Below are 57,671 nucleotides of genomic sequence, written 5' to 3'. Positions count from 1 at the left end.
GATAACTTCCTTCTCGCTCGGCTCAAAGGCGTGCCCAAGACCTTGATTTACCGCATTTTGCGCAAAGGCGAAGTGCGAGTGAACAAGGGTCGGATCAAGCCCGAATACAAGCTGCAGGCGGGTGATATCGTGCGCGTGCCGCCGGTTCGCGTGCCTGAGCGCGACGAGCCGGTGCCGCTGGCCCAGGGGCTGTTGCAGCGCCTGGAAGCCTCGATTGTCTTCGAAGACAAGGCCTTGATCGTGATCAACAAGCCCGCCGGCATTGCGGTTCACGGCGGTAGCGGCCTGACGTTCGGGGTGATCGAAGCCTTTCGTCAGTTGCGCCCCGATTGCAAAGAGCTCGAGCTGGTTCACCGTCTCGACCGTGATACGTCCGGCCTGTTGATGATCGCCAAGAAGCGCAGCATGTTGCGCCACTTGCACACCGCGTTGCGCGGTGATGGCGTCGACAAGCGCTACATGGCGCTGGTCCGCGGTAACTGGGCGAGCTCGATCAAGCAAGTCCGTGCGTCGCTGGGCAAGAGCAATCTGCGCTCCGGCGAGCGCATGGTCGAGGTCGACGAGGAGGAGGGCAAGGAGTCCGTGACCGTGTTCAAGGTCCTGCGCCGCTTCGGTGACTTTGCCACCCTGATCGAAGCCAAGCCGATTACCGGCCGGACTCACCAGATCCGTGTCCATACCTTGCACGCCGGGCATTGCATCGCTGGCGACACCAAGTATGGCGAAGAAGGTTTCAGCAAGGAAATCCGCGATCTGGGCGGCAAGCGCCTGTTTCTGCATGCCTACATGCTGACTGTGCCGTTGCCTGATGGCGGCGAACTGAAGTTGCAGGCGCCTGTCGACGAAATGTGGGCTAAAACCGTGGAGCGCCTGAGTGCACCCATTTGATTACAAGCTGCTGATTTTCGATTGGGACGGCACGCTGGCCGATTCCATTGGTCGGATTGTCGAGGCGATGCACGTGGCATCGCAGCGGTCCGGGTTTGAGCAGTGCGATGACTTTGCCGTCAAGGGTATCATCGGCCTGGGATTGCCGGAGGCGATTCGTACCCTGTATCCCGACATCGGCGATGCCGAGCTGATTGCCTTTCGTCAGCACTACGCCGATCACTACATCGCCTCGGAGGCGGTGCCTTCGCCCTTGTTCGAGGGCGTGGTCGAGTCGATCGAGGCGTTTCGTGCCGAGGGTTATCATCTGGCCGTGGCCACGGGCAAGGCCCGTCGCGGGCTGGATCGGGTGCTGAAGTCTCACGGTTGGGAAGATTACTTCGATATCACCCGTGCCGCCGACGAGACGGCCAGCAAGCCCCATCCGTTGATGCTTGAGCAGATACTTGCCCATTGTCAGGTGCGTGCGGATCAGGCGCTGATGGTTGGCGACTCGTCCTTCGATTTGCAGATGGCACGTAATGCCGGCATGGATTCGGTGGCGGTCAGCTACGGCGCGCAGTCAATCGAAGCGCTGAAGCTGTTCGAGCCGCGACTGAGCATCGATCGGTTTTCACAATTGCACGCCTGGCTGGGTCAGCGGGCTTAATACGTTATTGCTGGGGTAGATGGCATGGCCGACGAATGGAAAGCGCCCGCCAAGGCGAGCGCAGAGAGCGGTGACGAAAAAAGCTGGAAGCTGCTGGAAAAGACCCTGCTGGCTGGTGTGCAGGAGCAGCGTCGCTCCCGGCGCTGGGGGATTTTCTTCAAGTTGCTGACCTTCGTGTACCTGTTTGTCGCGTTGGCGCTGTTCACGCCACTGATGGACATGGAGAAGGTCGCTACCCGCAGTGGCAACTACACCGCGTTGATCGACATCAACGGCATGATCGCCGACAAGGAGCCGGCCAGTGCCGACAACGTCGTGGGTAGCCTGCGTGCCGCCTTCGAAGACAAAAAGGTCAAGGGCGTCATTCTGCGCATCAACAGCCCGGGCGGCAGTCCGGTACAGTCAGGTTACGTCTATGACGAGATCCGTCGTCTGCGTGGCCTGCACCCGGATACCAAGCTCTACGCAGTGATTTCCGACCTGGGCGCTTCCGGTGCTTATTACATCGCCAGTGCGGCGGACCAGATCTATGCCGACAAGGCGAGCCTGGTGGGCTCCATCGGTGTAACGGCGGCCGGGTACGGATTTGTCGGCACCATGGAGAAGCTGGGTGTGGAGCGTCGCACCTACACCTCGGGCGAGCACAAGTCCTTCCTCGATCCGTTCCAGCCACAGAAGCCTGAAGAAACGGCGTTCTGGCAGGGCGTGCTCGATACCACTCACAAGCAGTTCATCAATAGCGTCAAGCAGGGTCGTGGCGACCGCCTGAAGGACAAGGAACATCCGGAGCTGTTCTCCGGGCTGGTCTGGTCGGGTGAGCAGGCGCTGCCGCTAGGCTTGATCGATGGCCTGGGTAATGCCAGTTCGGTGGCCCGCGATGTGATCGGTGAGAAAGAGCTGGTCGATTTCACTGTTCAGGAATCGCCGTTCGATCGCTTCTCGAAGAAGCTCGGGGCCAGCGTGGCTGAGCATTTGGCGATGTGGATGGGGTTTAACGGTCCGTCGCTGCGTTAATTATTTCAAGATCAAAAGATCGCAGCCTGCGGCAGCTCCTACACAAATCACCTGTAGGAGCTGCCGCAGGCTGCGATCTTTTGCTTTTCAGGGGATTTGCACGCCTTCGGCCAGCAACATATCCACCAGGCGAATCAGCGGCAGGCCGACAAGGCTGGTGGCATCAGGGCCCTCGGTGCTCTGAAACAGGCTCACTCCCAAGCCCTCGGCCTTGAAGCTGCCAGCGCAGTCGTAGGGTTGTTCGGCGCGCAGATAGCGTTCGATGCGTTCGCTGTCGAGTGTGCGCATGTGCACCGTGAAAGGTACGCAGTCGACCTGGCAGTGACCGGTCTGGCTGTTCAGCAGGGCCAGTCCGGTCAGGAACGTCACGCTGGCACCGCTGGAGGCCAGCAGTTGCTCACGGGCCTTTTCGAAGGTGTGGGGCTTGCCGATAATCCGCTCGCCAAGCACCGCGACCTGGTCGGAACCGATAATCAGATGAGCGGTATGGCTGGCGGCCAGTGCGCGCGCTTTCTCTTCGGCGAGGCGTTTGACCAGCTCGATGGCGGTTTCGCCAGGGCGATGGCTTTCGTCGATGTCCGGCGAGCTGCAGCTGAATGGCAGCTGCAGGCGGGCCAGCAAATCCCGGCGATAGACGGAGCTTGAAGCGAGTAATAAAGGCAGCATGCGCAACTCCAAATGACAGGCGCGAATTCTAGCGGGGCTTCCAAGTGACGGACAGGGCTGAATTTCCTTTGACATGGGCGGGTGCATCCCTATAATGCTGCGCCTATGTTGAATGACCCGATTCCACCTCACGTTGACCCGCGCAAATTGGCTGATCGTGGCACCACCCTCCAAGGTGAAATGCTGCTGGCCGATTTGAAGAGACTCTGCGACCCGCTTTCCGACAATGTCGGTACGGTGCAGGCTAAATTCGTTTTTGAACGAGATGAACGTAAATCTGTGGTTATCCACAGCTTTATCGACACTGAAGTCAAAATGGTTTGCCAGCGTTGTCTTGAGCTGGTCACCCTGCCGATCCATAGCGAATGCAGTTACGCTGTGGTGAAGGAGGGTGCGAATACCCAGTCGTTGCCGAAAGGTTATGACGTGCTGGAACTGGGCGAAGATCCTTTGGATCTGCAGTCACTGATCGAGGAGGAGCTTCTGCTCGCCTTGCCCATTGTGCCTGCTCATCATCCGGAAGAATGCCAGCAGCCGGCGGGAGCAGATGAGCCCGAACCGAGCGAGGACGAGGTAACGCGGTCCAACCCGTTCAGTGTATTGGCGCAGTTAAAGCGTGACCCAAACGTTTAGGAGTTAATCAATTATGGCTGTTCAGCAGAACAAAAAATCCCGCTCTGCCCGTGACATGCGCCGTTCGCACGACGCTCTCGAGGCTAGCACCCTGTCTGTAGAAAAAACCACCGGTGAAGTTCACCTGCGTCACCACGTATCGCCAGAAGGCGTATACCGTGGCCGTAAAGTGATCGACAAGGGCGCTGACGAGTAATCACTTGTCCGCTCAAGTCATCGCGATTGACGCAATGGGCGGGGACTTCGGTCCCCGCAGCATTGTCCAGGCCAGCCTTGCTTGCCTGTCTGCCACACCCTCGCTGCACCTGACCCTCGTCGGTCAACCCTCCCTCCTTGAAGAATTGATCGCTGGCCAATCGGCTGTGGATCGCGCGCGCCTGACGATTGCTCCGGCGTCCGAAGTCATCGCCATGGACGAAAAACCTGCCCAGGCCCTGCGCGGCAAACCCGACTCGTCGATGCGCGTGGCGCTTGAGTTGCTGCGCGATGGCAAGGTCCAGGCCTGTGTCAGTGCCGGTAATACCGGGGCGCTGATGGCGTTGTCACGATTTGTGCTCAAGACCTTGCCGGGCATTGATCGGCCGGCCATGGTGGCGGCAATCCCGACGCAGAAAGGTTATTGCCAGTTGCTCGACCTGGGCGCCAATGTCGATTGCAGCGCCGAGCATCTGTTGCAGTTCGCGGTGATGGGCTCGGTTGCTGCGGAAACCCTGGGCATCGTGCGTCCGCGCGTGGCATTGCTGAACATCGGCACCGAGGACATCAAGGGCAATCAGCAGGTCAAGCTGGCTGCGACCTTGTTGCAGAGTGCCCGTGGCATCAACTACATCGGTTTTGTCGAGGGGGACGGTTTGTACCGCGGCGAAGCGGACGTGGTGGTGTGTGATGGTTTTGTCGGCAACATCCTGCTCAAGTCCAGCGAGGGGCTGGCCACCATGATTGCCGGGCGCATCGAGGCGTTGTTCAAGAAAAGCCTGCCGTCACGCATGGTCGGAGCCTTGGCCTTGCCATTGATGAGGCGCCTGCAAGCCGACCTGGCACCTGCCCGACATAACGGCGCGAGCTTCCTCGGTTTGCAGGGGATTGTCGTAAAAAGTCACGGTTCTGCAGGGGTGCAGGGCTTTCAAAGTGCCATTTCCCGTGCTCTGATCGAGATCCAGGAAAACCTGCCGGAACGCATCCACGGTCGTCTGGAGGATTTGTTGCTTTAGGCGTTTTCGTCGGACAATGCTTAAATGTGACCGCTTGGTTCAATTGGCCATCCAACTGTCAGTTTCTTGCGTCCCCATAGCGGGACGCCAATTCTCCGACGACAAGATCATTAGGGGCTTGTTACATGTCTGCTTCCCTCGCATTCGTCTTTCCGGGACAGGGTTCGCAGTCCCTCGGCATGCTGGCCGAGTTGGGCGCGCAACACCCGGTCGTCCTCGAAACGTTCAAAGAAGCTTCCGATGCTCTGGGTTACGACCTGTGGGCACTGACCCAGCAAGGGCCGGAAGAACAACTCAACCAGACCGATAAAACCCAACCGGCGATTCTGACCGCTTCGATCGCCCTGTGGCGTCTGTGGCTGGCTGAAGGCGGCGCGCGCCCGGCTTATGTGGCCGGTCACAGCCTGGGCGAATATAGCGCTCTGGTAGCTGCTGGCAGCTTGAGCCTGGCTGACGCGGTGAAGCTCGTCGAGCGCCGTGGCCAGCTGATGCAGGAAGCGGTGCCGGTCGGGCAGGGCGGCATGGCTGCCATCCTCGGCCTGGAAGATGCTGACGTACTGGCTGCCTGTGCCGAAGCGGCGCAAGGCGAAGTGGTCAGCGCGGTCAACTTCAACTCCCCGGGGCAAGTGGTCATTGCCGGTGCCAAGGCGGCGGTCGAGCGTGCCATTGAAGGCTGCAAGGCGCGTGGCGCCAAGCGCGCCATGCCGTTGCCGGTCAGCGTGCCGTCGCACTGCGAACTGATGCGTCCGGCGGCCGAGCGTTTCGCCGAATCGATCGCAGCGATTGATTGGCAGGCCCCGCAGATCCCGGTCGTACAGAACGTCAGCGCCCAGGTGCCGGCGGATCTGGAAACCCTCAAGCGTGATCTGCTCGAGCAACTGTACAAGCCAGTACGCTGGGTAGAATCCGTGCAGACCCTGGTCGCCAAAGGCGCGACCAATCTGGTCGAATGCGGCCCGGGCAAAGTACTGGCCGGTCTGAACAAGCGCTGCGCCGAAGGCGTATCGACTTCCAATCTCAATACCCCAGACGCTTTCGCTGCCGCCCGTGCAGCGCTGGCCTGAATCAGGAGAAGCTTGCATGAGTCTGCAAGGTAAAGTTGCACTGGTCACCGGTGCGAGCCGCGGTATCGGCCAGGCTATCGCCCTGGAACTGGGTCGTCAGGGCGCCATCGTTGTTGGCACCGCGACCACAGCTTCTGGTGCCGAGCGCATTGCCGCCACCCTGAAGGAAAACGGCATTCAGGGCACTGGCCTCGAGCTCAATGTCACTAGCGACGAGTCCGTGGCGGCTGTCCTGGCAAGCATTCAGGCGCAGTTTGGTGCGCCGGCGATCCTGGTCAATAATGCCGGCATCACCCGCGATAACCTGATGCTGCGCATGAAAGACGACGAGTGGCATGACGTCGTCGATACCAACCTGAACAGTCTGTTCCGCCTGTCCAAGGGCGTTTTGCGCGGTATGACCAAGGCCCGTTGGGGACGAATTATCAGTATTGGCTCGGTTGTGGGTGCCATGGGCAACGCAGGCCAAGTAAACTACGCTGCCGCCAAGGCCGGCCTGGAAGGTTTCAGCCGCTCACTGGCGCGTGAAGTCGGTTCGCGTTCGATTACGGTAAACTCGGTGACCCCAGGGTTCATCGATACCGATATGACCCGCGAACTGCCCGAGGCACAGCGTGAAGCCCTGCAGACGCAGATTCCGCTGGGTCGTCTGGGGCAAGCTCAAGAGATCGCGTCTGTGGTCGCTTTTCTTGCGTCTGACGGTGCGGCTTACGTTACTGGGGCTACAATCCCGGTGAACGGTGGGATGTACATGAGTTAAATGTGACGGATCGTTTCAAAAAAATGTCATACGAGCTGTCTAAAATCCGTTATAAAGCTGCAATCTATTTATAGGCAGCGGGTCACCGGGTTTGAGGAGTGAAGCTTTCAGTTGAAAAGCTGAAAAGTCTTTCTATACACTTACCCACTGGCCAGCTGCCTGAATTTGTCCATTAGGAGTGAAAACAAGGTATGAGCACCATCGAAGAGCGCGTCAAGAAAATCGTTGCCGAGCAACTGGGCGTTAAAGAAGAAGAAGTGGTCAACACTGCTTCCTTCGTTGAAGACCTGGGTGCTGACTCCCTTGACACCGTTGAGCTGGTGATGGCTCTGGAAGAGGAATTCGAGACCGAAATCCCTGACGAAGAAGCTGAGAAGATCACTACTGTACAAGCTGCAATCGACTACGTTACTGCCCACCAGGCGTAATAGTTTGTAATCGTTGCTCGCTGTCATGGAAAAACCGCACTGCCATCATGGCGTGCGGTTTTTTCTTTAGGCCTGATGCAAAGTCGTCATTTGAAAAAAGGAGAGTGCTGTGTCGCGTAGACGCGTCGTAGTCACCGGTATGGGTATGTTGTCGCCACTGGGCACTGATGTGCCAAGCAGCTGGCAGGGCATTCTGGCTGGCCGCAGTGGCATTGGTCTGATCGAACACACCGACCTTTCTGCCTATTCCACCCGTTTTGGCGGCTCGGTAAAGGGCTTCAATGTCGAGGAATACCTGTCGGTCAAGGAAGCTCGCAAGCTCGACCTGTTCATTCAGTACGGTCTGGCCGCAGGTTTTCAGGCAGTGCGCCATGCCGGTCTGGAAGTGACCGACGCCAACCGTGAGCGCATCGGCGTCGCCATGGGGTCGGGTATTGGTGGACTGACCAACATCGAAGAAACCAGTCGCATCTTGCATGAGACCGGTCCGCGACGGATTTCTCCGTTCTTCGTGCCTGGCTCGATCATCAACATGATTTCCGGTTTCCTGTCCATCCATCTGGGGGCACAGGGACCTAACTATGCCATCGCCACGGCGTGTACCACCGGTACGCACTGCATCGGCATGGCTGCTCGCAACATCATGTACGACGAAGCCGACGTGATGATCGCCGGCGGCGCCGAAATGGCAGCCTGCGGCCTGGGCATGGGCGGTTTTGGCGCCTCCCGCGCACTGTCGACCCGCAACGACGAGCCGACCCGCGCCAGCCGTCCATGGGACAAGGGCCGTGATGGCTTTGTATTGTCCAATGGCTCCGGTGCGCTGGTTCTGGAAGAGCTGGAACACGCCAAGGCCCGCGGCGCGACCATCTATGCCGAACTGATCGGTTTCGGTACCAGTGGCGACGCCTACCACATGACTTCGCCGCCAGCCGATGGCGCCGGGGCTGCGCGCTGCATCACCAATGCGCTGCGTGACGCCAAAATCAATGGCGATCAAGTGCAGTACATCAACGCCCACGGCACCTCGACGCCCGCTGGCGACCTCGCTGAAGTCAATGCGATCAAGTCGGTGTTTGGCGAGCACGCCTACAAGATGGCCGTCAGTTCGACCAAGTCGATGACCGGGCACTTGCTGGGCGCGGCGGGCGCGGTCGAGGCCATCTTCAGCGTGCTGGCGATCAACAGCCAAGTGGCGCCACCGACCATCAACCTCGACGAGCCGGACGAAGGCTGCGACCTCGACTTCGTGCCACACACCGCGCGTAACATGGATATCGATGTGGTCTTGTCAAACTCCTTCGGTTTTGGCGGCACCAACGGCTCGCTGGTGTTCCGCCGGTTCGCAGGCTGATGGACAGCTGGGTCGACGGTCAGCCGGCTGACGCATTGTCGCTGAAGGATCGCGGCCTGGCCTACGGCGACGGTCTGTTCGAGACCATCGCCGTGCATGATGGCTTTCCGGTCTTGCTGGATCGTCATATGGTGCGGCTGGCCAGGGGCTGCCGGCGGTTGGCAATCAATCTGGATCATGGTGCTGTGGTCGCGGAATTGTTGACCTATGCCGAGCAACTGAACGAAGGTGTGCTCAAGCTGATCGTTACACGCGGCGACAGCCTGCGCGGTTACGCTTTCGATCCTTCGGCCCAGGCCCGTCGTATCCTGTCGGGTAATCCTCCTGCGGTTTACCCGGACGCCCATGCAGAGCAGGGCATTCGCCTGTTCCCGTGCACCACACGACTTTCCTTGCAACCCCTTCTCGCAGGTCTCAAGCACTTGAACCGTCTTGAGCAGGTGATGGCGCGCGCCGAATGGCAGGACACCGAACATGCCGAAGGCTTGATGCTCGATCAGGCCGGTCGCGTGATCGAGGGCGTGTTCAGCAACTTGTTCCTGGTGCAAGACGGCGTGTTGATCACAGCGGATCTGAGCTGCTGCGGCGTAGAAGGTGTGATGCGTGCCGAGTTGTTGTCTCAGGCCGAATCTTTGGGCATCCCCATACAAATCACCGATATCACGCTCGAGCAGCTGCAAGGCGCTGACGAAGTCTTTGTCTGCAACAGCGTGTATGGCGTTTGGCCGGTGCGCGCCTATGCCGCACTGAGCTGGCCGGTTGGGCCGCTCACCCGTAAACTCCAAACCATTGCCCGCGCGCTACTGGATGCTTGATACGTGAGACGTAAATTCTTGCTGCTGCTGGAAACCGGACTGGTTCTGGCGGGGCTGATGTTGGGTGCTTCTGCCTGGAAAATTCATTCGGCACTGGTGCAACCGCTGAATATTACACAGGAAGAACTGCTGGAGGTGCCCAAGGGCACCACCCCGAACCGCACCTTCCTGCGGATGGAAGCCGATGGTGTCATCAAGGACGCCTTCTGGCTGCGCGTCTATTGGCGCTTCAACTTGCCTAAACAGCCGTTGCACAGCGGTGAGTACCGCATGAAGCCCGGCATGACCGTCGAAGGTCTTATCGATCTGTGGAAGCGCGGGGAAATGGTGCAGTACAGCCTGACCCTGGTCGAAGGCTGGAATTTCCACCAGGTCCGTGCGGCTCTGGCCAAGGAAGAAAAGCTTGAGCAAACCCTGAACGGGTTGAGCGATAGCCAGGTCATGGACAAGCTCGGCCATAGCGGGATTTTTCCTGAAGGGCGATTCTTCCCCGACACTTACCGCTTCGTGCGTGGCATGACCGACACCGAGCTGCTGAAAACAGCTTACGACCGTCTCGACGAAGTGCTGGCCAAGGAGTGGAATCAGCGTGCGGCCGACCTGCCTTACTCCGGACCCTATCAGGCGCTGATCATGGCCTCGCTGGTGGAGAAGGAAACCGGCGTGCCACAGGAGCGCGGGCAGATTGCCGGTGTATTCGTGCGTCGCATGGCGATCGGCATGCTGTTGCAAACAGACCCGACGGTGATCTATGGCCTGGGTGACCGGTACAACGGCAGGCTGACCCGCGCCCATCTCAAGGAAGCGACCCCTTACAACACCTATATGATTTCCGGTCTGCCGCCGACCCCGATTGCCATGGTCGGCCGCGAAGCCATCCACGCGGCGCTGAATCCGGTGGAGGGCACCAGCCTTTACTTCGTGGCTCGCGGTGATGGCAGCCATGTGTTTTCCGATGATCTGGACGCGCACAACAACGCCGTGCGAGAGTTCCAGCTCAAACGTCGTGCCGATTACCGTTCCAGTCCCGCGCCGGTGACCACGCCCGAGGCGCGGGATGCCCAGGCGCCGCAAACCGAGGCTGTGGAACTCGAGACTGTGGCACCTGAGGCGGCGCAACCTGAGGCGGCGCAACCGGAGGCCCCCGAGGCCCAGCCCCCTGTCCCGGCGGCTTCGCCCGACACGGCGCCCGAGGCTGCACCTGCGGAGCCAGCGCAAGAACCCGCGCTTGAACCTGCAGCCGCGCCGAAACCGGAGCCGGTGCCGCAAACGGAACCGCAAACGGAACCGAATGCAACAACATCGCAAAGCCCGCAATGAATCTGACTAAGGACTGCCTGTGACTGGCTTGTTTATTACGCTGGAAGGCCCGGAAGGCGCCTTATATTCCCTTTGGTTCCAGTGTAAACCTACTCCAGTAAACGCTCCTTAGCGAAAACGTCAACTAGAATCGCCCCCTCCCATCAAGCCATAGCCATCTTTCGCCCAACGCAACCCGTAGCCGGAGGGAAGGCCTGCGTCCGGGTGGGGGAGTGGTGGCTTGACGGATACATTTTCTTCTACCACCCTGTAAACTACTTCCTTCACTTCGACTAACCAGATAGCGGGACAAGCAAATGGCAAAAGGTTGCCTGATCGTGTGCGATGGTAACAACGGAGCAGGCAAGTCTTCGGTCATCCGCGCGATCAAAGAGTACTTGGAATTTCAAAACCACCAGGTTGTTATCACTCGTGAGCCTGGAGGTACTCGGATTGGTGAAAAGATCCGTGAGGTGGTACTCGACCCAGAAACTCCTGAGCTCTGTGATACCACTGAGCTGTTATTGTTCGCAGCTGCGAGGGCTCAGCATCTAAAGGAAAAGATCATTCCTGCGATTGAAGCTGGAATGATTGTGATATGTGATCGCTTCACGCCGGCAACCATCGCGTTCCAGCACTATGGCCGGGGAATACCTCTGAGTCTAGTTCAGAGCATCAATAGCTTCGCTCTTGAGGGATTTGCACCTGACCTCAACATCATTCTGGATGTAGATCCAGAAGTCGGCATGAAGAGAGTGGCATCCCGAGGTGAAGGGCTTGATCGTATGGAAATGCAGCAGCGAGAATTCCTTGCAAGGGCTCGGGAGGGTTTCTTGCGTCAAGCAGAAGAGTCGCCTGAGACATTTGTCGTTGTTGATGCGTCTCAGTCGTTTGAGGCCGTGAGTAGCCAAGTACTCGCGGTAGTTGATGACTTGCTGGCGAAGCTTGCGTAGGTGTCGTCATGCGATACTTAACCTTGTATCGCAGTGAAACAAGCTCAACCTCGACCGACCAAGTCACAATCCAATCGAATTATCTGGGCAGAGAAGATTTCGACTTATCTCTGCCTCTCCATGCGGGTCTGCACTACGTATTTGTACGTGGTGTAAGAATGACTTCATATGCGAAAGGCTATGAGCTCCGCATGGCCGTCAATGCCTTCCTCGATTTCACATCGAAATATAACGGCACTGTGGTGCCTGAATTGCGAATCGAGTCATTGAGCGATGTGGGTGTTGAAGAGTATTCCGTATTTGAGGAATATCTTCGGCGGAGCGAACGCCGGATATATTTGGCCATTCGGTTGCGCTCAGCCTTCAAGCTCATCGCGCGCAAATACGACGATGGGATGCCCCATTTAAAGCTCCGCAGAATCGAAGAGCCCGCAACTACACCTTCTGAGCCATTGAGTGACACTGCTGATCAAGACTTCTATGAAGTAATGCATAAGGAAGTCAAGCGGCTGCTGGATAAGTTGAAGTTTAAAGAAGCTGTGGCAGTTGCTCGGCCTTACGATAAGTGGGAAGTGTGGGATATTTGTCGCGAGCTCTATAGCTTAAGACGCGGACAGCGTTCCAGTTGGGTAATCGATCCTGTGCGAGCTGCCGCTACCTTAGCGTACGAGGGATATCCTTTTCATATGTGCAACGCACAGATCGACGCTTGCTCCGAGGATGCGCGGACTTCATCGCTGAGCTCGACAGGAAGAACACCTTTAGAATTTGTCTTGTCTTGCTGTATTTATAAAGGGTTTCTAAGGTTTCGTGCCCCAGACTCCATCGAATTGGTTGAGCTGTTTAAGCTTATGTATCCAACCTCACAAGATCAAGCCTCTTTGGCCATGTTTATTCAGCGGCAACTGGGGTGGAACAAGGAAGTGGTGCTCGCTTTGGATATCGATGATTATCTGCATCCTATTTCAGAGCTTGCACATGACGATTCTGTATTGTTGTTGTCTCAAAAAGTAAAATCGCAAGGGCAAGGTGAGACATACGAAAAACCGAAGGCTATGTTTGCGACAAGTAGCCGATCCGACGTTTATTCAGGCTTCAATTTGATCCACTTGGCCGGAACTTTGTCCAAAAAATGTCGCGACCTTTTGAAAAGGGATGCTAGCGTCGAAGTGGACGATTGTCGCCTTAGCTCCCCATTCCTTTTTCTTGCGGATCCAAGGTTACCGTGGAGTCCATCTGAGCGAATCCATTCTTTAGACAAACAAATGCATTGGAATGTGGGAGTGAGGGGATTTTTGGCTGATGCGAAGCTCGTAGATAACGGCGTTCCGCTTGTAACTGGAGCAGATCTCCAAAATCGGTTGCGGGTGACCTCCCTCCAGAGCAACAAGCAGCTCCATAAGCACCCTGTGGCCCTCACAGCCCTGATCTATGGCCATTCCGACCCTGTCACCACAGATACCCATTACGATCGTTCTGTTTACGCCATGGCGGATCGAAGAAAGCGCTTTCACGCGTTTCAACAGACTTTCATCGAAAAAAGCCAAGGCGGTCAGTTCAAAGGCTTTATAGCTAATCGAGAATCCAATGGTGGCACTTCGGCCCGCTTCAGAATCTTGACTGTAATGGGGCATGAGCGTGCTTTGTGGGCGTGTATGGACTCTTGGAATCCCTCATACCCTGGCAGCCAGTCATTGCCTCCAGGAGCGCGCTGTACGCGTCTTGATAAGTGCAATTGCTGCGACAAATGGTGCGTGCTGGAGGATTCATTGCCTTTTCTGATGGAGCGGGCAACCACCTTGGAGCTCCAGATTGAAAGGGATCCTCTTGCTCATCACATCTATGCCAATGAGCTTGTGGTGCTTCGTCATGTTCTGGACTCCTGGGGTAACAAAAGTGCGCTTGAGCTAGCAAAGGAGTACCGCAGAAGGTTTGAGGCACTGCTGCCTTTGGATCTTAAATCTCTCGTCGCTTATATCGAGGATTGATGATGGACTCCATTGATAAAGACGATGACGACGACTTCAAAAAATTAATGGAAGAGATTGATCTTGAAGCTCGTCAGGCAGCCAACGCCTATTTTGAGGAGCTCTATGAGGCATCCCATGGACATTCTAGTAGTTTGGTGGTTGATGAGGTATCTGATAAAGAAATTTCGTCTCTAGAGCATGAATCCAAACCTCAACGAAAAGGTGGCTTGAAATTTAAGTTGGCTGCCGCTCCATCTGGCGATTTTCCAGTTTCAGTATATTCATCCTACAATCAAGGTCGCTGGATCTTGATGGAGGGGGGCGAATACTGTGAGGTCTCAATTTTGATTCAAAATGCTCCTCAGGATTTGCAATCATTAAAGCGGGCAATATCATACTATTTTTTGCCATCCACAAATCCTTTCGGAACTATAAGAAGTTACGTATCGTCGATGAACTATGCGGATGCATTCAAGTATGTGCAGCGCTTCGTATTTGAAGAGAATCGGCTGAGTGGTGTGACGGACTTTGCGTCAATTATAAGTGCGGATATGTTGAATCACGCGCTTGATGATTGCAAGGCTCAAGCATACCCACATTCGTATTCAATGCTTTTCTTCTATATAAATTTTTGGCTGGCGATATCGGCTCAGCGCCTCATTCCTGACGAATTTTGTTTGGATGTTGATATCAATGAGATTGATACTTTCGAGAGAAGGAAGGATGTTTATGATTTCATTGCCTCTAATTCTGTCGGATGGAAACCATTTTCAGACGACGAACTGGGCCATTTGCTGAGCTACGCATATTTTTGGATTGATGACGCTATCCCTGTTATTGAGAGTGTACAACGATATATTTCGGATCACCCAAAATTATCGAAGAAAAAACCATCCACTGTTAGTCGTTGTGATGAGCGTTATGAGCAGGTTCTGGGACAGCAGGTGAAGGGTGTTGAAATTTTAGGTTTCGGCTGTTCGACTACAGTCCAGCGGGTTACTACATCATCAGGGCGTCGTTGCGAGTACGTTAGAATTACATATAGCTGGAGAGATAAATATCGCGCTGCGGTCGACCGGGTGCGGAATGCGATATTCATTCTCTTTTCTTTATTGACGGGAATGCGAAAAAGAGAAATGGCCGCCCTGCAGTTCGACGATGTCGAGTGTGGGGCTGATGGGATCTGGCGAGTATCTTTTGCGAGGTATAAAACAAGCACAGATCCTAATTTTTTAGGAGATGCTGACCATATTACTATTCCTGATTATCTGGGGGAGTCGATAGAGTCATATAAGAAAATTAGAAAGTTTGGTGGTTATTATTTGAAAGGTTATATTTTTCAACCGGCATCAGGTAACGTCACTGTCAATAGGACAGACCGCATGATCGCGAGGGTTGCGCGGAATGTAGGGCGGGAAACTGGTGTGCCTCAACTGCATATCCATCGATTCCGCAAGACTATTGCGGAACTGCTAATCAATGAGTCTGAGGCTAATATTGACGTGATCCGTATGATATTTGGACATAGCTCATATATCATGACTCTGCGCTATATCGCTCGTAATCCTTTCTTGGTGTCCTCGGTCGTTGATACTCTAAAAGAACATTTTGCTGATGATTTTGTAGATGTGGTACGTGCCATTCATACTGGTGTCTACGCCGGTGATGCTGCTCACCGGGTCGCTGATCAGATTAATAAACGACCGGATCTTTTTTCTGGCACGGTGTTGAAAACAACGGTCATGCAGTATGTCAAACATCTATTTGAAGGAGGTTCATCGTTTCACATTCAACGTACCTCCATCGGGACTATCTGCATGTCCCATACCTATCATGGTACAGGCGAACTTCCCCCCTGTCTGGCAGCAATGCCCAACTTGACTTTTCCGGTCAGGCCAGATTTTTCCAGCTGTCAGATCCATTGCGAACACAATTTGATTCTTCAGGGGTCAAAAGAGGCGCTTGAGCATAATCTAAAGTTCTACAGAACTATACTCGTCAATAAAACAAAACTTAGGCCTGAGGCAGTTAAGGAACTGGAGCATAAGATTTCAATAAATGAAAGATTGCTTGGTGAGCTACTGGCCTCTGCTGCCAGGAACATAAGTCACAGGCTTTTAGAATGACCGGGGAGGTTCTATATCGTGAGCATAACTGACACTGAAGAGAGAATTGTCTCGGTCATCTGTGAGCACTTTTTGAGTGGAGAGAGAGATAAGCTGACCATAGCGGTGGTTTCCGAGCGTGCAGGGATATCCCGCCAAGCCTTTCATAAGAATTATTTGCATTTGAAGCCGTTTATCACTGGGCAGCGAAACGTTGATGAGCTTTTGCTCAGACAAGGGGTTGATACCTCTAAAGTTATATTGCAGATCCAGAAGTTGCTGAGGGATGTCGAGGCGGAGCTTCAAGAAGTACGCTCTTCACAGGACACAAGGTTTGAGCAGTTCGAAAATAATATCCTCACTTCTTTGATGACTAGCGATATTCTTACTCATCGCGCTAAAGAGTTGACTGCGGCGCTGCGGAAGAAGGCACTGCATATCGAAGTGCTTAAGCGTGAGTTGGATGAGAAGGAAGTCGAGTTAACCTTGGCCAATAGCAATTCTGAGTCGATCCCACCACCTGCGCGCAGTAAAAATTTAGACGTCCATATTTTCAAGCCAGACCTGGCTGCTGCCATTGCAAGTTTTGCAAACGGCAGTGATCCTGAAGCCTACCTGGCACTGAAGGACAAAGCGATCAACGCCATGCAGCAAAAAGTGCTAAAGATTCTGAGGAAAGTCACAATTAGGGTGGTAGTATTTCAAGAGCGGTACCTTTGTTCATTTGAGAAATTTATTAATCGGAACTTTTCAGATAGCACCTCAATCGTGATAATAAATTTGCCGATCTACTCTCGAATTGATCTCAAGGAGTTCATCCAAAGTCTGAAAGGGGCGATGCCCTTGGAGCTCTACGCTCCCCATTGTGAGAGTGAGGCTATTATCAACGCGCAGCGTGGATTTTTGTTCAGGAACATTCCCGAATTTGAGTTCAAGGCCTCAGCACGAGAATCTTTGCCTACCATCCATGATGGGTATGACAGAGTGACGATCTTCAGAGTCACTCAAGGAGATTAAATGATTTCCATATTGAGGAGACAGCTGACCTATCCGGATGTTTTCAATCCTGGAAGGATCAGAACCCATTACGTGCTCATTGCCAAGCGTAAGAGTAAGATGACAATGCTTAGTCATGCGAATCTTTATCTGCAAGATGTAAGTTCGTCAATGGCTACATCAAATAAATATTCCAATCTCATTTCCATGTTTTACCGGTTTCTTTCGCCGCTTGATAAGTATCTTGATGTTTCGGTGTCAAGCTATCACTCCCTTGTTGATAACCAGGATATAAAGGATTGGCAGGTACAGAGAGAAATTGATCGGGTTTCTGCGCAGTCGTCGAGACCAAGCACTGAGACTATCGTGGACGATGGGAAGATTATTTATAAGTTTTTTGAGTGGCTTGGAAAGAAGGGGTATCCAAGCTGTGTAAATTTCGAGTACACAACATGGCAGCCAGACTTTAAAGATGAACAGCTGTTGGCCCACATCAAGAAACAAGCCCTGACTACCCTCGATGGTCGAGGCGTGCGTGCGCTCGATAGAGAGTTTAACCAAACTCGATCTTACTCTTTGCCCACAAATCATGAAATGAAGAGTTTGATCTTGGGTTACAACGATCCGGTCTACGCTGCGATGTTCAAACTTTCGCTTGGGACGGCTATGAGACCTATGGAGCTCTGTAATTTTCCATATATAGGAAATGGTGAAAATTCCCATATCTTGCCATTTGAAAACATGCGTTACGAAGGCGAGACGGTAGACTATAAAGTTATAAAAGGTAAAGGCGATAAGTCTCGTAATGTTGTCATTCACACACTTGACTTGAAGGCTCTCGACGATCACTACATTACAAAGTACTACGCTCACCGTGCTGAGTTGTATGCGAAGCGTTACGGCAAGCCTTGCCCACCCTCAATATTGTTTTTGTCCTCTCGAGGTGTACCCGTCACGCCTAAGATGATTTCTCGCCGTACTGTTGATGCGAGGGAGCGTGCTCGAAGGCTAGATCCGTCCATACGAAAGTCCATTCGATTCTATGATGCCCGGCATTGGTGGCCCACCATCTTCCTGATCCGGCGCTTCAAGAAAGCATTGCTGGGCCAAATGAGCGAGGTGCGTGATGCCGCCGCGATGCAGGTCATAAAAAACCAGATGGGACACGCTCACCTGATTACAACCTACAACCACTACCTTGATCTCGCTAGGGTGTTATTGCTGGCTCACGAGGGCTTTGTCCACGAACTCGTAACGAACCCATCCAAAACCATTGAGCAGTATTTGGATTCCCCCACATTGCTCTGACATCTCGGTCGTTCCCCATCCGCTATCAGGCCGAAGGCGAGGGTAGCTTGAGTGGGGGGAGGGCGAAAGCGCGTGTTTGCTCGGTGGTGACCCTCCTGCCTTCGCCGCTCCCACCGTGATGAGCAAGAGGTCATCCAGGGGCTAAGCCATAATTTTTACGAACTCGGACATCAGTTGGTCTCTCGTTCGCCCGATGAGTCAAACGCAGATGCAATCACTAACAATCGCCTATTCGATTTGAGCGATGTCCCTTAAGGTGTCCTCACCTCTTGAGAACTAAGCTCTGGTATCAAGTGGCTTCAACCTAATCATCTCCGCCTTCCATCTTGGAACGTGCGCACTTGCTCATGTTGAAAGCATCAAGCCTCTCCGCTTTCTCGCACATAAGACCGCCGCGAGCTTGATCCACAGTCTGAGCATGTCGAGCCAGGGAAATTAAGTTGTCTTGCTGCCTCAGCTTGAGTGATATCGATCACAGTGCTTAGTCGTGGACAACCTTTTCACTGCTCGCCTGTACCAGAGGCTTTTTCCTAAGCTATTTCTACGGATTTTTTTGTGCCACAGCCTTCCAACCGTTGATTTCGGCAATCCCAAAATCTCCACAACCTCAGCTTGGCTACGACCTTCTTTTTCCGCTCCTGGACTGCTTCCCATTTTTTCCCGCAGCTACCGTCTGCGGATGGGATAGCTTCTCAGACTAGCTGAGGAGAGGTGCATCCAGCAGTTCCAATTGATCTAACTCTTTCAGAGCCAAATGCAGAATTTCCTCGGCGGATCTTTGGTCTTGGGCTGTATGATCAAGGGCCCGGAGGGATACTGGATGCAGATGGAGAGCCTTTGCGAGTTCCTGGCTGACTTCTAGGGTCGCCTACGTTTTGACCGCTTCGAGTGGGCTCACATGCGACTGCGTTACGGTCGTCGCAATGTCGCCCAGTGGGAGACCCTGTCGGGGAAGCGCTGGGCCTAGATGTTATTTTTTTCCCTGATTTTTTTGCAGTATCTGGAAACTGTTGCCGGGCTGAGCTCAAGGTTTTTAGCAATACTCTTCTGATCCAAGCCCGTATGTAGAAGGGCTTCGATCTTTACTTCAATCACTTTCTGACGCGATTCATTGGAGAGGCCTTCTGTACTCTGAGCTCGGTCAACTTCATTCTGGAATGCTTCGAGCAACCCGCTCTGTCCGAGAAGGTCAGTGTCGGCAAGAGCCCCCTTCATCGTCTCCTGAATGGACTGTCCCTTCCGAACGGACTCGCACAGAGCGATCATCACAAGCGGTTCGATTTTCAGAACGGCAGCGATGCCAATTAGCTTATCAAGCGTAACGCTCGAATTTCCGTTCTCAAGCCAGCTTGTGTAATGACGCCCCATCGCTTCTGAGAATTCATCCTGGCTCATGCCCTTTGCTTTACGCAGAGCTCGCAGCGTGACAGCGAAGGCGCGCCTCATTGACATCATGTATCCCCAAAAGGAAGGGATAAAGCCATGTTGCTTCGATTTCATCGACCGTATATATTAGGCGGATGAAATTTATGGCGATTAGGGAGGCGAATTTTCGATTTTGCACGGCTCACGCTCGTCTATTTTTCGACTCAGGTAAAACATTAGCCATAAATTGACACTGTTACCAAGGAGGTGAGGGTATGAGAATTCACTTGCTGTCAGACCTCCACCTTGAGTTCCAGGACTTCTCGCCTGCTACGCATGATGCAGATGTTGTCGTGTTGGCAGGGGACATCGATCTACTGGCCAGAGGGGTGGTATGGGCTAACAAAAACTTCCACTGCCCGGTGATCTACGTTGCTGGAAACCACGAACTCTACAAAGGCCACCTAAACCGAACGTTGGAAAAAATGCGTGAGAAGGCGCTGCCTCATGTTCACGTTTTAGAGAACGATGAAGTAGTGATTGATGGCGTAAGGTTTCTTGGCACAACAGGCTGGACAGATTTTTACTCAACAGACAATGTTACAGCTGCGCTTCATACCGCCCAGATTTCCATGAATGATTATAAGCAGATTCGAATGGGAGCTAATTATCGGCGCATCAAGCCAATAGACCTCCAGCAAAAGTCGCAATTTGCGAAACACTGGTTGCTCTCGAACTTGTCCACCAAATATCAAGGAAAGACGGTCGTCGTAACACATCATGCGCCTTTACCCGAATGTGCCCCTGGAATTAAGTATGAACTAGGGAATTTGGCTGCAGCTTATGTCAATGACTGGCAGGAGTTTGCAGGATGCAACATAGAAATTTGGTTGCATGGACATACGCACATCGGCTACGACAAAACAATAGAAGGCATTCGCTATGCGTCCAATCCGAGGGGCTATCCTTTTGAAGAGACCGGTTTTGTAAACGACCTAATACTTACCATCTGAATTCAGATTAGCGCCAAAGAAATAAATCGTCAGCCAGGAGTAGTGTTTTGTTCAGAACAAACGAGAGTCAACTGCACGGAAGATTTAAAATGCCGGATGAAAACCTCCTGCTGTGGAAATCAGTAGATCTTAGTCACAACCAATATTCTTTCTTGATAGAAGGGGTAGGGTTTTTCGATGGGACTATGGGGCCAAGCGCGCGCCTCGTCTGTGACGCAGCATCGGTTCAAAATATTTGCAATTCGGGCGATTCAGAGTTTCTTGCTGTCACCAAGGTATACCTCATCTCGCCGCCTTGGATGAACCGGCAGCATGAACGTCTGATGGAACCGCTTTCCGAAATCAGATTGCAAAGTTCTGACAAAGAACCACCAATCTACGAATTCGTAACCATGGCTGGGCAAACCTATACAAGCGCGCCTCAACCTAAATCAATTTGAGATTTTACTATGGTGACGTTGGATGAAATCTCTCAGCTCTTTTACGGCGCGGGAGAAGAAATTCCTGGTTGGAGTGGCTCGCAAGAAGACCTGATCACTTTGGCAGCACGGTCGTTCCCAGGTAAAGCATTCTGCATTGTACGGAAGTGGATCTTGATCGACCTCACCGTAACGCCCGATGAAAAGGAAAAGCTGACGAACCTCGGTCTGCTTCCTGCGACGCTGTTTGCTCACGAAGTAGTCCTGCACAGCACTGGTCGTTTCGAGCCGAGTATGTTTGTACGCAGCTATTTCGGAAAATCCTTCACCGAAGGCTGTTTGTTTGAAACCAAGAACACCGTCTACCTCCTCTGGGGCTCAGGTCAGAGAAAAGAGGCCTCCGTCGGTGCAGCTTTTTCGATGTCGGCCTGACGAGTGAAACGCGCCGGCAAATCATCTGGATTCGTTTTGGAGTATTTTCGGGATGTCTGAAATCATGGAAGTCGAATTTCATAGCAAAGAGTTGACCGACTTTCAGCTGTGCCGCCTCGGGCGAGCGAGCATCCGAAAGTATTCGGTACCGGTCACCGCATTCGTCAGTGATGTCTTCATAGCAGATGACACATGCGTTGGGGTGTCCTTCGATCACGTTGCGCAAGGTGATGCTTTTCGACCAGCAGATGGCAGTCTTCTTCGGACGGGGAAAATTCAGAAGGCGCAAAAGGAGGGGCGTTTCTGGCTTCTTGAAACTCAAAATGGCAACTACGTCCTCTGCAGCTTCGGCGTTTTTCAAGGTAGTTGTCGCATCAACCGTCTAACTATGCCGCTCTTTTCTCGACCTGTTGCTCTCGATCGGGGTTCAACAACACGGTGCCGATCGGCTCCCAGTTACGTGTCTGACCCGACCACCGTTCTGGCGTTTTCTCCTTGGCTCGTTCGTACAGCTCATGTCGCCGGGCCAAGACCTGATGGTCCAGTCCTCGATGCCGCTCAGCCGGTGTGACGAACCGGATTCGGCTATGCCGGTGCTCGTTGTTGTACCAGCGCATGAAATCCCTCACCCAAGCTCGTGCGGCGTCCAGACTGGCAAAGCCATCCTGCGGCCATTGCGGGCAGTATTTCAGCGTTCTAAACAACGACTCTGAGTATGGATTGTCGTTGCTCACCCGCGGTCGGCCCCGCGAGGGCGTGATGCCCAGTTCGTACATCTTGCTCAACAGCGTCACCGATTTCATCGGCGCTCCGTTGTCCGAGTGCAGCACCAGCGGTTCGTGTAAACACTGCTCGCCGATCACGCTGCGTTGCAGCAGCACGGCGGCTTTCTCGCCGCTTTCCGCGTCGTAGACCTCCCAGCCCACGGCCTTGCGGCTGTAAATATCCTCGATCAGATAGAGGTAGTAATACTGGCCGCGTATCGGCGACGGCAGATACGTGATGTCCCATGACCACACCTGATTGGGCGCTTCAGCCGCATGCGTCGTTGGGGCCGCGTGCCGCCTGGGGCGCTGACTACGGCCTCGATGTTGCTGTTGACCCGTCGCTCGCAAGACGCGATAAAACGTTGCCTCCGACGCCAGATAGCGCCCTTGATCGGCCAGGCGCGGCACAATCTGGCTCGGCGGCAGGTGGGCGTACTCCGGGCTGTTGCACAGCGTCACAATGGTCTGTCGCTCAGCCTCGCTCAGCGCATTTCGCGGCGTTGGCCGTGTGGCAGTCGTTCGGGCATCAGCCTGGATAACGTCTGTTTCAGTCCACCGCTGCAAGGTCCGCAGCGATAGTCCGATTTCCCGGCAGGCCCTGATTTTTCTGGCTCCCGCCACGACCGCGTTGCTCAGCCAGCCAACGAGTAACTGCCGTTCTGGCAAAGACGTCAGTTGTCCTCGTTGTCGGTCCCCCAGTAGTCGTTGAGCTTTTTTCGCAGCACCAACAACGCAGCTGTTTCAGCGAGCGCCTTGTCTTTGCGGCGCAGTTCGCGCTCAAGTTCCTGGATGCGTTTCTTATCTTTGCGAGACTGCTCCCGATCTTCTTTTTGCTGGGCCTTGTCCGATTTCTGGCCGGTGATGAAGGCTTGTCGCCAGGCAGTGATTTGCTCGGGGTAAAGGCCTTTGCGGCGGCAATACTCGCCCAGGTCGATCTCGGACAAACCGGCGGCTTCAAGGACGACAGCAAACTTGGTTTCGGCTGACCAGTTCTCGGTGAACGGCTTGTTTTCGGACACTGCACTTCCTTCAGAACTGAGCTGCTTGCGCCAGTTGGACAAAGACATTTCGCTGACCCCTTCGCGCCGGGAAACCTCGGCCATCGACAGGTTCAGCGGGGGAAGCAGCATCTTGAGTAATGCGGCTCTGCGTTCAGGTGAATAGTACGGCACGACCAGTCTCTTTCCGCCCCCGATATGCTTTTTCAGGAAAAATCGGAGAGGCGACAACTATCCTGACACCGGGGGGCTTCCTGCGAGATTTTGGGCGGCGCAGTTTTCGCGAGTTGCTTCGGTCAGGTGAACGTTGCTGATGGGGTAGCTCAGCAACGTTTCAATGCCGCAACAGGACGCTGATACTGTTGCACCGTACACATCATATTTTCAGCCATCTTCAATCTGTAGGCTGTGTTTAATATCCGTAGTCAGCCAGCAATTTCTATAGAACCTCACGTCACCGCCGGAAGATGCTCAGGACTGGATAATCCCGGTGGGTGTCTCTCGAAGACAGATGCCCAGCATCCACTAAGCCATGGATGTATCCCTCAGCTTTGCCCCTGGCTTCAAGCAAGGCTTCAATGGAAGTACTTTTGTAAATGTCGCCAGCGATTAGCTGCCACCGCTGCTTCTGTCGGCGCCTAGTAGGGTCGTCCGAAAATTTTGGCGCGCTGATCAGTGCGGTGAAATCGGTAGGTACGCTGGGTGTGCTCAAGATGAATTCTCATAACGTTGTCATCTGAGTGGAGGCTATCACGCGCACACTATATGGCCGGTTACTGGCTGTTGTATCGTTAAAAACAGCCACACAGCCGAGAGATGAAACGCTCGATATTCGTTCCAGCCAGGCAATCCGACCCGCGCTAGCCGGTGAGAGATGAAAACCCCGATATTCCTCCGAGGCCCGGAGTTGCGCGCGTCAGCAACCCTGGAATTGAGAGACAGAGCTCTCGATATTCGTATCCGCCAGCTTATTCGCCCGCGCCTTCAGATGGGAGATGAAACTCCTGATATTCGTCTCAGGCCCGCATTGTCTGGCTCAAACGTCGATGGAGCGTCGAGAGATGAAACGCTCGATATTCGTATCGGCCAGCTGATTTATCCCGCTCCAGCCGGTGGGAGATGAAACTCCTGATATTCGTCTGATGCCCGCGTTTTAAGACTTAAATAGCCTTAGAGCGCCGAGAGATAAAACCCTCGTTATTCGTCTCAACCAGCTGATTGGGCCCGCGCCTCCAGGTGGGAGATGAACCCCCCGATATTCGGCTGTGTAGTGGTCAACTAATCCCGGACACGACGTTAAGTTTTTCCTCGGCCCGAGCTGGCACCAACCCATCGTTGAATTGGTGAGGCCGCACCCAGTTATACCGATGCATCAAGAAGTGGCTGATATCGCGCTGGGCTGCTTGAGCTGTTCTGTAGCCCGTGGTCGGTATCCGCCGCGCTATTTCCTCGAGGGCGATGAGCTGATCATCCGGGCTGTGGTGACGTTCAGCGTGGGTGCCCATGATCCGAAAGCCTGATCCTGTATTTGCTCTCATCGAACAATTGCTTCTATGCGAGCTGCGAGCGCGTATTCCGATTGACCTGGCCAAGACACCTATCGTGGTGCTATCGAACAACGATCTGAATAGGGCGTGATCGCCTGCAGTTCCTGGAGGGGATGGGTAGCAAGACCGCTTGGAATCTTTCCAAAACGGATCCCTGAACGCTGCGCAAGAAACTCAGTGTGGTGATCGAGAAGACGGCTCTGAACTGGCGGGTAAGCCGAAAGCAAATGCACGCGCCAGATCATCACGTGGTAGTTGGGAGGAGCGAGAAAACATTATCGGAAGGGGAAGAGTCATCTATAGGAAGCCAACTTCCCTCTGGGCGATGGCAGCCAAATAGTAATGCCCACTACTTGAAATGGAAGGGTAGAATCCGCGAGCGCTCGGCATGAGTCGACGCCGCTGGATTTCCAGCGTCCTTTTCGTAAGAAACCTTTGAATGGTGAACTTATGACACTACTTTTCTTTAACGAGGTGATTAATGGCTACAGGCGACGACGATATTAAACAAACCGAGCAACTGGTTCAAAAGCTGCACTCTGGAGGTAAGCTGAGCGTAAAACTGCTCCCGGGCGGCTCAACTTCCTACAGGGCTCAGGATTCCGGGCATGAGAATGCTGAGTACTACGGATGCCCTCAAAAGCCTGAAGAACTGGGTAGGTTTAACGATCCCAAAAAAGAAATCGGGATCTGGTATGGGGCTGAACACCCTAGCGGAGCGCTGGCCGAGACGTTCGGAAGGCTTCGGCCCAAGGAGTCGAGAGGGCTGGGTATCGTAATCAACGCCACAGATCTCGAAACGAGGGATATGTGTGTAGTTGAGACGACCCGAGATTTGAAGCTGCTGAATCTGAGGCTATGTCTGTCCAAAATGAACCGGACGGTGGACGAAGTGACCGGCCCTGACTATACGCTTACGCAAGAAATTGTGGCAGCGGTGGCCAGGTTGCCAGGCAACCCTTTCGATGGTATCGCTTACGAGTCACGGCATCACCCGGACGGCCACAGTTGTTATGCACTGTGGACGGCACCAGGTGAGGCCACAACGGTTAAGACCGTTAAGATGACGAAGCTTTCGGAGTTCGAGTACAAAGGAGAACTTCCGGAAGGCTTTGAAGAAGACAGCATTGATGCAGAGGAAATCATGACCGAAATCCTCGGCTATAAGGTGCTTGGCTCTTAAGCTCCGCTACCTTTCACACAGCGCCCCACCTTTGGGTGCGCTGTTTTTTAAGCAGGAGTTGAGCTCATGAAAAGAGCAGCTTCACGCTTGATAGCACTCAACTGTTCCTCATTAGCTCCGTCTTTTAGTACTACATACGGTAACTCTACCTGCCCATCACCGAAGGCAATAGGGTTTAGGAAAAATGTACACTGAGCCTCGGCGCTGACATTTTTTTTCATCAGACCCAAAATTTCTTCGAGGTGAGGCAACTTCACGTCCCCCACAAATTGGAATGCAGGGTAGAGGTAATCGTTTCCTTCCTGGATCGCGATTAAAGTACCCTTCTTCACGTGGTTATTAATGGTTTGCCTCGTCGTACCCAAGGCGCTCGCTACAGCCTGACTTTTCAGTACACCGCCAAACTCTTTGAGTCGTTCGAAGAACTCAATCTTTGCGGCTACGCGTCGAGCTTGCTTTCGGGTCTCCCGAGTACTCAGGGCCCCGGCAATAGATCCGCTGGCCGCAAGCTTTTGTAGAAGCTCTGCATCAGTCAAGGATCCGAGATTTTCCTTGGTTTTTTCCTCAGACCACTGCTGGAACACATTGGTTAGGAGCTTCAGCACGCGCACCGATCCACCTGCTACATCTGGAACCTTTTCCAGGGTGGCAGCCAGGGTATCGACTATTGCATGAATTGAATTGTGCGAGTCCATAAAGCACCTCAGCGTTCTTGATTGACGATTTACTATAACAATTCATATAAAAAATCGTCAAACATAATTTACTGGTCAGGCGACGGACGGAGCCGGGAGCGTCTGGGAAAACCACGCCCGAGCCGACTTAATCGTAGGTGGATTGGGGGATGATGATTGATCTTCTTGGAAGGGTAGGGATGGGGGCTGAGATGCCGAACCTGATGATGCTTGAGGCAGCAACTGCATGGCACCGTTGCCTCATGAGCTGCTGTGGGATACACATCCCCGGATGTCTGTCGCCGTGGCGATTTGTCCATCGGGATTTTCGACCTGGGAATGGCTTCAGCTATGCGCTATCTCATGGGCAAACCCGCAGGGGTAAGATCTTATTGGTGCTGTATGGGAGACTGCGACTCGCCAGTGCTTTGTCATCGTACGTCCCAAGCTTTAGCTGGCACCGCTCAGCGAAATGTAGGCATGCCCGTAAGAGGGGCCAGTAAATCTTCCTTGTCATCCTCTTCGCGATCCCGCTCGGGCAGCGTCAAGATTCCCAGGGTGTAGTTGTACCCATCACCTTCCACCACAAATGCGTGTTCTGTGATTTCCAGCCCTTCGGGCTCTTTCGGGAACCAAGCTCGCGCATCAACTCGCGCCTTATCTCCCGATGCTGAACGAAAAGAGCGTGTGAGCACCGATGCCGCAGGCACCTCGATGGACTGCTTCGAGGTGGCTAAGTAGGCTCCGCTTTTGAATGCCCGATCATTCGAAGATGACCAATCGAGGAAACCATCCTTTGCGGCAAGTACGACTACTCGCCCGGGGGCAATTTCCCGCCATTTGAGGGCTGCAGCAGTGAGAGACACGTCATACCGATCCGCACAGTGCCTGAGCAAATCTATAGAAAGCTCATGACCGGAGACTTGGCTTCGGAAGTCATCAGCGGGCATGAGTAGGTAGGAGGCGAATACGTCTGCCTCTGCTTCAATTTTCTTTCCAAGTGCATCCCAGGTGTGCATGTCTTTGGGGGCGCATTGGAAGTCCTGCTGAAGGTCGCGGTGGAGCATGTAGTGAGCGAATTCATGAGCGATCGTGAAATTTATCCGCCCCGATGAAGCCACATCCTCATTGACCCCAATGATCCATTTATCGCCCTTGGGGCTTTTTTTGAGCATGCCTTCAAAGCTAGGGATAGGTACCGGCTTGATAGCCGAAATAGGTGCTTCAGGGCACACAGCTTTCGAGTACTCGAGCGCAACCTCCCTAACGTTTATTGGAAACTGGTCGAATCCAGCAGTACGTAGAACCTTCGTGATTTTGTTTGCTTCATTCTTCGGGTTCTTTTGCATCGTCAGTCTTCCCACCAATCGTCCACGATTTTTCGAAGGCGCTTCTTGTCACCTTCGTCAAGCGCTTGATATTTCCTAAAGAAAGCGCTGTCAGTTTCCACATCTTGAGAAGTTTCTGTAGCGCTTCCGAGCAGTGTTTCAGGCGCGAGATTCAACGCGAGCGCAATCTTGTTCACCTTGTCCATTGACGGATTAGGTTTGTCTCGGTTCTCGAGCTCCCACAGGTAGCTCTTGCTGGAGTCTGTTAGCTCCGCCAGGCGCTCCAGAGATATGCCGAGCTCTCGCCTTCTGGCGCCGATTTTCATTCCAAGGCTTGATGCCACTGTAAACACCTCCTAATTCGTTCTGTGAGTGTACCACTGTACCGAACGGAAAAAACCCTGTTGACAGGGTGGTCGGATCAGGCGCACAGTGAGGTCGTCGTTCGGTAGTCTGATATGCCAGCGTTCGGTGAGAAGGTATGTAGAGATTGGCAATATTGCTGGAATGGGCTCTACGACCACGCTGGCTGAGGTACTCATCGATCAGCTTGGCCGTATGACAATGAGAATAGGCCTAACGTCCGGATGAGCGGAGACGCTACGACGGAAGGGGAATACAAGGGGGAAAGGATGAACTAGCGAAGAAAGAAATTGACCGATCAACGAGTTGGAGGTGCTGGGAAAACGCAACTGCAATTGCGCCCCAGCGAGTGCATGAAGAATGCAAGCACAGATTCAGTATCTTCATGCGCCATCGGGTAGTCAAGACTGCTCGCTGCTCTGACGCACTTAAGAAGCCCGTTAGGGCACCTGTTCACGCCTAAATAAGAGCGTGTGGAGATACTTATGAACGAATTTACTCAAAGTCACATTTTCATCGCTGGTTTGGATCTTGAATTCAAGCCGGTTCCCATCAACGACGAGACGCCGATCGGTACACAGATTGCCCGTGCCGGTGGCTATCTCCCTGATCAGATGCCTACGATTCTCCAGGCACTTCCATCCGGTGCATTCGAAGATATTCGTCCGGACGAGCTTGTGGATTTGGCGGCAACGTCGCGCCGCTTCATCGTGGTCGAATCTGACCGCTCCTACTTCTTCGCGGTCGATGGCCAGCGTTATGAATGGCCATGCAAGATCATCAATGGCCACACAGTCCGGAAGCTGGCACAGATTGCTGAGAACATGCGCCTGGTGCAGCAGCTGGAAGAAGAAGTCGATCGCGAAATCGCAGACGCTGACGTTATCAATCTGGGTGAGGAGGGCATTGAGCGCTTTGTCATTCGCAAGGCGATCTGGAAGCTCAAGATCCAAGGTCGTACCTTGGAGTTCGGCAAGCCACAGGTCACTGTTCGTGAAGCCGCTTTGCGCGCTGGGCTGGATGTCTCCCAGCATTGGAAGATTACCCTCACGGCTGCAGGGCACCATTCCGAACTGCCCAGCATGGACGCGATCGTTGACCTCAGCGCTCCGGGCATTGAGAAGCTGCGCTTTACTCCTAAGGATGTTGGGAACGGTGAGGTCGCAACGGCGCCCCGTCGTGTTTTCAACTTGCTTCCAGCTGACACGGCATACCTTGACCAGCTTGGCTTGCGCTGGGAAACCTGCATCGGGACAGATGGCCTGCGCTATTTGGTGATCCACAACTATGAACTGCCGGCGGGCTACAACCACCAGTATGTTCAGCTGGCGATTCAAGTCCTGGCAGGTTACCCGGTCGAGCCGTTGGATAGCTTCTACTTGTACCCACATGTGTCACTGGCCACAGGTGTGCTCCCTCCCAACGTGCAATTGACGGCTCAAATCGACGGTTTGGGCTTCCAGGGGTGGTCACGCCACCGGACAACTGTTCCGTGGAATCCGCATGCCGATAACGTCATTTCTCAACTGGCTCTGGTCGAAGGCTGCCTTCACAAGGAGGTTGGTCAATGAAAGCTGGGGCGACGCTCGTAATGACCGAAGCCCTGCACTCCGCACTCCGGGAACATCTGTTCCCGGGGGACGGTTTAGAGGCAGCGGCCATCCTCATCTGCACGCGACACGAAGGTGAGCGCACCAAGTTGCTCGCGAAATCTGTGATCCCGGTTCCCCATGGAGCGTGTGTCAGGCAGAAGGATTTTTTGAATTGGCCTGGCGAGTACCTTGATCTTGCTATAGCTCAGAGTGAGGAAGCTCAGTCCTCAGTCGTGCTCGTCCATTCTCATCCAGGCGGTTTCTTGGGTTTCTCAGATCTGGATGATGAGAGCGACCAGATCACCATGCGATCGCTGTACGCTGGAGTGGAAGTGATCCATGGCACAGCTGTCATGATCCCGGACGGCAGGGTGGTGGCTCGCACGTACGATGATTCGCAATACCCTACCAATGTGCGGCTGGTCTCAGTAATCGGTGACGACATAAGGTTGTATTTCGACGGAGTCGAAGGCCATGTAGTCCTGGACGGTAGATCTGGAGCGCCGATGGCATTCACTTCTGAAATGACCCAAGCGTTGGCGAAGCTGAGCGTGGCTGTCATCGGGGTCTCTGGCACTGGCTCAGTTGTGGCTGAGCAAGTTACCCGTTTGGGCTTTGGCGAGATCATCTTGATTGACCATGACCGCGTTGAGGAGAGAAACCTCAATCGGATTTTGAACAGCACCCTGGAGGACGCGACCTTCTCGGCATCCAAGGTGGAAATGTTCGCGAGCTCCATCGAGCGTGTGCGGGGTAAAGGAGTGGCCCGCCCGATTGCAAAATCGATCGGGACTCGCGAGGCAGTATTAGCGGCAGCTGATGCGGATATTCTCTTCTGCTGTGTGGACACGCGATACGCCAGGATGATCGCTGATCGAATCGCTAGCCGTTTTCTCATCCCGCTCTTTGATGTTGGCGTGCTCATTCCTACGATGAAAGATGAGTCGGGAGTGATGATCGCGGGAGTTTATGGCCGCATAGATTACGTGCAGCCTGGTGGATCATCTCTCGCTGATCGTGAGGTCTACACCGGTGAATCGCTTCGTGCCGAGAGTCTTCTGGCTGCGAATCCTGAGGCCTATCAGCAGCAGATTCAGCATGGGTACATTCGAGGGTTCCATGAGGAAGCTCCCGCTGTGATTTCCCTGAACATGCTGGCAGCATCCTCATGCGTGATGGAGTTTTTGGCCAGAGCATTTCCGATGCGTGAAGAGCCAAACAGCAACTACGCGCGAACCTTAATCAAGTTCAGAGAGGCTGAGCAGGAGTTCACCGCAGAAAATGACTTTCCGAAGACCCTGGATCCAGGGCTTGCGCTCGGCGCCGTTGAGCCGCTTCTCGGGATCGCCGACTTGGCAGGTGATGTGTGATGCTCAAGGTCTTAAAGAAAGCTGTTTACTGCTGGTTAGACGGCCTGCTCCCCGCTAGGAAATTGCAGGTCGTGCAAGGCGATGTCCTGCCAAGCCAACTGCCTTTTCGATCTCTAATTCTTGTTAAGGATGGCGCGGAGGACTGGTGCGTTGGGTTCAAATGTCCATGTGGTTGTGGTCGGACGATTGAGCTTTCACTGCCGCCGGATATGACGCCAAGGTGGACATGCAGTATCGATCCCCTGGGACGACCAACGCTGCATCCATCCGTGTGGCTAAAAAATGGCTGTAAGTCACATTTCTGGCTGCGAGAGGGCAGAGTCATCTGGGTGTGAAGGCGAAGCGGAGCACTGGCGCTTGGGTCTGTGTTTCGCACATACGAGGACTCGCCGGAGAGGAGGATTTCTTCACATCTGCCCCTTGGATCTTTCGTTCTGAGTCGGAATCCAGCAGCATCACCGGCTCAGATGCTCGCTAAGGTCAGGTGTTCGTGATTTACAGTGACTGGGAAAGAATGAGGGCGTGGCTGCGTGCCAAGGCCAAAGATGCTAGAAACCTCACGGCTGAGGAGGAGCAGTATTTAGATCGCGAACTGGCGATCAAGCTGCGGGAGCGGATGGAGTATGAGGCCTCGGTTCGATGGTGGCAGTTGTTCGGGATTGAAGGTCATCGCTTGGACTGCATGGAGGCAGAGGCCCAGTTCATCGGCCACCTGGACGAGATTTTTAAATGCCCGCCCGCGAGCCAGTTTCTAGCCCCGACCGAGACGAAGCGGCGACTTCATCATGCCTATCATTTCAGTCGGCGGGGGATCTACCACGGCCTTGAATATATTGCGCCTCCCACGACACGTCTGCTTGAGCTCATGCTGTATGGGTATTTCCCATACGAGGATACCTGGATCTACCTGGACAGGAGATCAGAACTGAGCTCCGACGGGTATAAGAAGCCTAAGCAGTGGCTCGCGCTATCTCGAGGAGAGACCCCTCGAGATAGGCTCGGCATTACCATCGAGATCAGCTTATCTGGCCTCACGCCGATCCGCTCGCAATTACCAGCAACACTATTCAGCAGCATGAAGCCGTCGGAGAAAGAGAACCTGGCCAGGGAATATGGGGCTGAAGGCTCTCATCAGCACTGGCTTGAGCAGATTGTGGAAAGCCTGTTCGCTGAAAGAGGTCATCGAGCCAGAATCAGGATCAGCTATGCAGGCGAGACAGACGGTAGTCATCTCCCCCTTGCTGAGTTGATTGCTGAGGGAGGCCGCACTCCAGGTAAAAAGGTGGTCATGCAAGATGGCAATTACCTCAACTGCGAGCCTGGCAATCTCGTCACTCGCTCAAGTCGAGGTAGGGCAATGAGCTGCAGAACCTGTCGCCGGCCCACAACCAGAGACCAATCTGAGCTTACTAAGGACTCGGCGGGGTCAAGCCTTCGCGTCTGCCATTCCTGCCTCCGATGGATGACCAAATCCTCTGAGTAGAAATAGTCTCACGAGGGGCTTGAACGAGCCCCATGAAAGACAGGACACCGTTTCCCCCTTACGATAAGGGATAGGCAAACGGTTATGTTTATGACTAACAGCAACGATAAGAGTGGGGAGCTTTTGGGCCAGGAGCGGCGGCGCCGTTGGAGCCCAGAGCAAAAGCTGGCCATGGTTCGCGAGAGCCTTGAGCCAGGACAAAGCGTTTCGGTGGTGGCTCGGCGTAACGGCATCAATGCCAACCAGTTGTTCCTGTGGCGCAAGCTTTACCAGGACGGCAGCCTGTCGGCGGTCAGTGCTGGCGAAGCGGTGGTGCCAGCCTCCGAGCTGAGCGATGCGCTCAAGCAGATCCGTGAACTGCAACGGATGTTGGGCAAGAAAACGATGGAAGCAGAAATCCTCAAAGAGGCCGTGGAGATTGCCCGGTCGCGAAAATGGATTGCGCACTCACCCTTGTTGCCGGGGGACGACCAGTGAAGCTGGTCAGCGAATGTCTCGGTGTGGCGCGCTCGCAATTAACGGTTCGAATCAAGCAATCGGTATCGCCCAAAGTACGGCGAAGCAGGCCCGTGAACGATGCTGAGTTGGTAGTTCAAATCCAGCAACAGGTCAGCGAACTGCCCAGCTATGGCTACCGTCGTGTCTGGGGATTACTGCGTCGCGCCCGTGAAACCCAGTTGCTGCCCGCGATCAACGTGAAGCGGGTTTACCGGGTCATGCGTGATCACAACCTTCTGCTTGAGCGCCGGATCAAACAGCCCGGTGTGCCGCGTCGGCACGAGGGACGTATTGCCGTGGAAACCAGCGATACGCGTTGGTGCTCGGACGGCTTTGAGTTCCGTTGCGAGGACGGCGCCAAACTGAGCGTGACCTTCGCCCTGGACTGTTGTGATCGCGAAGCCATCGGCTGGGTCGCCAGCCCGACCGGGTACAGTGGCGATGATATCCGCGACTTGATGCTGGAAAGCGTGGAGAAGCGCTTTGGTGATCAACTGCCCACCACGCCGGTGCAATGGCTAAGCGACAACGGCTCGGCGTACACCGCCGAACAGACGCGCCTGTTTGCTCGACAGATCGGTTTGCAGCCGGTGACCACCCCGGTACGCAGCCCGCAGAGCAACGGCATGGCCGAGAGCTTCGTGAAGACGATCAAGCGGGACTACGTGGCGCACATGCCCAAGCCAGATCGAGAAACGGCGCTGCGTAACCTGGCCATTGCCTTCGAACACTACAACGAGCAGCATCCGCACAGCGCCTTGAACTATCGCTCACCGAGGGAGTTCAGGCGCTTGGCAGTGGCATCCATTTAACGGGGAGTTGGTGTCCGGTTTTGTAGGGGCAAGTCCAGGGCTTGCGCAAAATGTGCAGTTAAATCAATATAAACCCTATGATGTGGTAATTGCATCATAAAGACATATAGACCGGCTTTTTGGCCGGTTTTTTTATGTCTTGGTTTTCTCCTATCGCCGCATCCAGCGGCAGTTTGTGTCCCTTAATTTACGTGCCTAATGGCTGAAGAATCGCGAGCACTCGTTCGTGAGGCTTACGCACGTCTATAGAAAATGGGCGGAGGCCCTGATATGAAAAATTCGATCCAGATTGATTATCAAAATAAGACCATCGTTTTCAGCTCGAGCGGCTGGTTGAACGCTAGCCACGTCGCGGAGCTTTATTCTGCTTCAGTAGACGGCTGGTTGAGATCCCGTGAGACACAGGAGTATCTGGCTGATGTTGCTACGGCACTAGGTGCCGAAGGGCCTCAGGAGCTCATCCAGATCAGTGGAGGTCGGGCGGGTGGCATTTGGCTGCACCCGAAGGTGGCGATCGATTTTGTTAGGGAGATTGATCGTAAGCTCTCTCGCTGGTGCGACTTGACCATCGATAGGATTTTGCGTGGCACCTTTTCAGTGAAAAAGCGTTTCGACGCTGCGTGCAAGGTGTTGGATGAGAGTCGGCATGAGGCGAGCAAGCACGGAAGGGGGCTGATGGAATGGCGTTTGAAGAAACGAGGGCTCGAATATCATGTGGCCCATCTGAAGGATCAATTGCAGCTTACATTGGGGCTTAATAATCCCAACTGAAAAAGACGAACGAAAGCCCGCCTAGTGCGGGCTTCGTCGTTTTTGGAGTCAGCTAAATCGAGACCTGCAGCGGTTATTTCCGGTCGCCTGGCGCTTCGGGCTGAGGTCTCACTGATACGTTGCGCCGTAAGCCTCCTCCAGAAGCGGAGGGCTTCTACATCCCGCGCTCAGAGGCGGCCAATACGGCGGGACTTGTACTAACCCTGGCTCATTCGAATCCCGGCGTCATCGAGGTACCGGATCGCTGGGTTCTGTAAGGTAGCCAGCCTTTTGGTAGAGATTGAAATGCCGCATCATTGCTACAGGGTCGCCGGTACCAGGGTAGAGAGGGCTTGCGCTTTCGTTAACCGGTTTGCTAGATTTATGTCCGCGCAGGGTAGGCGCATCACACCCGTCTTTGAAAGCTGGAAACGGCACTACCTGTTGGTTCTCTTATGCTCAAGGCCATGTTATTTCGAGGCCCTGCAGCGGCGTAGGCGGGTGGCGTTGCATTAGGGGCGGAGAAACCAACATGAGCACCATTCCCGACGTTCGTCCGTCTACCCTTTCCGGTATCAAACGTAAGGCCAAGCGCATCAATGGCCTGAACGCTGAAATCGCCTACCTTGTCGCTTTGGATCTGTCTGCAAAGCAGTCCGGCTACGAAAGCTATCATCACGCACGCAGAGTGCTGCAGGCCGGGCTGAGTGCTCCTTCACTGCACAGCATTTACCTCTCGGCGTATTGGCGTGACTCTTCGACAAAGCCACGATCAACTGGGCTTGAAGTTTTTGAGATTAAGCTCCGGAGGCCGCTGACAGACTTCCTAGGCAAGCATCAATGTCACTTTGCTCAAAATCTACAAGGGTTCTTCGTTGAGTCGTCGGATCATGTCGAAATGAGGAGCACTGTCGACAGCTTGGAGAAAGCAAAGGGGTTGCTGACTCGTGCAGCTCTTTCTCTTCAATTCATGGAAGCTGCACGGCTCCAGCCTGCAACAACGAAGGTTCAGTGGTCAGCCATGGAGAGGGCAGGCGAGCTCCCTTCTTCAGATCATATCTCTCGTTGGGTGTGTGCCGATACCGGCGCATGGCTGATGCTTGATGAGCCCTATGGGCATGTACTTGCGCCTGAGTATCAAGCTAGGCGCAACGACTGGTCTAACGAAAATGGCTTCAAGCTGGCAAGGCCTAGCTGGGAAGGTTTGTACAACCCTGGTTATGCGATGCCGCATTTATTGGGGCACGACGTCGATCTCATAAACCGTGTCGTCGCCACGGTGGAGCATCTCAGTGCAGGTGAGGCTAGTACTTGGGCTTTCCAGTCAGAAAACTTCAGCAGCCAGTTCGTGAGCCCTGCACGAGCGCAGTCTGGTAAGAAGCGAAATCCTCGTCCTGGTACCACGTACGGATCCAGTAAAAACGCGATCGAATACCGTCGCAAGGAAGGATGGGGTTCCTACTGGCGACCAGCTCAGCAAATGAGCATCGCTGACCATAACGAAATGGGATGGATACTTAAGCGTTTGTACGCAACAGCTATGCCTTTCACTGCCCGCAAGCAGCTCTCGGAGCTCCATGCTGAGCTGGAAAACTGGATGGATGCCGAATACAAGGGCGAACGCCATCCAGACTTTGATCCAGATGCCTACTACGGCGGCTACGATATCCCTTGCTACCAAAACCGCATTGAGGTGCTTGAAGCGCTCGATCGTCTCCGTTCGATCATGGCGGGCACGTATCTGGACTCTAAACCTTTGAGAGATCATTTCAGAAAGCTGGATTTGGCACGTCAGCATATCGCTAAGTCGTAAACTCAGGCTAAGAGCTTTTATTGTTTTTAATTTCGGAGGCCAGGGTTGGAAGGTCATAATTTTGAGCGTTTAAAGGCCCATATATTGCAGTTGTCAGTAGCCTCGGAGTTCGATCGGGCTAGGCTTGAATGGAAGCTTCACGCTGTTGAGGTTAGTGAGGAGTTTGATCAGTGTCCGTGCGGGAAGGATATTAAAGAGCACTGCTATATTATAAACTCTAGGAATGGTAACAAAACTTACGTAGGCAACGTGTGTATCAACCGTTTCCTGCAAATCGAGACGGGCAATCTGTTTGCCGGCTTGCGGAAAATTACGCTTAATCCGAGCGCGAATGCAAACGCAGATTTAATCGAGTACTCTTGGGAAAAGGGTTACCTGTTCGGTGAGAACGAATACTTGTTCTTGAAACGCACCATGAATAAGCGAAAGTTGTCTCCTGATCAAATTTCTTGGAAAAAGAAAATTAATAACAGGATTTTGAAAGGGACGGTGGTGAGGCGTCGGACAGTCCGAGATTGAGATAGGCTCACCGTAGTAGGTGAGCCCTCTAGGCTGGCTGACGAAAGGAATGATCAGCCGGGCTTACCTTCATCAGCCTAGCCGCTTGCGCGGGAACAAGGAGTTGGGCCGGTTAGGGATCCTTGCTCGATTCGTCCACCTGGCCTCGGTTCGGGAAAGGGCTCGCAGCTGGGACTTGCGTTGTCGACGGCGCTGTAGTCTATCCCGTGAGTATGTCGCTGCTACGGACACGAAGTGTCCGCCTATGCTGTTCCTCCAAGGATGTGCGAGGGAAGGCGATTCGAGGCGTACAGATGAGAAGGGCGATGCGGGTGGGCTAGCATTCACCAATCCGTCGCTCAGGTGTGAGAGATCGGCATCAGAAGCTCCGTACGTCATCGCTGAAGACTTGGTGAGATCAACGTGTTCGTTGTGGACATTTATTGCTTCTCTGTTCTCTGTCAGCCATTGCTCGCATTGCTTCCTCCTCAGTGTCTCGGCCAGAGCCTGCTCCAATTGAAATTCTTCCTGAGTTTGAATGGCTTTGTCCTCTCAACCGCGATACCCAAGCTTACCCTTAAGCAAGCACCCCATTTTATATGGCCAGTAAGATCGTTCCTGATTGTAACTTTTCAGCCCCCACGGCTAGCCGCTTACGCGAAGAAGCGATTGCTTTCTGCTAATGGCACATCGGCATTAGTTTTTGGTTCAGTCTTAGGAGATCTTGGTCAATTTCGATTCATCTCTCAGGTTGACGTGCTCAATAAAATTTTTGGAACCTGTTAAAGGTTCGGAGGCGTCGCGCCGATTGGATTTAGTAAGCCAATTTTTCGAGAGTGCTATGAGCGAAAACGATCGTTTGAAATCCCGCCTCAACTTCAAGTCCTCTGAAATTTTCAGTTTTCCGGGCACAGACGAGCATTATCGTGCGACAGTCAAACTCACCCCATCTCGACTCATACGTGTAACTCTTCACGACTTCAAAGCATGCTTCACCCTACACCAAGCTTATGAGATCGCGTCCGGTCTAATCAAAGCAGTACTCAACTCGGTTGATCACAATCACTCAAAACCGGATAAGTCTAATATCCAGAGTGCTCATGATCATTGGGCTGCTCTCACTGAGCGCCATGGCCCGATTGCATCACTGGAAACATCTGATTTGCTCCAAGTTTTGAGGACGGGTAGAGATTTCATAATTGCAGGAGCCCTGCTCGATCCCGACCCGATGGTGGAATTTAGGGATGGTGAAGAGCCTATCTACGACTTTCAGATCAGATTGGATGGCCAATACGTTATGCTATGTTTTGGATGGGTTGGCTGGAGTATCAGCCGAAGTGAAGCGCAGTGGTTGGCGGAACAGCTTTGGACTGCGGTGTTTTTGGCAACAAAGCCTAGAGCATAATTAATCAACAAGGGACAGGACTAGCTTCAGTTTTTACCCCGCACTATCGAGCCAGGTTTACCGGCCTGGTTTTCACCGAAAATCTTTCCAAACCTACATTTGCGCTTTCAAGCCTAACGTTGCTTCTCGCGCCAGTGACCCTCGATGAGGGCCGAGAGATAAATCCTCCGATATTCGTTTGCGGTCAGCTGTCGCTGGCCTCAACGGCCACGGAGCCGCTAATGGCTACCGGGTCGAGAGATGAAACCCTCAATATTCGGTTCGCCCGTTGATCCAGCTCTTGCCACAGGGTGAGAGATAAAACTCCCGATATTCGTCTGAGCCCAAATGAGCTGGGCCGCAGCAGCCAGAAATCTTAGGGCTAGCCGCTTACGCGAAGAGGCGACTTTCATCCTCAGATGCCAATCAAACAAAAACGGCCATGAACGTCGACGGCCGGTAAAACGATAAATCGAACGGTCGAAATTTGAAGCATCTCGAAGCTGCATGCTCCCAATATTGAGAGCACTGAGAGGTGTGTATGAACAACGATCCCAAGCAGCAAGGCGGGATGGGGCAAGACGATCCAATGCCGACATCGCCCGACCCCTTGAGCCCCGGGCGCACTGACGTTGACCCCGTGAGGGAAGAGGGAGTCGAAGAGCTTCCTGACAACGAAGGTGAGCGTCCTCTTGACGATGACGATACCGGACTGGATCCTGACCGGGTACGTGAAGAAACAGACAACGCGGTAATGGATAGACCGCAACATCCTCGCTAAAACCTCGTGGCGTGGCAGCCCTGTATCTAGCAGGGCTCTCCACAGAACTGATAGTTCACCAATGCGCTTCGCCTCAGATCACCTTCAAATCAAATTCAGGACTGCAGCAGCGCCAGTGCCTTCAGCGACACGCGCTGTGCTGCGATGATCACCGGGGACACCGTGACTGCAGATAGATGGCGTCCTGCTATGTTGATTAGGTTACGAGGCATCTGCTTTCGGGCGATACTCTGTCGTCGAGCTAATTTCATAGAGGGGGATGGTAAATGAGTGAAGGAGTTATTCAGAAGCTACAGAGCAGCCGGAAAGAGCTTCTGGATATCGGGCTTCGTAACAACATGCTCAACTTCCGTAAGACAGCCAAAAATCTCATGGTGGTGGATGAGGTTTCCGAGGAAGTTTTCAACATTCTTTATCGTCAAGAAAAGGCCATGGTTTTCGCATCCATGGCTCGCAATAAAATCGCAGAACTGGCCAGGTCAGCCAATCCGGAAGGGTACGACGAAGAATCTGCAAATGATGAGCAGATGATCCATGAACTTGATAGCTTGGATTGGTCAAAGTCGGCACCAGATAATTGTGATAGTGAAACAGGTAAAGCTCGCCGACATACCGATACTCGGTTGCAGACTGCGTTGGAAGATGAGCGCCTGTTCCTCCAATTGCTGAAAATACACAGCGAGGCGAAGGGGTTCATCGAAGAGCAGGGCGTTAATACCTTGTTCCTCTCGCTGGGTTTTCTTCATTGGTTTGAGGCCGACAGTTCGGAAAACTTGCGCAAGGCCCCCCTCGTGTTGCTGCCGGTAACTTTGCAGCGCAGTGGGGCGAAAGACGGATTTTCGCTCAAATATTCCGGTGATGATCTGGTTGAGAATCTCTCTCTGGTTGCCAAGCTAAAAACAGACTTCGGCCTCGACTTATCAACTTGTACCTTCCGCGAAGAGCAAGACAGTGATGATGCTCTGAGTGGTTATTTTTCTGATGTCTCAGATGTGGTCAGTAAGCAGAAACGCTGGAAGGTTGCACCGAATGAAATCGCATTGGGTTTCTTTTCTTTCGGCAAATTTTTGATGTTCAAAGATCTTGATCCGAAAAGCTGGCCAGAGGAAAAACAACCCGATGGGCATGGGGTGATGAAACGCCTGCTTGGGGGCGGTTTCGGTGATCTCCGGGCAGCTTATCCAGAGGACGTTAATATTGATTCGGTCATTAACCCCGGAGAGATTCGGTTCGTCAAAGATGCCGACAGCAGCCAGACCGAAGCCATTCTCGAGGTGCGTGCAGGGTCAAACCTAGTGATACAAGGGCCACCGGGCACGGGTAAATCACAGACAATCACCAACATCATTGCCGAACTGATCGGACAGAAAAAGACGGTGCTTTTTGTTGCTGAGAAAATGGCAGCTTTGGAAGTGGTAAAGCGCCGTCTCGATGAGAGCCATCTGGGCGATGCGGTCTTCGAGTTGCATAGCCATAAATCCACTAAACAATCAGTGCTTAAAGAGCTGGCACGCACCCTCGAGCAGGGGCGACCTCTTACCAAAGTGGGTGAGGAGGATCTGGCCAGCTTGAAGCAATTGCAAGATGGCCTGAACCTGTACTGCGAGGCGGTCAGTTCTCTGGCAGGCGCGAGCGGCTTACCTTTTGTTGAGGTACTAGGCAGCTTTCTGAAATTGAAACGTACACGTTCCGGCTTACCGACGTTGTCTTTCGCTCCTATGGCCACTTGGAGCCATGCAGACCAGCGGAATCGCGGGGAGCTAGTTAAGGAATTAGTGCTGCACTTGGAGGAAATGGGGCGCCCGGATCACAGCGTGTTCTGGGGTACCGAGCGCACCTATTTTTCTCCAATTGAACAAAGCAGCGCGACGGATGCGTTGCATCAGGCGAGTTCTCACCTCATAGCCCTCCAATCTGCCGCCGGTGCCCTCTCAGAAAGATTACTACTCACTCAACCAGCGACTTTGGCTGATGTAGATGTAATTTGCCGTGCCGCGCGACGAGCCGCTGAGGCGCCCCGGTTGGAAGGGGTGCACCTTTCGACAGGAGAATGGCAGTCTCGTCGTGATGTCATACGTGAGTTACTGGACGCCGGAGAGCAGATGACTGCATGCCGCGACAGGCATGACAGTATGTTGATTGATGCGGCCTGGGAGCAGGATTTATTAGAGGTTCGACAGAGCCTACTAGCCCATGGCGAAAAATGGTGGCGCATTTTTTCTGGTCGCTTCCGCTCAGCGCGCACGCGACTACAGGGGCTAGCACGTGAGACTTTGCCCAAAACAACAGGAGAAATGTTGGCGCTGGTTGATTCTGTCCTGACGTATCAGCAGAGCAAGAAAACCTATGATCAACATGAGGTACTCGGTAGCGCACTATTCGGAGCTCAATGGCAACGTCAGAAGTCCGATTGGGGCGTTTTGGATCGCCTGAGTAGTTGGGTCATTCAGCTGCATGACGACTTGGGTAACGGTCAAATACCGCAAGGAATCATTGGCTTTCTGGCTGGACACTCAGATGCCAGCGGGCTCGGTGAGGCTGTCGCGAGTATTCAGCAGCATGTGACAGGTCTGGATAAGGCACTGATAAGTGCTCTGGACGTCACAGGCATGCAGTCCCAGAACAAAAAAGAGGATGTGCGAGCACTGGGATTGGATACCCTCGCCCTATGTTTACAGCAGTGGTTAGAAGGCCTAACAGCGCTGTACCAAATGGCGCGCTTCAATGTGCTGGCAGGACAATTAAGAGAGGAAGGGCTCGAAGAGTTGGTGCAGCTCGCCGCGACAAGCGACGAACCAATGCTATTGCCGGATATTCTGAATCTTTCCTGGTACTCGGGTCTGGTGCAACGTGTTTACGCCGAAAAACCAGCCCTGCAGCAGTTTGACCGCATCAAACACGAACACCAGATAAGCCGATTCCGTAATTTGGATATAGCGTCGTTGCGCCACGCGCAAACCAGCCTGGCGAAACAGGTTTGGGAAAGTATGCCGAACATTAACCAGCCAGGTGAAATGGCAGTTCTTCGAGCCGAGATCAACAAAAAACGCCGTCATATGCCCATCCGCCTATTGATCGAGAAAGCTGGGCGCGCAATTCAGCAAATTAAACCAGTCTTCATGATGAGCCCGATGTCGATTGCCAACTTCCTGCCACCGGGGAAACTGGAATTTGATGTTGTGGTATTCGACGAAGCCTCTCAGGTAAAAGCTATCGATGCCTTCGGTGCGATTCTGCGGGGCAAGCAGGTTGTGGTGGTCGGTGATACGCGACAGATGCCACCGACGGACTTCTTCAGTCGAGAAGTCGAATTGGATGACGACGACAGCGCGACTGGTGATATCGAAAGCATTCTGACCATGTTTAAGGCTGCGGGCAGTCAGGAGCGTTATCTTCGCTGGCACTATCGCAGTCGGCACGAGTCACTGATTGCGGTTTCAAACGTTGAGTTCTATGAGAGCAAATTGGTCGTCTTTCCGTCTGCCGGTCAGCACCCCTATGCCAAAGGGGTCAGTTTCGATTATTTGCCCCAGGCTCTTTATGACCGTGGGCGCACTCGGACGAATAAAGAAGAGGCCAAGTCTGTGGCCAAGGCGGTGATGGATCACGCGTTGCGTACGCCCGAGCTGTCGTTGGGGGTTGCAGCATTTAGTGTGACGCAGCGAGACTTGATTCTGGTTGAGGTCGAATTGCTGCGTCGGCAAACACCTGACGCCGAGGCGTTTTTTACTCGCGAAAACAGCGAACCATTCTTCGTCAAGAACCTTGAAAATATCCAGGGTGATGAACGCGACGTGATTTTCATCAGTATCTGCTATGGCCGCAATGAGTCTGGGCGAATTGCTAAAGAATTTGGCCCAGTTAATCGCGAAGGCGGTCATCGACGACTGAACGTGTTGATCACGCGCGCGAAGATGGCTATGAGGGTATTTTGTAATTTTAGGGCCGATGAAATGGAGTTGGAGACCAGTGCTCCGCTAGGCGTAAGGGCCCTAAAGAATTTCCTGAAGTTTGCAGAAACCGGGGAGTTGGAAGTCGCCAAAGAAACGGGGAAAGCGGCAGATTCGCCGTTTGAAATGGAGGTGATGGACGCACTCCGTGAACGTAATTTTGAAGTCGAACCGCAAGTGGGAACGGCGGGTTACTTTATTGATATCGCGGTCAAAGATCCTGAATATCCTGGTCGATATGTTCTGGCAATTGAATGTGACGGTGCGGCATACCACAGCTCGCGCTCTGCCCGTGACAGGGATCGTTTGCGCCAGGGGGTGCTGGAAGGATTGGGATGGAACTTCCATCGAATCTGGAGCACCGATTGGTTCCGCAACCCACAGCAGGAAATCACCCGGGCCGTGGCGGCGATCGAGGCCGCACGTAAAAGCCTGTCCGAACGCCGCGATATCATTGTCCCCGAAGGCACCCCACAAGCCAGACATGAAATCATCCGGGGACAACCCGCCGGGGAGAAACTTTCAAATTCGAACCGCCCCTATGTGAAGGCGCGCCTGACGCCGGTCATAGATACCGCCGTGCAGCTCCATCAAGAGAAGCCCGAAAAGCTCGTGCAAATGATTAAGACCGTCATTGACATCGAAGCCCCTGTCCACGAAAGCGATATCACCCGACGGCTCATGGATGCGTTTGGTGTTGGTCGCGCTGGTGCGAGGATCACTTCAGCGGTAGAGACGGCCATTCGGGAGGGTTGCCGTCATCAGCTGTTTCGCCATCAGGATGGCTTTGTCTACGCGAGCGGTAGCCCAACCGTCAAAATTAGAAACCGCTCGCAGTTGGAGGCGGCTGAACGAAAAATCGAACTGGTGGCGCCAGAAGAGCTCGACCTGGCAATAACGGAAACTGTGACGCTAGGCTTCTCAATGACAGTGGAAGAAGCTATTTCAGGCGCTCTAGCGCTGATAGGCTTTGGGCGTGCCACTGCGAAAATCTCAGCAATTCTGGAGGGGCGTGTACAGAAGCTACTGGCCTCAGGAGGCTTGACCGAGGTTTCTGGACTCATTTTGTGCCATGTTTCACCCGTGCAATCCAGCCGTATCGACGGTTTGGAGGAAGTACGCGGAATTGCGACTGAGGCTAGTGCGCAAGTGACGTTTCGGTAATGTTGATGTGTAAACAATCCACACCCACAAATAAGGAACTCCCCCTCAATGAGTGAGACCCTGAAGATAACTGAGCAATTGCGCAGCGCTTTGGCGTTGGGGCAGCAGGTGGAGGCGCTGCGCCACGAGGAAATACAGTTCAAGCCGATTAATGACCGTGACATTGCGGAACTGGAGCGGCTGGAGCAGGTACTGCAGCTCTATGAACAAACCATGACCAAGTTGGGCTATATCATAATGGAGGCAGCCGACGAGCAGGGCCTTCGATTTGATGCTCCGTCCGAGCTTCTAAACCACGAAGCCTAGACATGAAGCCAGATGCGTACACTGCGCTCACCACTATTGCCATTGAGTCACTTTGAATTGATGGCACATGTCGTGAATAACCAATTGGTTTGTGACGGGACAAATTGGAGCGTTGACGCGCTGAGAAATTGACACGGTTTTACGAGTTGCTATTCAGTTGAGTGCATTTTTAATATAGTGCTAAACATTACTAATCCGAGGTTTCCATGTCCAAGCTCGCAGAATTCCGCCAACTCGAAAAGCACCTTGCAGAACAGCTCGAAGCTCTCGAAGCCTTGAAAGGCGATGCTGGCTTGAAGAAAGAAATTGAATTTGAGACCAAGCTGCGTGCACTGCTGGGTGAATACAGCTACAGCCTGAAAGACGTGATCAACCTGCTTGATCCGAAGTCTGGTCGTCGTGCACCAGTCGCTGAGCCCCAAGCCACTACTCGGAAGCCACGCCAGGTTAAGGTCTACAAAAACCCGATCACCGGTGAAGTCGTCGAAACCAAAGGCGGCAATCACAAAACGCTGAAGGAATGGAAAGCAGAGCACGGTTCCGCGACCGTTGAGTCCTGGCTGACCAAGTGATTTTTGTTTGAGTACAAAAGGGCCCTTTGAGGGTTATGCCGATCAGTAAAGCCCTATCGCTTGACCTTTGGCCGTAAGAACTCAAAATCCGATGCCTGAACTGGCATCGGATTTTTTTATGGTGCGCCAGGCATGGCGCGTTGCGCGCAAGCGCAACCAGTTTGGCTGTGGTGGTCACGCTGGTGACTTGGAGGTGAAAGTCCTCTACACACCCGGCAAGGGGAAGTGTTAGCCGAAGGCAAGGGTGTCGCAGGCGACTGCGAATCTGAAGGAAGCCCGGGGCAAAATGCTGGCCTGACGAACAGGAAGCGGATTAGGCGGTGCAGCGGGGTAAGGTAGCCATAATTGCCAAAGCCCAATACTTGCACGGAACGCTGTGACGTAGATCCGACAGGCATAAGCAGGAAGGTCGCGCGAATTACCCTGGGAGATCTGCACGTTTGCCACTGTGCTACCGAGCGTCGAGAGGCGACGGGATGAACGTGCAGAAGTCAGCCGAGGCCGTAGTAAGTGGCAAATAACCCTGCCACCAAGGGCCGAACAGGTTATGCCGCCAGTAGGCGTCAGAGTCTCGTCGAATGTCGAAAAGCAGAAATTTCTCCGAGGGAGAACTGTGACCCCTAGTTCCGGACAGAATCCGCGGGCGACGGCTGGCAGTGCGCAGGCATCGGCGACGTCTGTGATGTGGACGAACGCGGAGCCGGACACGCTGATGGCGCGGGTGCTTGCATCGGCCAACCTCAAGCGTGCGTATCACCGCGTGGTCAGCAACGAGGGGGCGCCGGGTGCCGATGGCATGACGGTCGACGAATTGGCGGGCTACGTGGAACAGTATTGGCCAACCCTCAAGGCCAGGTTGCTGGCCGGTGAGTATCACCCGCAAGGTGTACGCGCCGTCGAAATCCCCAAACCCAAAGGCGGGACAAGACAGCTGGGTATCCCCAGCGTCGTGGATCGCCTGATCCAACAGGCACTGCTGCAACAGCTCACGCCGATCTTTGACCCGCTGTTCTCGGACTATAGCTACGGCTTCCGTCCGGGCAGAAGCGCCCACCAAGCCATCGAAACAGCCCGTGCCCATGTGGCGGCGGGCCACCGCTGGTGTGTGGAACTCGATCTGGAGAAGTTCTTCGATCGGGTCAACCACGATGTATTGATGGCCCATGTGCAGCGTCAGGTTGAAGACAAGCGGGTGCTCAGGCTGATCCGTCGTTATCTAGAGGCCGGCGTGATGTCGGGCGGGATCGCCAGCCGACGGCAGGAAGGGACGCCGCAAGGCGGCCCGCTCTCGCCGTTGCTGTCGAACATCCTGCTCAACGAACTCGACCAAGAGCTGACACGGCGGGGCCATCGCTTCGTGCGCTATGCCGACGATGCGAACATTTATGTGCGCAGTCCTCGTGCTGGCGCGCGAGTGATGGCTGGTGTTGAGCGTTTCCTGAATCAGCGTCTGAAACTGACGCTGAATCGGGAAAAGAGCCGAGTAGCCGGGTCGTGGATGTGTGATTACTTGGGCTACGGGATGAGCTGGCATCAACAACCGAGGTTAAGAGTAGCGACGATGAGTCTGGGTCGCTTACGCGACCGACTCAGAAACCTGCTGCGCGGCGCACGGGGCCACAAGATGGCGAACGTCATCGAGCGGATTAACCCCGTACTGCGCGGTTGGGCGGGCTACTTCAAGCTCAGTCAGAGCAAGCGCCCCCTTGAGGAGCTGGACGGGTGGGTGCGGCATAAACTTCGCTGCGTCATCTGGCGCCAATGGAAGCAGCCCTCTACGAGGGCGCGCAACTTGATGCGCTTGGGGCTTAGCGAAGCGCGCGCCTGCAAATCAGCCTTCAATGGTCGCGGACCATGGTGGAACTCGGGGGCGTCACATATGAATCAGGCGTTACCGAAGAAGCTGTGGGATCAGCTAGGGCTGGTCTCGATACTGGATACGATAAACCGGCTTAGCCGCATAACTTGAGCCGCCGTATACGGAACCGTACGTACGGTGGCGTGAGAGGACGGCGGTTGTGAAACCGCCTCCTACTCGATCGTCTCACTCGGGCACTGGAATTGACCCACAACATCGTCTCTACCCCTAACTCAATCGAGGGTTTTCAGGGATCAGGTCATGGCTGCTTCCAAGGAAGCGGTGCAGAGTGTACATGTCCGGATCAGTGTGGACTCAGTGTCCGGATGTTCGTTGAACTGGTGTCTGAGTGGGAGTGAAATCCGCAGCCATTGCGAAATTGCCCCGCACTTGACCACCCATTGCATCCAATGTGACCAGCGCACTCAGCCGTTCACATCGGCAGATAACGGTCAAAAGAGGTCAATCGCAGATGCTTACGAAATCAGTGGTGATTCAGTGTATATTTATAGTTTTGCATTAATAGAGGTTAACAATGGGTATTAGAGATTGCTTTGCTAAATATGGAGCGACGCTCAAGAATGTCAATTGGTCGGTTTCGTCAGAAAATAATAAAGGCGAATTGGTAGTCAGCCTGTGGCAGCAGTTTTTCATCAAGTCAGAGAGCAGCGTGATTAAATATGTAGATTGCGTTTCGCGCTGGTCTGGTCATGGAAATATTGAATTTAGAGAGCGAATCGCAAAAGCATACGATACAAACCAGCCTGTTCGAGTTGTCATTGCAAGAACTGACGACGAAGACGCCGTTCGCAAAGGGAAAGATGCCAGCAAGCTAAAAAACCGATTTCATATAAAGGAAGACTGGCTCGGAAAGGTCACATTTTGGGATGGTGACCGTTTCGAAATTGAATTCAGGTCATCTTAAGGAATTACAAGGTGTTTAGCGGGCCGCTTTTGGTCGATTGTGTTGAAAAAGTCGCTTTTCTCAAACTGCCGATAAATTGATCGGTGAAAGCACTTTTTGGCACGCATCTACGCGACAACTTTTGCACCTCAGGACGTACGCCGGATTATTTTCCTGGCCACCCAATTGACTCTAACCAAGCTCGACCATAGGGTTGATCTAATGTACCCAAAAAGCTACTAAGGTTCTTACCTTCAAACTGTGGAAGTTTTTTTATGTACCACATGCAAGCAGCGTTTATATTGGTTAGGTTTTTCATGCCCCCAATCCAATCAGGAATAGCAAGCAATGGAGTTCCAGACATGCCAAGGACCCGCAATTTATCAAGTTGCTTTAGCGATTCGGGTAGCTCGGATATGAGTGTTCCGATAAATCTTAGGCTTTCTAGCTGACGCATTTGCCCTATATTTAAAGGTAAGCTGTTGATTCTATTGAATGAGACATTTAGCGATTGCAAGCTATTAATTTCTGTAAGCCAGTCAGGGATTGCTGTCAGTTTACTCCACTGAATAGAGAGTTTCGTAAGTTTCTTTAAATTGACAAAATTATCCGGAAGGTAATGTAGCGGAGTTGAGTCAAAATCAATAGTTTCTAACGTGGTTAGGCAGCCAAGCTCATTTGGTAGTTCTTCAATACCTCTTTCTCTAATTGTTAAGTGGCGTAAGCTCTTTAAAGCTGTAATGGAGGAAGGTAAGACTGTTAAGTTATTGAAGGTGAGGATGACTTCCTCAAGACTTTCCAATCCCCCAATTGTATCCGGCAGCGTATCAAGTTGCGTATTTTTGATATGCAAGATTTTAAGATTCAGAAGTTTACCTATTGATGATGGGAGCGTCTTGATCCCCACATCTTGCACCACTAAGGAAGTCAAGCGACTCAATTTTCCAAGTTCATCAGGTAGGTCGCAAATATCCCCATCAGTTTCGTCATCGAAGAAGTCATTTTTCCAATTTAACTCTTCGAGGTTTTTAAGGGTAATAAGTTCTTGCGGCGCTGTCTTGCATTGGTATAAATTTACTTTACGTAAATTTTCTAATTTGGATAAATGTTCGGGAAATTTGCCATCCTCTAGGCCTAATGTCTCCAACGCTAGGATGGTTTCTGTAGTCACGGGGAAATCGTGATACTCATTTTCATCAGCCCATCGAACCAGGGTTTCGGCCCATTCGCTCAATTTATCTGTTCTACACCCCCTAACGTAAATTAATGCTCCTTCCCCCGAAATTCTATCTTTTTCAAATCCTGCGTATTCTCCTTCGGCTCCCCACTGTATTTTTCCTTCCCTGTATTGCACTTCAGAAGATTTGTTGGATGTGAAATTCCAAACCATACCATCATCGCGGCAACCCCTTCGCACTGGTGTGCAACAAGCATAAGCCCCCATCAGGCGGCCAGACAGAGGAGGCTTTACAAACGCTCCGTGTTCATCCTTGATAGGTGCTCGCAGAGTCTTGAGTTCTGTTATAGTTGGGGCTCTCCAATCATTATGTCCGGCGAAATTAAACTCGCCCTTAGAATAGGAAAATTTGGCAAAATAAGTGGTTTCCAGTAACCACGTCAACCCTGTTTCTGTATCTGTCCAGGTAGATTCAATTCCACAATACGCCTTTAAAAATGATAACTGGTATCCGTCTAAGTCTTCATTATCTGATGACCACTGGTAACCTTGCCCTCGCGGGTTGCGTTTAACCATTCCAGCTTTTATTTCGCGCAAGAATGATAAAGCCGCTGAAAAATCACCAAATTGGACTGAAGACATTAATCGGATTCCTATGTAGTAAGTTCATGCAGGCATATGCGATTCTGGGGGGCTCGCAAGTGTATCTGGAAACTAAGCATATAACATTCATGGTGCGAGGCCATTGCTTAGTGGATTTAAATGTCTTGCAAGTCATGCGAATCCTGAGGCAGGTGGCGTATTTCTAATGCTCCCATGGCAACAACATTTGCTAGGGATGGTCTGAAGTAGTCAGCGATTTTTGATACCTTCCTTGGTTGAGGTTCAAAAAACGCTGGTTTAGTCAGAAATCAGACCTTTCCTGCTCTTGATTCATCGTTTTACCCTTGAATAACACCTTTTCAAGATGCTTTTCCTGCATTACAGGCGCACCACTCCCGTACCCAGTAGCACTATTCGCACGTCCACAGGTTGGACAGGGCAAATAGCGTGACCTGTTGTGCGGAGTTTTTCATCAGACCATGATAATGCACTATCGTATAACCAAACTGGCGCTGATTACTCGAAATGGATGCTCAACCTTGGCTCTGTCCTGTGCTTTGGCGTAACGGATGATGCCGCTATCGTGCTGTCGGTTGACGAGAAAACTAAGATCCAGGCACTGGATCGCACGCAACCGATATTGCCGTTGGCGCCGATGCCAAATCGGCCCAGTTGCCGAGACGTCACTGACCCAGTCTGATTCCTTGCGAACCTTCTCCTTGTTGGATTTGTACCAATTGGCGATAGGTCATTCTTGCTTCGGCACGTAGGTCAATTCCGCATCGACTGCAACAGGCCGACTTCTGCCAGTGCCGACCGGCCGCATAGGGTCGAGTGCCCCCGGTGGCGATGGGCCGCAGTCGACCCCAAGCAGCCATTTGCTCACGCTCAGGTTAAGGGGCGGGCCCGGCGAACGACTTGACCGATTATTAAGTACGACGACGGGCGCGAATAACTGCACTAGCCATCATAATGTTACAAAAGTGAACGACGTCGCTGTAGTTACGTAGAGAATATACGCCGCGCCCGTATTTTCCGTCACCTTCTATTTCGCCGCTTTCCCACTGGTGAACCTGAATATATCCAGAGGAGGAATTTGCTAAGATCTCAAATGCAACAGCATTATAGTTGTCGATATAAACTTGAAACTTTCTTTCTCCGTCAGTTATTTCATAGCCTTGCTCAGTAGCGACCTGCTTTATAATTTCTACCAGCTTATCGAACTCCATTTACATCTCCTTTTATGGAATGTCTAAAAATAATGTTTTCGCTCAGCTAGTGCCAGTGGATGGCGTGAGCTAGTAATAATGCTGCCTCTAGAGAGGCTCTGGAAAAGCCCCGCTTTCATAATATTACATGTACTGTACGCTGCATAGTTACTGGTTTGTAATTTTCGGAAAAAAGTCTTTTCAGGTCATTCCTGGATGAAATGTCTTTAGCCGTTCAGGTCTTTTTACATAGTATCCTTGGTTTTGGGTTGAGCTAAGTTTGCTATTTTGGAATTAGAACCTAACGTTGGGCGTAGCCAGAGGGTAAAAATCGTAGCATTTCAACAGTCTGGCTGGCTGACTTGTTAGGCTTACTATGCAATATGATTTTACCCAAAGCGCCACACAGGAAGGTCTCACGCCGTGGTTAGTTCGGTTGGGCTAGGGGCTCGTCTTAAAACTTGGCCTTGAGGAGGTATCTTGCGAGACTGAATGCGGGCTCCTTGGCGAGTCCAATGAGGTGTTCGTGGAGCTCATCGACCGCGCTGAAGAATCGTTCGTGCTCTTCGCTCTCATGCGTCGGAAGCGAGATTGTAGGGCCTGACTGTAGGAAGTTCTCGAGTGAAATCCCTTCAATCTGCATTCTTTCATCGATACCTTCGAAGGATTCCCGATCAATTGCGCGTTGGAGTTGTTGCTTTGCACCTGCTACCGTGTATTCAACTTTGTCCATAAAGCTATGGATATCTTGAGTTAGTGGTGAGGTTCCTAGCCAACGCCGTACCTGTTGTGTTGCAGCCGAAAAATCGTGAAAAGCCTTTGCAAAACTGCGAACTTCGATGGGTATGTTCTTGAAGTCTTCTGACTCAAATGCAAGTGGTCTACTTTTTCGTGGCATGAAGATTTGCTCCGTGGAATCAGTGTGTCTTCGTGAGGCCCAACGCCGACGTTAATCGGCTGTCTCGTCAGCGGATATCCCGTTGAGTGCCCTGTTACGCCCACAAAAAGCTATTTCTCAAATAGTGGAGACAGTAATTACGTTGTCAAGTTAAGCAAATCAAAAACCACCTTCGCAAACTTACTGGCTTTAGCTGGATCAGATAACAATTGCATCATCTGATTCTGGTGAGCATCGCCACTGTCCATAATTGCGTCATCTACCGCGTTGGCAAAGTTGCCCAGGAGTGCTTGCTCGGCGGTATTGTTGGCCAGTTGCTGCATGACCAATTGGTTTTCACTGACCTTGTCACGGATGGTGTAGGCGTAATTCACCATGTCTTTGTCAGTCAGCTGATCAGTCACAAACAGCTCGTTGAGCCGCTCTAGAATCTGCGAAAGCAGCTCCTCCTTGATGTCCTTTGCCGTTCCTGAGCCAAGCCCCTCACCAGGCACCAGTTTATAGTCGGGCGAGTCTTCTATTAGCTTTAGGTCTTGCTGGCGTATTTTCGATACGCGGTAATGGCTGAGCACGATACTGTTGAGGTCAATATCATCCTCATCCACAGCGGTTTCGCGCAGCATTGGGCTTAGATTGCGCGCATACAGGCTGAGCTTTTCCAGCTGTTTGTCATCGTAATCGACGATCTGCGACATGAATTCATAGAAGCGCACGAAGGTGCCCAGATCCTTTTTGAATATGTCGAGGGCGTCCTTGGCTTGCTTGCATTGCTTCAGGTCGTTCTCCGCGTTGGCGATCAACACCGCATCTTGAGTCTTTTTAATCCGCTCAAATATTTCTTTCGAGTGCGCGTAGGCCTCAACCGCCTGCTTGTAGCGTTTCGTCCAGCGCTCGACCGCAGGCTTGCAAATGTTGGCAATCGCCGCATTGCTTTTGTTTTTGACGAAGAAGGCCGCGCAGAACTGCTCAACCTCGCTCGACTTGTAAATGCCCGCAGCATTGAGTTTCTCAAACAGATCGAAAATCAAGTCTGGATCTGAGACATCTGCCAGTTCTGCCGTCTGAAAGTACGGCTGGAACGAGTCGAGGATTTCCTGCGGCTCGTTGAAGAAATCCAGGATGAAGGTGCCGACTTCCGCCTTGCCCGGATAAGTACGATTCAAGCGCGACAGGGTCTGCACGCACTCCACACCGCCGAGTTTTTTGTCTACGTACATGGCGCAGAGTTTGGGCTGGTCAAAGCCGGTCTGAAATTTGTTGGCAACAATCATCACTTGATAATCATCGCTATCAAAGGCTTTGCGCATGTCACGGCCTTTGAGGTTGGGGTTCATGTTGCTCTCGGTGTATTTGTTGCCGAGTAGCGCGACAGCGTTAGGATCTTTCTCGGTGAATTCCACTTCACTGGAGAACGCCACCATGGCATGGATTTTTTGGTAGCCCTTTTCGACGATGTATTTGTCAAAACACAGCTTGTAGCGCACAGCTTCTTTGCGCGAGCTGGTGACTACCATGGCTTTGGCTTGCCCACCCAGCAGGCCCATGACGTTACTGCGAAAGTGCTCAACGATCACCTGCACCTTTTGCGCGATGTTGTACTCGTGCAGGCGCACCCACTGATTGAGCTTGACCTTGGCTTTTTTGCTCTCAACTTCCTGATCGGCCTTATCGATTTTTTGCGCCAGGTTGTAGGCCACTTTGTAGTTGGTGTAGTTCTTCAGCACATCCAGAATAAAGCCCTCTTCAATGGCCTGACGCATGCTGTACACATGGTAGGCCTCGGGCTTATTGGTTTTAGAGGGTTGCTCAGTGGGCTTGGGCAAACGGCCAAACAGCTCCAGCGTCTTGGTTTTCGGCGTGGCGGTGAAGGCAAAGTAACTCAGGTTTTTTGACGCCTTGCGTGACGCCACAGCGGCATCGAGAATGTCCTCAGAGTTGAGTTCGTCCTCACCATCAGCCTTGGCCTCAATCATCAGCACTTCTTTCAGCTGACGCGCTGTAGAGCCGGTTTGCGAGGAGTGGGCTTCGTCGGCAATGATCGCGTAGCTGCGTTCTTTCAGGCTAACGCTATTCTCGATGGCGCGTAGCACGTAGGGAAAGGTCTGAATGGTGACGATAATAATCGGCTGTGAGTTTTCCAGCGCGGCCGCCAGCTTCTCCGATTTGGAGCCGTCACCTTCCTGATTATTGATGCGGCCAACGGCACCATCGACGTGTTCAAACTGGTTGATGGTGTCTTGTAGCTGATCATCCAGTACGGTGCGATCCGTCACCACAATCACTGAGTTGAATTGCTTGCAGCCCTGCTCGTCGTAGAGCGCAGATAGTTGATGCGCGACCCAGGCAATCGAGTTGGACTTACCGGAACCCGCGCTGTGCTGGATCAAATATTTATGCCCAGGGCCTTCAGTGCGGGCGTCAGTGACCAATTTATTCACCACATCCCACTGGTGATAACGCGGGAAAATCAGGCTTTCTTTTTTGTATTTACGGCCCTGCCAGTCTTCCTTCTCTTCAATTTGTAGGTGCACAAAGTGCGCGAGAATCGCCAGCAAGTTACTGGGTAGCAACACCTCGTTCCACAGGTAATCAGTGGCGTACTGGTTAATGTCTGCCGGCGCATCATTACCAGCACCGCCGACCGAGGTGCCTTTGTTAAACGGCAGGAAGAAGGTGTCTGTCCCCTCCAGTCGCGTGGTCATATAGACCTCGTACTGGCTCACGGCAAAATGCACCAGGGCGCCTCGCTTGAAGGTCAGCAGCGGTTCGGGCTTTTTGGTCACCGGGTCGGTGGCAAGCCGGGTGGTTTTGTATTGCTTAATGGCGTTGTGGACGGCCTGCTTGAATTCGGATTTCAGCTCCAGTGTGGCTACTGGTAAACCGTTTACAAACAACACCAGGTCGATTCGCCAGGCTTTGGCCTTGCTGCCGGTTTGTTCGAGGTGTTCTTGTGTGGCCCAAGGTGAATACACCAGCTCCGGCACCACCCGGCAACGGTTCTTGGCATAACGCATCAAGGTGTCAGGGTTTAGCTCGTGCTCAGGCTTGAACTGGCACAGGCTGAAACGAGTACCACGATGGCGTAGTTCGTGACGCAACACGCCTAAGGTGCCGAAGGTGCGCATCTCTTTACTGGCGGCGTTGGGGTCGGTTTTATTCAGCTGGCTGGCGACCCGCTCAAGAAAGTGCTGCCCAGGTTGGGAGGGGTATAGCGCGCAGAATCTTTGCCACTGCTCGGGCTGGGTATCTTGCACAAACCCCAGCAGGTCTTCTGGGTACAAGGCCAGTTCACGGTTGTAGTGTTCGGCTTTGCCAAGCAACCAGCCGGTACTGACCAGATGCTTGAGCATGTCGTTTTGAAACATCAGTTCGCCGGCTTTGCTCATTGCGTCGCTCCTTGCGCTAATTCTGGATGTGCATCAAGCAAGACCGCAGCCATGGCGGTTTCGTGCTTCTTCATGGCTGTATCGCACCAGTCGCTATCGTCATTTATCGAAGAAAATATATCCGCCAATTTCAATGATTGAATTATGCCTTTGTTAAGGCTCGCCCTGAACATTCCTTTTTTCTCAACGGGGTCTTTATCGCTATAGGTCGAGTTCTCGCCAACGGACAACAACGCAAGATTACCAAAGCGATCCAGCTGAGTGATTTCACCTGTGTTTTTACTTTGAGGGCTGACATGTTCTACTGAGGTAACATGGCGCATACGAAAAATAGTGGCGCTACCCTTCAAAATCTCTGGTCTCACAGGTTTATTGTCGGGATCGTCAGCATTGAACCAGCACTCCCAGAGTAAATACTCAAGCTTGTAAAACCAATAATGCGGAGTATCTGTGCCTAGGCCGTCACACAGTGCAAAGGTATCACCCACGCCAAAAATCTCCTGCAGGCTTTTGCCTCTGGCGACCGTTTGCGCATAACGTGCATCTTGCTGTGTTAGCCCATTCAGCAGGTTCTTGGCGTCATCAAGTTGGGCACCTGGCTCATATAATGCTTTCAGCGCTTCCGTCAACCAAGGCACACGGGTCAAGTCTTGACTGAAATACATCATGCTTTGCAGCATGCTGATGGAGTCCCAGTGTTGGCCGGTACGCTTGGTTCGCTGATTGTTTTTGGAAGCTTCTGCTAATGGTGAGGCAATCTCCCAGCGCGTCGCCACGTGACTGCTCTCATGAACATGGCCTTTAATCATAAAATTGTCCATGAGTAGCCGACAGCGCAGCAAACAATGGATAAACGCCTTGCACTGCGTCTTGTCACCAAACGGTTTGTGCTGATGCTCGAGGTTACTCGGAAAATGCTTGTCAAACTCAGCAAGCAGTTTTTTATGATCGACCGAAACACCCGCATGGTCACTGCTAGGTGTGGAGTCACCAACAAACACTCTCAACACATGCAGCAAAAAAACTGGAAATGAAACGAAGCTTTTATACTTCGTGGATAATTCTTCGTCAGTGTCTACAGTGTTTGTTTTTGCATTTGGGGTATTGAGTATGTGCGCTAATGTCCGTGTACCCTCTACTAAAGAGTCTGTACCGCCCTCACTTCGGGTAGTTACCTTACTCAGCAAGTGAGTTCCAATGTGGTGTGCGCTTCGCCCATAGTCGAGCTCGGCCTGTAAGCTGTTTTTAACATACCCATCAATGTCGGCGCACAGATCCCACGCCCAAGCATAAACCCGTCGCTCTACCTCTGGCAGTTGGTTGAGCAATCGCGCCTTGAGAATTTCATGTTTTTCGAGCTGCACGCCACGGCTATTCATGCTGTCAAAAAATCGATTCTTATCGGTCTCTTGATGCAGCTTGGTAACGACGAACGTGGCCTTGGCCCATAGATAGTCACTGAATGCCTGCACTCGACCAGCGCCTGTCATACCTTCCTCTTGCTGAGGCTGGTTGGCCAGTCTGTTGAAGAAGTTGATTATCGTTTTGCGGGCAACAACCATAGCTTCGTTTTTTAACCAGCCATTGCATTCAGTGCTCGATGCGCAACCACAGTCGCAGCCCCAGTTGCGCATGAAAGCCGCCAATGCCTGCTTGTCTTGCTCGCGACCAGAGAAATCCAACCGGGCGACTGGTGGTTGCTTGGCACCGACAGCCATAAAGCTTCGCCACTTGGGTAACGAGTCAAGGCTTAAACCTAGCGGTGCAGTCACCAGCACGGAGGCAATAAGCCATAAGGTGGTCATGCGCTGCTGGCCGTCAATGAGTTCAAGACGGCCATCATCAATTGGGCTGACGACCACCGCGCCGATAAAATATTCGGTGTCTGACTGCTGCTGGTAAGCCTCCCAGACGTCCTGGAGCAAGCACTCGACGTGCTGCGTCTCCCACGTGTACAGGCGCTGGTAGATGGGAATCAGAAAGGGTGTGTCCAGCGCAGGAATGTGTCCTGCGTGCTCTTCACTGCCGCTGACCATACGCTGTGCACTGTATTTATTCGCCGTAAGCTCATGGGCGCGATTAGGCATGTTGCTCATCCTTGAAGAACTTGGCGTGCAAGACAGTCGCTAAAGACGTGTGGCTATTCAAATGCGGGCTATTACCCACTGCGTAGGTGCTTGCGAACGCCTTGAGATAACGTCGTATCACTGGCCTTTTTTTGGTTTTTTCCACCTGCGCTGGCTCAAATTTCAGTAGCGCTTGTGCCTGTTTGCCACTCAGTTTTTCGATCAGAGCCACGGCCTGCAGTGAGGATGGGCATTGCAACAGGTCGGCAAAAATTTCATTTGTTGCAAAATGATTTTCTACGGTACTGCGGCGTAACGAGCCTTCGGTAATGCGCAGGCTGAACACGTATTGATCTGCCAAGGTCGCAAAGGAGGCAAAGCGTTCATCCTCAGCAA

The 57,671-nt window shown here is 52.9% G+C and carries 50 protein-coding genes and 2 pseudogenes (2 of these 52 only partly in view); 37 read left to right on the top strand and 15 right to left on the bottom strand.

Going from position 1 to position 57,671, the window contains the following annotated elements:
• The 3 genes in view from rluC to ACA058_RS23760 are tightly spaced (at most 24 nt apart) and all read left to right on the top strand, a layout consistent with a single transcriptional unit that may run on beyond the window.
• On the top strand, nucleotides 1–888 hold the 3' portion of the coding sequence (gene rluC, locus ACA058_RS23770) for a 23S rRNA pseudouridine(955/2504/2580) synthase RluC (RefSeq protein WP_095963753.1). 75 nt of this gene lie to the left of the window's left edge; 888 of the gene's 963 nt are visible here — the last part of the coding sequence; its start codon lies beyond the left edge, outside the window; the stop codon is at nucleotides 886–888.
• Nucleotides 875–1,537 (top strand): HAD-IA family hydrolase, encoded by a 663-nt coding sequence (locus tag ACA058_RS23765; protein WP_497636166.1) that lies wholly within the window; start codon nucleotides 875–877, stop codon nucleotides 1,535–1,537. Before rluC ends, ACA058_RS23765 begins: the two co-directional genes overlap by 14 nt.
• A 24-nt stretch (nucleotides 1,538–1,561) precedes the next feature.
• A complete protein-coding gene (locus tag ACA058_RS23760; RefSeq protein ID WP_497636165.1) occupies nucleotides 1,562–2,551 on the top strand; it encodes a S49 family peptidase in 990 nt (329 codons plus the stop codon).
• A gap of 87 nt (nucleotides 2,552–2,638) precedes the next feature.
• Here ACA058_RS23760 and ACA058_RS23755 read toward each other — a convergent pair whose 3' ends face one another.
• Nucleotides 2,639–3,217 carry a Maf family protein gene (locus ACA058_RS23755; protein WP_497636164.1) on the bottom strand — a complete coding sequence of 193 codons (579 nt, stop codon included), beginning with the start codon at nucleotides 3,215–3,217 and terminating at the stop codon, nucleotides 2,639–2,641.
• A 105-nt stretch (nucleotides 3,218–3,322) separates the two neighbouring features.
• On the opposite strand from ACA058_RS23755, the gene ACA058_RS23750 reads away from it, so the two are divergent.
• The 14 genes from ACA058_RS23750 to ACA058_RS23685 all read left to right on the top strand — a co-directional run bounded on the left by ACA058_RS23750 (nucleotide 3,323) and on the right by ACA058_RS23685 (nucleotide 18,113).
• Nucleotides 3,323–3,850, top strand: a complete 528-nt coding sequence (locus tag ACA058_RS23750; protein ID WP_008066540.1) for a YceD family protein — start codon at nucleotides 3,323–3,325, stop codon at nucleotides 3,848–3,850.
• 13 nt (nucleotides 3,851–3,863) lie between these two features.
• Nucleotides 3,864–4,046 carry a 50S ribosomal protein L32 gene (rpmF, locus tag ACA058_RS23745; RefSeq protein ID WP_003179396.1) on the top strand — a complete coding sequence of 61 codons (183 nt, stop codon included), beginning with the start codon at nucleotides 3,864–3,866 and terminating at the stop codon, nucleotides 4,044–4,046.
• Between the two features lie 4 nt (nucleotides 4,047–4,050).
• On the top strand, nucleotides 4,051–5,061 hold the full coding sequence (gene plsX / locus ACA058_RS23740; protein WP_497636163.1) for a phosphate acyltransferase PlsX: 1,011 nt from the start codon (nucleotides 4,051–4,053) through the stop codon (nucleotides 5,059–5,061).
• A gap of 125 nt (nucleotides 5,062–5,186) precedes the next feature.
• The gene (fabD, locus tag ACA058_RS23735) at nucleotides 5,187–6,125 is read left to right on the top strand and encodes an ACP S-malonyltransferase (protein WP_497636162.1); all 939 of its coding nucleotides are present in this window, start codon (nucleotides 5,187–5,189) and stop codon (nucleotides 6,123–6,125) included.
• Nucleotides 6,126–6,141: 16 nt separating this feature from the next.
• On the top strand, nucleotides 6,142–6,885 hold the full coding sequence (fabG, locus tag ACA058_RS23730; RefSeq protein ID WP_497636161.1) for a 3-oxoacyl-ACP reductase FabG: 744 nt from the start codon (nucleotides 6,142–6,144) through the stop codon (nucleotides 6,883–6,885).
• A 191-nt stretch (nucleotides 6,886–7,076) separates the two neighbouring features.
• Nucleotides 7,077–7,313 carry an acyl carrier protein gene (acpP, locus tag ACA058_RS23725; protein WP_007987170.1) on the top strand — a complete coding sequence of 79 codons (237 nt, stop codon included), beginning with the start codon at nucleotides 7,077–7,079 and terminating at the stop codon, nucleotides 7,311–7,313.
• A gap of 109 nt (nucleotides 7,314–7,422) precedes the next feature.
• Nucleotides 7,423–8,667, top strand: a complete 1,245-nt coding sequence (gene fabF / locus ACA058_RS23720; protein WP_497636160.1) for a beta-ketoacyl-ACP synthase II — start codon at nucleotides 7,423–7,425, stop codon at nucleotides 8,665–8,667.
• On the top strand, nucleotides 8,667–9,482 hold the full coding sequence (gene pabC, locus ACA058_RS23715) for an aminodeoxychorismate lyase (protein WP_497636159.1): 816 nt from the start codon (nucleotides 8,667–8,669) through the stop codon (nucleotides 9,480–9,482). Before fabF ends, pabC begins: the two co-directional genes overlap by 1 nt.
• A gap of 3 nt (nucleotides 9,483–9,485) precedes the next feature.
• Nucleotides 9,486–10,802 (top strand): endolytic transglycosylase MltG, encoded by a 1,317-nt coding sequence (gene mltG / locus ACA058_RS23710; protein ID WP_497636158.1) that lies wholly within the window; start codon nucleotides 9,486–9,488, stop codon nucleotides 10,800–10,802.
• Nucleotides 10,803–11,098: 296 nt separating this feature from the next.
• Nucleotides 11,099–11,734 carry a dTMP kinase gene (gene tmk / locus ACA058_RS23705; protein WP_497636157.1) on the top strand — a complete coding sequence of 212 codons (636 nt, stop codon included), beginning with the start codon at nucleotides 11,099–11,101 and terminating at the stop codon, nucleotides 11,732–11,734.
• Between the two features lie 191 nt (nucleotides 11,735–11,925).
• Complete coding sequence (locus ACA058_RS23700) at nucleotides 11,926–13,722, top strand: hypothetical protein (RefSeq protein WP_497636156.1); 1,797 nt, start codon at nucleotides 11,926–11,928, stop codon at nucleotides 13,720–13,722.
• Entirely contained in the window at nucleotides 13,722–15,830 is a 2,109-nt protein-coding gene (locus ACA058_RS23695; protein WP_497636155.1) for a tyrosine-type recombinase/integrase, read from the top strand. Before ACA058_RS23700 ends, ACA058_RS23695 begins: the two co-directional genes overlap by 1 nt.
• A gap of 18 nt (nucleotides 15,831–15,848) precedes the next feature.
• The gene (locus ACA058_RS23690; RefSeq protein WP_497636154.1) at nucleotides 15,849–16,826 is read left to right on the top strand and encodes a hypothetical protein; all 978 of its coding nucleotides are present in this window, start codon (nucleotides 15,849–15,851) and stop codon (nucleotides 16,824–16,826) included.
• Nucleotides 16,827–18,113, top strand: coding sequence for a site-specific integrase (locus ACA058_RS23685; protein WP_497636153.1), 1,287 nt, complete (start codon nucleotides 16,827–16,829; stop codon nucleotides 18,111–18,113).
• A 963-nt stretch (nucleotides 18,114–19,076) separates the two neighbouring features.
• Here ACA058_RS23685 and ACA058_RS23680 read toward each other — a convergent pair.
• Entirely contained in the window at nucleotides 19,077–19,613 is a 537-nt protein-coding gene (locus tag ACA058_RS23680; RefSeq protein WP_497636152.1) for a helix-turn-helix domain-containing protein, read from the bottom strand.
• 140 nt (nucleotides 19,614–19,753) lie between these two features.
• Here ACA058_RS23680 and ACA058_RS23675 point away from each other — a divergent pair, with 140 nt between their 5' ends.
• The 3 genes from ACA058_RS23675 to ACA058_RS23665 all read left to right on the top strand — a co-directional run bounded on the left by ACA058_RS23675 (nucleotide 19,754) and on the right by ACA058_RS23665 (nucleotide 21,342).
• On the top strand, nucleotides 19,754–20,491 hold the full coding sequence (locus tag ACA058_RS23675) for a metallophosphoesterase (RefSeq protein WP_497636151.1): 738 nt from the start codon (nucleotides 19,754–19,756) through the stop codon (nucleotides 20,489–20,491).
• A gap of 89 nt (nucleotides 20,492–20,580) precedes the next feature.
• A complete protein-coding gene (locus tag ACA058_RS23670; protein ID WP_497636150.1) occupies nucleotides 20,581–20,931 on the top strand; it encodes a hypothetical protein in 351 nt (116 codons plus the stop codon).
• 9 nt (nucleotides 20,932–20,940) lie between these two features.
• Nucleotides 20,941–21,342: a DUF6957 family protein gene (locus ACA058_RS23665; protein ID WP_497636149.1), complete on the top strand. Its 402-nt coding sequence runs from the start codon at nucleotides 20,941–20,943 to the stop codon at nucleotides 21,340–21,342.
• Between the two features lie 386 nt (nucleotides 21,343–21,728).
• Here the strand turns inward: ACA058_RS23665 and ACA058_RS23660 are convergent.
• Both ACA058_RS23660 and ACA058_RS23655 read right to left on the bottom strand, forming a co-directional pair.
• Nucleotides 21,729–23,281 (bottom strand): IS3 family transposase gene (locus ACA058_RS23660; RefSeq protein WP_497635176.1). Its coding sequence is split into 2 segments (ribosomal slippage): nucleotides 21,729–22,819 and nucleotides 22,819–23,281, totalling 1,554 coding nucleotides; the frame shifts between segments, so codons are not numbered across the junction.
• A 1,100-nt stretch (nucleotides 23,282–24,381) separates the two neighbouring features.
• Nucleotides 24,382–24,540 (bottom strand): annotated as a pseudogene (locus ACA058_RS23655) (IS3 family transposase); the annotation flags it as partial.
• Between ACA058_RS23655 and ACA058_RS23650 the strand changes: the two are divergent.
• Nucleotides 24,475–24,627 (top strand): hypothetical protein, encoded by a 153-nt coding sequence (locus ACA058_RS23650; RefSeq protein WP_497640035.1) that lies wholly within the window; start codon nucleotides 24,475–24,477, stop codon nucleotides 24,625–24,627. The pseudogene ACA058_RS23655 and the gene ACA058_RS23650 overlap by 66 nt on opposite strands.
• A gap of 508 nt (nucleotides 24,628–25,135) precedes the next feature.
• Entirely contained in the window at nucleotides 25,136–25,837 is a 702-nt protein-coding gene (locus tag ACA058_RS23645) for an RES family NAD+ phosphorylase (RefSeq protein ID WP_497636148.1), read from the top strand.
• 47 nt (nucleotides 25,838–25,884) lie between these two features.
• Here ACA058_RS23645 and ACA058_RS23640 read toward each other — a convergent pair whose 3' ends face one another.
• The 3 genes from ACA058_RS23640 to ACA058_RS23630 all read right to left on the bottom strand — a co-directional run bounded on the left by ACA058_RS23640 (nucleotide 25,885) and on the right by ACA058_RS23630 (nucleotide 28,183).
• Nucleotides 25,885–26,532: a hypothetical protein gene (locus ACA058_RS23640; protein WP_497636147.1), complete on the bottom strand. Its 648-nt coding sequence runs from the start codon at nucleotides 26,530–26,532 to the stop codon at nucleotides 25,885–25,887.
• 443 nt (nucleotides 26,533–26,975) lie between these two features.
• On the bottom strand, nucleotides 26,976–27,860 hold the full coding sequence (locus tag ACA058_RS23635; protein WP_497636146.1) for an ImmA/IrrE family metallo-endopeptidase: 885 nt from the start codon (nucleotides 27,858–27,860) through the stop codon (nucleotides 26,976–26,978).
• Between the two features lie 2 nt (nucleotides 27,861–27,862).
• A complete protein-coding gene (locus ACA058_RS23630) occupies nucleotides 27,863–28,183 on the bottom strand; it encodes a helix-turn-helix domain-containing protein (RefSeq protein ID WP_160042032.1) in 321 nt (106 codons plus the stop codon).
• Nucleotides 28,184–28,687: 504 nt separating this feature from the next.
• On the opposite strand from ACA058_RS23630, the gene ACA058_RS23625 reads away from it, so the two are divergent.
• From ACA058_RS23625 to ACA058_RS23590, 8 genes are all read left to right on the top strand, one after another.
• Nucleotides 28,688–29,773 (top strand): multiubiquitin domain-containing protein, encoded by a 1,086-nt coding sequence (locus tag ACA058_RS23625; protein WP_497636145.1) that lies wholly within the window; start codon nucleotides 28,688–28,690, stop codon nucleotides 29,771–29,773.
• The gene (locus tag ACA058_RS23620; RefSeq protein WP_497636144.1) at nucleotides 29,770–31,164 is read left to right on the top strand and encodes a ThiF family adenylyltransferase; all 1,395 of its coding nucleotides are present in this window, start codon (nucleotides 29,770–29,772) and stop codon (nucleotides 31,162–31,164) included. The genes ACA058_RS23625 and ACA058_RS23620 overlap by 4 nt, the downstream gene beginning before the upstream one ends.
• The gene (locus tag ACA058_RS23615; protein ID WP_497636143.1) at nucleotides 31,164–31,499 is read left to right on the top strand and encodes a ubiquitination-like system serine protease family protein; all 336 of its coding nucleotides are present in this window, start codon (nucleotides 31,164–31,166) and stop codon (nucleotides 31,497–31,499) included. Before ACA058_RS23620 ends, ACA058_RS23615 begins: the two co-directional genes overlap by 1 nt.
• Before the next feature lie 155 nt (nucleotides 31,500–31,654).
• Entirely contained in the window at nucleotides 31,655–32,647 is a 993-nt protein-coding gene (locus ACA058_RS23610; protein ID WP_497636142.1) for a hypothetical protein, read from the top strand.
• A 90-nt stretch (nucleotides 32,648–32,737) separates the two neighbouring features.
• Nucleotides 32,738–33,957, top strand: a protein-coding gene (locus tag ACA058_RS23605; RefSeq protein WP_497636141.1) for an IS3 family transposase whose coding sequence is annotated in 2 segments (ribosomal slippage) — nucleotides 32,738–33,083 and nucleotides 33,083–33,957 — 1,221 coding nt in all. Because the reading frame shifts where the segments join, the coding sequence is not laid out codon by codon here.
• A 270-nt stretch (nucleotides 33,958–34,227) separates the two neighbouring features.
• A complete protein-coding gene (locus ACA058_RS23600) occupies nucleotides 34,228–34,728 on the top strand; it encodes a KilA-N domain-containing protein (RefSeq protein WP_497636140.1) in 501 nt (166 codons plus the stop codon).
• Between the two features lie 511 nt (nucleotides 34,729–35,239).
• Nucleotides 35,240–36,520, top strand: a complete 1,281-nt coding sequence (locus tag ACA058_RS23595; RefSeq protein ID WP_497636139.1) for a DUF5623 domain-containing protein — start codon at nucleotides 35,240–35,242, stop codon at nucleotides 36,518–36,520.
• A gap of 45 nt (nucleotides 36,521–36,565) precedes the next feature.
• Nucleotides 36,566–37,039 (top strand): hypothetical protein, encoded by a 474-nt coding sequence (locus ACA058_RS23590; protein ID WP_497636138.1) that lies wholly within the window; start codon nucleotides 36,566–36,568, stop codon nucleotides 37,037–37,039.
• Between the two features lie 72 nt (nucleotides 37,040–37,111).
• On the opposite strand, the gene ACA058_RS23585 is transcribed toward ACA058_RS23590, so the two are convergent.
• The gene (locus tag ACA058_RS23585; protein WP_497636137.1) at nucleotides 37,112–37,534 is read right to left on the bottom strand and encodes a type II toxin-antitoxin system CcdA family antitoxin; all 423 of its coding nucleotides are present in this window, start codon (nucleotides 37,532–37,534) and stop codon (nucleotides 37,112–37,114) included.
• 325 nt (nucleotides 37,535–37,859) lie between these two features.
• Here ACA058_RS23585 and ACA058_RS23580 point away from each other — a divergent pair, with 325 nt between their 5' ends.
• The 7 genes from ACA058_RS23580 to ACA058_RS23550 all read left to right on the top strand — a co-directional run bounded on the left by ACA058_RS23580 (nucleotide 37,860) and on the right by ACA058_RS23550 (nucleotide 47,958).
• Entirely contained in the window at nucleotides 37,860–38,423 is a 564-nt protein-coding gene (locus ACA058_RS23580; RefSeq protein WP_497636136.1) for a hypothetical protein, read from the top strand.
• Between the two features lie 520 nt (nucleotides 38,424–38,943).
• Nucleotides 38,944–39,183, top strand: a complete 240-nt coding sequence (locus ACA058_RS23575) for a hypothetical protein (RefSeq protein ID WP_497636135.1) — start codon at nucleotides 38,944–38,946, stop codon at nucleotides 39,181–39,183.
• 266 nt (nucleotides 39,184–39,449) lie between these two features.
• Nucleotides 39,450–44,297, top strand: a complete 4,848-nt coding sequence (locus ACA058_RS23570; RefSeq protein ID WP_497636134.1) for a DUF3320 domain-containing protein — start codon at nucleotides 39,450–39,452, stop codon at nucleotides 44,295–44,297.
• A 48-nt stretch (nucleotides 44,298–44,345) separates the two neighbouring features.
• Complete coding sequence (locus ACA058_RS23565; RefSeq protein WP_497636133.1) at nucleotides 44,346–44,603, top strand: hypothetical protein; 258 nt, start codon at nucleotides 44,346–44,348, stop codon at nucleotides 44,601–44,603.
• A gap of 206 nt (nucleotides 44,604–44,809) precedes the next feature.
• Nucleotides 44,810–45,175 carry a histone-like nucleoid-structuring protein, MvaT/MvaU family gene (locus tag ACA058_RS23560; RefSeq protein ID WP_497636132.1) on the top strand — a complete coding sequence of 122 codons (366 nt, stop codon included), beginning with the start codon at nucleotides 44,810–44,812 and terminating at the stop codon, nucleotides 45,173–45,175.
• 547 nt (nucleotides 45,176–45,722) lie between these two features.
• Nucleotides 45,723–47,144 carry a group II intron reverse transcriptase/maturase gene (ltrA, locus tag ACA058_RS23555; RefSeq protein ID WP_497635123.1) on the top strand — a complete coding sequence of 474 codons (1,422 nt, stop codon included), beginning with the start codon at nucleotides 45,723–45,725 and terminating at the stop codon, nucleotides 47,142–47,144.
• A gap of 424 nt (nucleotides 47,145–47,568) precedes the next feature.
• Nucleotides 47,569–47,958: a hypothetical protein gene (locus ACA058_RS23550; RefSeq protein WP_497636131.1), complete on the top strand. Its 390-nt coding sequence runs from the start codon at nucleotides 47,569–47,571 to the stop codon at nucleotides 47,956–47,958.
• A gap of 145 nt (nucleotides 47,959–48,103) precedes the next feature.
• Here ACA058_RS23550 and ACA058_RS23545 read toward each other — a convergent pair whose 3' ends face one another.
• The 7 genes and pseudogenes from ACA058_RS23545 to ACA058_RS23515 form a co-directional block, all read right to left on the bottom strand.
• On the bottom strand, nucleotides 48,104–49,756 hold the full coding sequence (locus ACA058_RS23545; protein ID WP_497636130.1) for a leucine-rich repeat domain-containing protein: 1,653 nt from the start codon (nucleotides 49,754–49,756) through the stop codon (nucleotides 48,104–48,106).
• Nucleotides 49,757–50,095: 339 nt separating this feature from the next.
• Nucleotides 50,096–50,288 (bottom strand): annotated as a pseudogene (locus ACA058_RS23540) (IS5/IS1182 family transposase); the annotation flags it as partial.
• Nucleotides 50,289–50,646: 358 nt separating this feature from the next.
• The gene (locus tag ACA058_RS23535) at nucleotides 50,647–50,946 is read right to left on the bottom strand and encodes a hypothetical protein (RefSeq protein WP_401307652.1); all 300 of its coding nucleotides are present in this window, start codon (nucleotides 50,944–50,946) and stop codon (nucleotides 50,647–50,649) included.
• A 433-nt stretch (nucleotides 50,947–51,379) separates the two neighbouring features.
• Nucleotides 51,380–51,823: a hypothetical protein gene (locus ACA058_RS23530; RefSeq protein ID WP_497636129.1), complete on the bottom strand. Its 444-nt coding sequence runs from the start codon at nucleotides 51,821–51,823 to the stop codon at nucleotides 51,380–51,382.
• Between the two features lie 137 nt (nucleotides 51,824–51,960).
• A complete protein-coding gene (locus tag ACA058_RS23525) occupies nucleotides 51,961–55,209 on the bottom strand; it encodes a type I restriction endonuclease subunit R (RefSeq protein WP_497636128.1) in 3,249 nt (1,082 codons plus the stop codon).
• Complete coding sequence (locus ACA058_RS23520; protein ID WP_497636127.1) at nucleotides 55,206–57,296, bottom strand: DUF262 domain-containing protein; 2,091 nt, start codon at nucleotides 57,294–57,296, stop codon at nucleotides 55,206–55,208. The genes ACA058_RS23525 and ACA058_RS23520 overlap by 4 nt, the downstream gene beginning before the upstream one ends.
• Nucleotides 57,289–57,671, bottom strand: partial view of a DUF262 domain-containing protein gene (locus ACA058_RS23515; protein ID WP_497636126.1) — the 3' end only. 1,210 nt of this gene lie beyond the right edge of the window; the window shows 383 of its 1,593 coding nt (coding positions 1,211–1,593); the start codon falls outside the window, past its right edge; it ends in the stop codon at nucleotides 57,289–57,291. Before ACA058_RS23515 ends, ACA058_RS23520 begins: the two co-directional genes overlap by 8 nt.

The sequence above is a fragment of the Pseudomonas sp. LBUM1649 genome (assembly GCF_059716155.1).
The sequence above is the reverse complement of the archived record's forward strand: the minus strand, read 5'-3'. Positions and strand labels throughout refer to the sequence as shown.

Bases quoted from the DNA above. Each gene is read 5' to 3' on its own strand.
- ACA058_RS23625 (WP_497636145.1), top strand. From the start codon at position 28,688: ATGAACGAATTTACTCAAAGTCACATTTTCATCGCTGGTTTGGATCTT.
- ACA058_RS23600 (WP_497636140.1), top strand. From the start codon at position 34,228: ATGAAAAATTCGATCCAGATTGATTATCAAAATAAGACCATCGTTTTC.
- ACA058_RS23675 (WP_497636151.1), top strand. From the start codon at position 19,754: ATGAGAATTCACTTGCTGTCAGACCTCCACCTTGAGTTCCAGGACTTC.
- rpmF (WP_003179396.1), top strand. From the start codon at position 3,864: ATGGCTGTTCAGCAGAACAAAAAATCCCGCTCTGCCCGTGACATGCGC.
- ACA058_RS23620 (WP_497636144.1), top strand. From the start codon at position 29,770: ATGAAAGCTGGGGCGACGCTCGTAATGACCGAAGCCCTGCACTCCGCA.
- fabG (WP_497636161.1), top strand. From the start codon at position 6,142: ATGAGTCTGCAAGGTAAAGTTGCACTGGTCACCGGTGCGAGCCGCGGT.
- ACA058_RS23545 (WP_497636130.1), bottom strand. From the start codon at position 49,756: ATGTCTTCAGTCCAATTTGGTGATTTTTCAGCGGCTTTATCATTCTTG.
- ACA058_RS23565 (WP_497636133.1), top strand. From the start codon at position 44,346: ATGAGTGAGACCCTGAAGATAACTGAGCAATTGCGCAGCGCTTTGGCG.
- ACA058_RS23685 (WP_497636153.1), top strand. From the start codon at position 16,827: ATGATTTCCATATTGAGGAGACAGCTGACCTATCCGGATGTTTTCAAT.
- ACA058_RS23575 (WP_497636135.1), top strand. From the start codon at position 38,944: ATGAACAACGATCCCAAGCAGCAAGGCGGGATGGGGCAAGACGATCCA.
- fabD (WP_497636162.1), top strand. From the start codon at position 5,187: ATGTCTGCTTCCCTCGCATTCGTCTTTCCGGGACAGGGTTCGCAGTCC.
- tmk (WP_497636157.1), top strand. From the start codon at position 11,099: ATGGCAAAAGGTTGCCTGATCGTGTGCGATGGTAACAACGGAGCAGGC.
- ACA058_RS23665 (WP_497636149.1), top strand. From the start codon at position 20,941: ATGGTGACGTTGGATGAAATCTCTCAGCTCTTTTACGGCGCGGGAGAA.
- ACA058_RS23760 (WP_497636165.1), top strand. From the start codon at position 1,562: ATGGCCGACGAATGGAAAGCGCCCGCCAAGGCGAGCGCAGAGAGCGGT.
- ltrA (WP_497635123.1), top strand. From the start codon at position 45,723: ATGCCGCCAGTAGGCGTCAGAGTCTCGTCGAATGTCGAAAAGCAGAAA.
- ACA058_RS23535 (WP_401307652.1), bottom strand. From the start codon at position 50,946: ATGGAGTTCGATAAGCTGGTAGAAATTATAAAGCAGGTCGCTACTGAG.
- ACA058_RS23650 (WP_497640035.1), top strand. From the start codon at position 24,475: ATGCATCAAGAAGTGGCTGATATCGCGCTGGGCTGCTTGAGCTGTTCT.
- ACA058_RS23645 (WP_497636148.1), top strand. From the start codon at position 25,136: ATGGCTACAGGCGACGACGATATTAAACAAACCGAGCAACTGGTTCAA.
- ACA058_RS23750 (WP_008066540.1), top strand. From the start codon at position 3,323: ATGTTGAATGACCCGATTCCACCTCACGTTGACCCGCGCAAATTGGCT.
- pabC (WP_497636159.1), top strand. From the start codon at position 8,667: ATGGACAGCTGGGTCGACGGTCAGCCGGCTGACGCATTGTCGCTGAAG.
- ACA058_RS23755 (WP_497636164.1), bottom strand. From the start codon at position 3,217: ATGCTGCCTTTATTACTCGCTTCAAGCTCCGTCTATCGCCGGGATTTG.
- ACA058_RS23520 (WP_497636127.1), bottom strand. From the start codon at position 57,296: ATGCCTAATCGCGCCCATGAGCTTACGGCGAATAAATACAGTGCACAG.
- ACA058_RS23695 (WP_497636155.1), top strand. From the start codon at position 13,722: ATGATGGACTCCATTGATAAAGACGATGACGACGACTTCAAAAAATTA.
- ACA058_RS23635 (WP_497636146.1), bottom strand. From the start codon at position 27,860: ATGCAAAAGAACCCGAAGAATGAAGCAAACAAAATCACGAAGGTTCTA.
- ACA058_RS23580 (WP_497636136.1), top strand. From the start codon at position 37,860: ATGAGCGAAAACGATCGTTTGAAATCCCGCCTCAACTTCAAGTCCTCT.
- ACA058_RS23530 (WP_497636129.1), bottom strand. From the start codon at position 51,823: ATGCCACGAAAAAGTAGACCACTTGCATTTGAGTCAGAAGACTTCAAG.
- ACA058_RS23670 (WP_497636150.1), top strand. From the start codon at position 20,581: ATGCCGGATGAAAACCTCCTGCTGTGGAAATCAGTAGATCTTAGTCAC.
- ACA058_RS23560 (WP_497636132.1), top strand. From the start codon at position 44,810: ATGTCCAAGCTCGCAGAATTCCGCCAACTCGAAAAGCACCTTGCAGAA.
- ACA058_RS23570 (WP_497636134.1), top strand. From the start codon at position 39,450: ATGAGTGAAGGAGTTATTCAGAAGCTACAGAGCAGCCGGAAAGAGCTT.
- ACA058_RS23680 (WP_497636152.1), bottom strand. From the start codon at position 19,613: ATGAAATCGAAGCAACATGGCTTTATCCCTTCCTTTTGGGGATACATG.
- ACA058_RS23550 (WP_497636131.1), top strand. From the start codon at position 47,569: ATGGGTATTAGAGATTGCTTTGCTAAATATGGAGCGACGCTCAAGAAT.
- ACA058_RS23700 (WP_497636156.1), top strand. From the start codon at position 11,926: ATGGCCGTCAATGCCTTCCTCGATTTCACATCGAAATATAACGGCACT.
- ACA058_RS23640 (WP_497636147.1), bottom strand. From the start codon at position 26,532: ATGGACTCGCACAATTCAATTCATGCAATAGTCGATACCCTGGCTGCC.
- ACA058_RS23595 (WP_497636139.1), top strand. From the start codon at position 35,240: ATGAGCACCATTCCCGACGTTCGTCCGTCTACCCTTTCCGGTATCAAA.
- ACA058_RS23615 (WP_497636143.1), top strand. From the start codon at position 31,164: ATGCTCAAGGTCTTAAAGAAAGCTGTTTACTGCTGGTTAGACGGCCTG.
- acpP (WP_007987170.1), top strand. From the start codon at position 7,077: ATGAGCACCATCGAAGAGCGCGTCAAGAAAATCGTTGCCGAGCAACTG.
- ACA058_RS23525 (WP_497636128.1), bottom strand. From the start codon at position 55,209: ATGAGCAAAGCCGGCGAACTGATGTTTCAAAACGACATGCTCAAGCAT.